Origin of the sequence: Citrobacter sp. RHBSTW-00671 (genome assembly GCF_014103415.1) — a bacterium.
In the GTDB taxonomy this organism is placed as follows: Bacteria; Pseudomonadota; Gammaproteobacteria; order Enterobacterales; family Enterobacteriaceae; genus Citrobacter.
Window position 1 is genome coordinate 691,735 of sequence record NZ_JABXPR010000001.1, and the last position, 57,671, is coordinate 749,405.

Genomic DNA, 57,671 nt, shown 5'->3' on the forward strand with positions numbered 1-57,671 from the left:
ATGGAAGTCGGCGCGGGAACATCTCACCCAATGACCTGCCTGCGTGCACTGGGGCCGGAACCGATGGCGACTGCTTATGTGCAGCCTTCTCGTCGTCCGACCGACGGGCGCTATGGCGAAAACCCGAACCGCTTACAGCACTACTATCAGTTCCAGGTAGTGATTAAGCCGTCACCGGACAATATTCAGGAACTGTACCTGGGTTCTCTGAAAGAGCTGGGTATGGACCCGACCATTCACGATATCCGTTTCGTGGAAGATAACTGGGAAAACCCGACGTTGGGTGCCTGGGGTCTCGGTTGGGAAGTGTGGCTGAACGGCATGGAAGTCACGCAGTTTACCTACTTCCAGCAGGTTGGTGGCCTGGAATGTAAGCCAGTTACCGGGGAAATCACCTACGGTCTGGAACGTCTGGCCATGTACATTCAGGGCGTAGACAGCGTTTACGACCTGGTCTGGAGCGACGGTCCGCTGGGCAAAACAACCTACGGTGACGTGTTCCATCAGAACGAAGTGGAGCAATCCACTTACAACTTCGAATACGCCGATGTGGACTTCCTGTTCACCTGCTTCGAGCAGTACGAGAAAGAAGCACAGCAGCTGCTGGCGCTGGAAAACCCGCTGCCGCTGCCTGCGTATGAACGTATTCTGAAAGCCGCCCATAGCTTCAACCTGCTGGATGCGCGTAAAGCCATCTCCGTCACCGAGCGCCAGCGCTATATCCTGCGCATTCGCACGCTGACCAAAGCAGTGGCAGAAGCTTACTACGCTTCCCGTGAAGCCCTTGGCTTCCCGATGTGCAACAAAGACAAATAAGAGGCGGCCATGTCTGAGAAAACTTTTCTGGTGGAAATCGGCACTGAAGAGCTGCCACCAAAAGCACTGCGCAGCCTGGCTGAGTCCTTTGCTGCGAACTTCACCGCGGAGCTGGATAACGCTGGCCTCGCGCACGGCAATGTTGAGTGGTTTGCTGCTCCGCGTCGTCTGGCGCTGAAAGTCGCTGCCCTGGCGGAATCTCAACCCGATCGTGAAGTTGAGAAGCGCGGACCGGCCATTGCCCAGGCGTTTGATGCTGAAGGTAAACCGAGTAAAGCGGCAGAAGGTTGGGCGCGTGGTTGTGGTATCACCGTTGATCAGGCTGAACGTCTGACGACTGATAAAGGTGAGTGGCTGCTGTACCGTGCGCACGTGAAAGGCGAAAGCGCAGAAACGCTGCTGCCGAACATGATTGCGACTTCGCTGGCGAAGCTGCCGATCCCGAAACTGATGCGCTGGGGCGCGTCTGACGTCCACTTCGTGCGTCCGGTTCACACTGTGACTCTGCTGCTGGGCGACAAAGTGATCCCGGCAACGATTCTGGGTATTCAGTCCGATCGCGTGATCCGCGGTCATCGCTTTATGGGCGAGCCGGAATTCACCATCGATTCTGCCGACCAGTACCCAGAAATCCTGCGCCAGCGCGGCAAAGTGATCGCGGATTACGCTGAGCGTAAAGCGAAAATCAAAGCCGATGCTGAAGAAGCGGCGCGTAAGATTGGCGGTAATGCTGACCTGAGTGAAAGCCTGCTGGAAGAAGTCACCTCGCTGGTGGAATGGCCGGTAGTGTTGACTGCGAAGTTCGAAGAGAAATTCCTCGCGGTGCCGTCTGAAGCGCTGGTACACACCATGAAAGGTGACCAGAAGTACTTCCCGGTTTATGCGAACGACGGCAAACTGCTGCCGAACTTTATCTTCGTTGCCAACATCGAATCGAAAGATCCGAGCCAGATTATCTCCGGTAACGAGAAGGTGGTTCGTCCGCGTCTGGCGGATGCCGAGTTCTTCTTCAATACTGACCGTAAAAAACGTCTGGAAGACCATCTGCCGCGTCTGCAAACCGTGCTGTTCCAACAGCAACTGGGTACGCTGCGTGACAAGACTGATCGTATTCAGGTGCTGGCGGGTTGGATTGCCGAACAGATTGGCGCTGATGTCAACCATGCCACCCGCGCGGGCCTGCTGTCCAAGTGCGACCTGATGACCAACATGGTCTTCGAGTTCACCGACACCCAGGGCGTAATGGGCATGCACTACGCACGTCATGATGGCGAAGCGGAAGATGTGGCCGTTGCGTTGAACGAGCAGTATCAGCCGCGCTTCGCCGGTGATGACCTGCCGTCTAACCCGGTTGCCTGTGCGGTGGCGATTGCCGATAAGATGGACACCCTGGCGGGTATCTTCGGCATCGGTCAGCATCCGAAAGGCGATAAAGACCCGTTTGCATTGCGTCGTGCCGCGCTCGGCGTGCTGCGTATCATCGTTGAGAAGAACCTGAATCTGGATCTGCAAACGCTGACGGAAGAAGCGGTACGTCTGTATGGCGACAAGCTGACCAACGCCAACGTGGTGGATGACGTTATCGACTTCATGCTGGGACGCTTCCGCGCCTGGTATCAGGACGAAGGCTATACCGTAGATACCATTCAGGCCGTGCTGGCGCGTCGTCCGACTCGTCCGGCTGATTTCGATGCGCGTATGAAGGCGGTTTCGCACTTCCGTACGCTGGAAGCCGCTTCTGCACTGGCTGCCGCGAACAAGCGTGTATCGAATATTCTGGCGAAATCCGAAGAAACGCTGAATGAGCGTGTTAATGCGGCAACGCTGAAAGAGCCGGAAGAAATTGCGCTGGCGATGCAGGTTGTGGTGTTGCGCGATAAGCTGGAGCCTGTCTTCGCTGCGGGGAACTATCAGGAAGCGCTGGTTGAATTAGCTGAGCTGCGTGCGCCGGTCGATGCGTTCTTCGAGAAAGTGATGGTGAACGTAGAGGATAAAGACCTGCGTATTAACCGTCTTTCTATGCTCGAAAAACTGCGCGAGCTGTTCCTGCGCGTGGCGGATATTTCGCTGCTGCAGTAACGGTTCTGAGTTGACTTAGAAAATGCCGGATGGTGGCTGTGCCTTATCCGGCCTACGAGAAAGACACCTGTAGGCCGGATAAGCATTGCGCTATCCGGCATTTTTTTATGCGTTTAGCGCAACTGCAACTCAGTCAGGCAGGTCTGGCTGTCATTCATGGTCTTAATTGTATGCGCTGCACTTTTTCCGTTGTAACTCACTTCAATCGTGCCTTCCATATTGCGCGGTAACCAAACCCCGACGAAGCCATTTCGCCCACTTTTCATCTCTTTTTGTACCACCACATCCCCTTTGCTATCTGTCACTTTGACGTTGAATTTTTTCCCTGGCATTTCGCCCTGACAACCGGAAAGGCTGTGGTTGAAACAAGGGTGTGTTTGCCACTCATAAGGGGCAAATGACAGATAGAACTTATCCCCGAGCGGCATCGTATACACCTGGTCGCCCGAAGAGAGCTTCAGCGCGGTGCTGGTGATGGACGCTGAGTACGGCAGCGGGCGGCTCTGCGGTGATTGGTCAATGGTCTCGACTATTTGCTCGACGGATTTCCCGCTGAGTCCGTGTTCAGCCAGGAAGTTGGCTTCCGGCGTTACCGCGAAGGCGGTACCGGTTGTGAGCAAACCTAAAAATAACAGCAGTGAGGATTTCGACATAGCTTCAATTCCTTGTGAAAATTGTGGAATATAAACTCGCTCACTATAAAGCTTGCCCTTAGGGAAAGGTCAAAGGTGTGATGGGTAAAGTAATGCAAAGACGCGTTCGGGAGAGGGGGCGCGGAGAACAAATAAAAAAAAATCCCCGCCGTTTGGCAGGGATTCAGAATCTTGAGCTTTTTAAGCTTACAGGCTGGTTACGTTGCCAGCTGCCGGGCCTTTAGCGCCGCTTTCGATGGTGAAGGAAACTTTCTGACCTTCGTCCAGGGATTTGTAGCCATCGTTCTGGATAGCAGAGAAGTGTACGAACACGTCTTTAGAGCCATCGTCAGGAGTGATGAAGCCGAAACCTTTGTCAGCGTTGAACCATTTTACGATACCAGTCATTTTACCGGACATAGTGTATTACCTTTTAAAAAATAAGTGTGCCTTTCGGCGATATGGCGTGCTTTACAGATTTTTTAACAGTAAAGGAAATGCTCACTACGAAGGGTATCAACGATAACTCTTGAAGGGACTTGCCTTACTAAACTGCTGTAATGGTCTGTACGTCAAACCGTTGAGCGCATTAACTCATTTTACGCCGGTGGATGCAACTACTATTTTCTTTTTTGTGGATATTGGCAGTGGAGGAACGGCCCTTCTGTAGGACCGCTCTTAGGATAAATTTGAAAATAACTCAATCCATCAACTGCTTACTTAATCGTGGGTCTGCCTGAATCAGGCGCATCAACTTCAATTCGGTACTGGATGGCTTCACGCGTTTAGACTCCCATTCATGAACCATCGCGACCGTCACGCCCATCACCCGGGCGAAATCATCTGTTTTTAAACCTGTCCCTCGTCGTAGTTGTTCAAATTCAGCGAAAGGGTTGGTTTTTTGCGTCTGAGTAACCGTCTGCGATACATCTTTAAAAACAATCTGCTCCAGACTGCTTAGCAGTTCAAACATAGGATCTTTGTATTCCATTGAGAACTCCTATAAATCACACAGCGGGATCGTGAATTTCATCGAAGCTCATTAAGCGTAGTCGGAAAAAATGAAGGCGAATTTAAGGTATACGTTGTGGATTCGTTTCAGCGAATCGCGGGTGACAACCTTTAGTTGGCTAACGAACTGATAAAGGTCGGGATCTCCGATCGAACCCTTCCAATTGTAAAGATGACTAAAATTGAGTGCCGTTATGTGAATGGAGCATTGTTGAGCAAAACACCGGGCGGCGGAAACCGTTATTTTCCCCGACAAGATTACGCGGAAAGGGTATCTTGCGGGGCTGACCTGGACTATCCTTGTCAACGTCAGGCACGCGGGTGTCGTTGTGCGCATTTTTGGGTGAAAGGAGTATTAAAATGGCGACAGGTAAGTCCTGCTCTCGCTGGTTTGCGCCTGTTTTGGCGCTCTTAATGGTAGTTGGCCTGAGTGGGTGTTTTGATAAAGAAGGCGATCAACGCAAAGCGTTTATCGATTTTCTGCAGAATACTGCAATGCGTAGCGGAGAGCGTTTACCGACGCTGACTGCCGATCAGAAAAAACAGTTTGGCCCGTTTGTGTCCGATTACGCGATTCTTTATGGCTATTCACAGCAGGTAAATCAGGCAATGGACTCCGGTCTGCGCCCGGTTGTTGATAGCGTAAACGCAATCCGTGTTCCTCAGGATTATATGACTCAGCGTGAACCGCTGCGTCAGGCAAATGGCGCGCTGGGCGTGTTAGGACAACAGTTGCAGAATGCGAAGCTACAGGCAGATGCTGCCCATGGCGCGCTGAAGCAGGGTGATGACCTGAAACCTGTCTTTGATCAGGTTTACAGCAAAGTCGTGACCGCACCGGCAGAGGCGTTACAGCCGCTGATCCCAGCCGCGCAAGTTTTCACGCAGCAGTTGGTGCAGGTAGGCGATTTTATCGCGCAGCAGGATACGCAGGTGAGCTTTGTTGCGAACGGCATCCAGTTCCCAACCTCACAACAGGCCAGTCAGTACAATACGCTGATTGGCCCGCTGGCGGCGCAGCATCAGGCATTTAATCAGGCATGGACTGCTGCGGTGAATGCCGCGCAGTAATCGTCGTACGGTAAGACACATTAAAGGCCGGGTGAGCATCAATGCTACCCGGCCTTTTGTGTTATTTGGCCACTTGCGGATTCACACAGTTCTTCTCAACTTTCCCCTGCAGCGCGTCAATTAAGTTATCCACAGCACAAGCCGCCATGTTATAGCGCGTTTCATGCGTAGCTGAACCAATATGCGGTACCGCCACCACATTTGGCAGCGACAGCAGCGGTGAGTCTGACGGCAACGGCTCTTGTTCAAACACATCCAGGCCCGCGGCATGAATCTCCCCGCTTTGCAGTGCGGCGATCAGTGCATTTTCATCCACCACTGGGCCACGCCCGGCGTTAATGAAAATGGCAGAAGACTTCATTTTGGCAAACTGTTCGGTACTGAACAGATGGTGGGTTTCGTCCGTTAACGGCAGAATCAGGCAAACAAAATCCGATTCCTGCAGCAGCGTATCCAGGTCGCAGTAGCGTGCGTTGAAACGTTCTTCCGCTTCCTGATGGTGACGGCGTGCGTTGTAGAGAATCGGCATGCTAAAGCCGAAATGCGCACGTTGCGCCAGCGCCAGCCCAATGCGTCCCATGCCGACAATGCCCAGCGTCTTGTGGTGAACATCGGTACCAAACCAGTCGGCCCCGATGCTTTTTGTCCATTCGCCTGCCTTCACGCGTTCTGCGACTTCCACCACGCGTCGCGCCGTACTTAACACCAGCGCCATTACCGTGTCCGCCACGGTTTCTGTCAGCACCGTTGGCGTGTGCATCAGCAGCACCTTACGTGCGTTTAAGGCCTCAACGTCGAAATTGTCATAGCCTACGGAGATGGTGGAGGTCGCACGCAGTTTCGGCATTTTCTCCAGCAGGGCGGTATTGACGGCTTCACTGGAGCCCAGCAGGCCTTCCGCGCTGGCAAAGGCTGCAGCGTGCTGTGCTACGGTTTCCGCACGCAGGTTAGGCACCTGAGTGACAGTAAAATGCTCTTCCAGGCGATGCAGTAAATCGTCAGGTAACGCTTTATAGAGAATAATGGACGGCTTCATGCGAATCTCCGTAAGTTAAAATTTAAGCGTGGCGTGCGCCAACCGGAATTTGAGAATTATTAGCAGGCTTAACAATTAAAGTTAGCCACACTGAGACAAAAAGCGCTACCCCCATAAAAATGTATGAGGCGGACGGGCTGCCGGTGGTGCCATTGAGGTAGCCGACAAACCAGGAACCAAAGAATGAGCCTAATGCACCCATGCTGTTGATCAATGCCATGGCTCCCCCAGCGACGTTGCGCGGCAACATCTCAGGAATGATGGCGAAGAAGGGACCATACGGGGCGTACATGGCCGCACCGGCTATCACCAGCAGTGTGTAAGAAATCCAGAAGTGGTCTGCGCCAACGGCCCAGGAACCAATAAAAGCGAAAGCGGCAATTAGCAGCAGTGGCCAGACAAACAGCTTACGGTTTTGCAGTTTATCGGAAGCCCATGAAACCAGGATCATCGCCGCCGTTGCGGCCAGATACGGAACGGACGAAAGCCAACCGACCTCTACCATACCCAGGTTGGCACCGCCGCTGCGGATAATTGACGGCAACCACAGAACAAAACCGTAGACGCCAATACTCCAGGCAAAGTACTGCATGCACAGCAGAATAACGTTACGTGAACGGAACGCTTCGCCGTAGTTACGCACGGCTTTGATACCCTGCTGTTCTTTTTCTAACTGGGCCTGCAGCGCGGCTTTTTCGGATTCTGACAACCAGCCCACCTGCGACGGTTTATCTTTTACCAGTACCCACCAGCAGAACGCCCAGATGATGGCCGGAAAACCTTCAATGATGAACATTTCACGCCAGCCCAGCGCCTGAATCAGGTATCCGGACACGACGGACATCCACAGGACGGTGACTGGGTTACCGAGGATCAGGAAGGTATTGGCACGCGAACGCTCGGACTTCGTAAACCAGTTACTGATATAAATCAGCATGGCCGGCATGACCGCGGCTTCAACGACGCCAAGAATGAAGCGAATGGCGGCAAGCATTGGAATATTGCTGACCATCCCGGTCAGTGACGCGCAGGCGCCCCACAGAATCAGACAGACAAAAATCAGTTTACGTACGCTGCGGCGTTCGGCGTAAATTGCGCCTGGGATCTGAAAGAAGAAATAGCCGAGAAAAAACAGTGCCCCCAGCAGAGAGGAGATCCCTTTGGTAATGCCGAGGTCCTCGTTGATACCGGCGGCGGAGGCGAAGCTGAAGTTCGCGCGGTCAAGGTACGCCAGGCTGTACGTGATAAACACGATTGGCATGATGTACCACCAGCGTTTTGCTGCATTAGTTGAGCTATTCATAGACTGCCCTCTGGTTATGCTGATACGCCGCCTCTGTATGTAGGGTACAGAGTTGGCCGGGAATTTATTCCCCTAATTGTTCACGTGTGGGTAATCCTTCGCTGTCGCCCTGGACCTGAATGGCCAGAGCGCCAATTTTATTGCCCCGGGTCACTGCCTGATGCAGCGTTCGGCCTTCCAGCAGCGCGCTGATAACGCCGACGGCAAAGCCATCACCCGCACCGACGGTATCGACCACATTGTCGACTTTCACCGGCGCGACGCTGCCTTGCTCGCCGCTAGCTGCTTTGTACCAGGCCCCATCAGCCCCGGTCTTCACGATGACGGCCTTCACGCCATGACGCAGATAAAAGTCTGCAATGGCTTCGGGTGTCTGTTGTCCGGTTAAAATCATGCCCTCTTTTAACCCCGGTAGTACCCAGTCCGCCTGGAATGCCAGTCGGTTGAGTTTTTCCACCATCTCGCCTTCGCTTTTCCACAATACCGGGCGCAAATTCGGGTCGAACGAGATGGTCTTCCCCTGGGCTTTCATGGTGCGGGCGGTGTGCGCCAGTAGTTCATAGGAGCTGGCAGACAGCGCGGCCGCAACGCCGCTCAGGTGCAGGTGGCGTGCGCTGGAGAAATACCCATCGTGATAATCCTCAACGCTGAGATGGCTGGCTGCAGAGCCTTTGCGGAAATATTCCACAATGGGATCGGTTCCATTTTCAACTTTAGATTTAAGCTGAAAGCCGGTAGCGTAGCGTCCGTCCAGAGTGACTCCCTGCGCATCAATCCCTTCTTTCTCCAGCGACTTAATAATAAAACGGCCAAAACTGTCGTTACCCACGCGGCTGACCCAGCCTACGTTCAGACCCAGACGAGCAAGGCCGGTCGCCACGTTAAGTTCAGCGCCTGCAACGCGTTTAATAAACTGCTCCACGTCCGCCAAATCACCGGTTTGCGTGGCGACAAACATCGCCATCGCTTCACCAATGGTGACAACGTCCAGTGAATTTTTCATGTGTTACTCCTTGCGTAACAGAGCGACGTAATGACGGGTAACCGCCGTCAAGTCTTGCCCTTCCAGGGGGAATTCAATGCCGCGCGGAACATCTGCGGGCAACGTGTCCAGCAGCGCCAGCCAGCGTGGTTCTGCGCGATCGGGCGGCACGGCACGGTAACTGTCACGATGTGGTGTGGCGGCTTTCACATGGATATATCCAACGCTTGAGGCCAATTGCTGTGCAGCCTCTTCCGGAGAATCACCTACCCACAACCAGTTACCCATATCGAAGGTCAGAGAAATGGGCAGATTGAATGCCTGACAGGCATCGTTAAAGCGCTTCATCGGTTGCAGGCGTCCACAGGATGTTTGATCGTTTTCGACAACCAGCTCCATCCCGCTGTTGTCCAGCCATTCGCGCAACACGTCGAACTGTCCGTCATGGGCAAAATGGCCGAGGGAAACTTTTAACCACAGTGCTTGCAGGGCTTGCGCTTCCTGGAGTAGTTCCGGAAGGCGAGGATTAAGATTTCCGCCTTCGGTGAACAGCGGTTCGGGGGCGGAGTAGCATGCCAGCAGGCCGAAAATTTCAATAGCAGAGGCCATTGTCGGCAGTGTTTTTAGCTCGGCGTCGGTCAGCATCTCGCGGCGGATTTCAACCCCGTCAGCACCGGCTTCGGCAATGATGGGCAGCAGGGCCGTTTGCCCACCTGCGGCGCGTACCTGGTCGTAGCCGTAAGCGGCAGTGACCACCATAATTTTTCTTTTCATGGAAACTCCAAAACTAGCGTTCTTGCTATAACGCTAGATGGAACCGGTTCCAAAGAAAAGCCTGTGATGTTGAATTTATGATCACCATCACGAAGGAAATTTAGCGGGCGGTGGAGCCACGAACGATCAGTTCGCCGGAAAAAAACTGTTCCTGGATTGCGTCTGAGTCGCCATCGATCCGGCGTACTACCTGCTCGACGGCGGTGTAGCCAATCTGCCAGGTGGGCTGTTTTAGCGTGGTGATACCGACGCCAGCCAGCTCGGCCCATTCCAGCTCGTCAAACCCGAGCAGACCGATGTCGCTGCCCCAGTTGAGGCCAATACGCTTTAACGCGCGGGCAACCTGCAACGTCAGGGCGCCATTGGCAGAGATAACGGCTTTGCGCATCCCGCGATGCTGCTGGTGAAACTGGCGCAGCGTGTCATCGAGTTGCGTATTGTCCGTTAGCGGGACTTCCGCATTTTGTGCGATGACACCAGGGGATTGTGCGAGCGTGGCGCGAAAGGCGCTCAGGCGCTCGCGGCGAGTATTCACCATCCCCAGCGGCTCGCTAAGGAACAGAATGGCTTCAAAACCTTGTTCAAGCAGGTGTTCGGTAGCGACGGTCGCTGCCTGGGTGTTATCCAGCCCGACCATATCGCAGGCGAAATCCGGGATCTTACGGTCAATCAGTACCATTGGCAGCGCAGACTGTTGCAGACGGTTCAGTCCTTCTTCACGCATCCCGACGGCGTTCACCACGATCCCTTCGACCTGGTAGCTGCGCAGCAGGTCGAGATAATGCAGCTCCTGATCCACTTCGTTGTTGGTGTTACAGACCAGCGGGGTAAAACCTTTGTCACGGCAGGCGGCTTCAATACCGCTTAACACGTTGACGGAGTAGGGGTTGGTTATATCGGCGATAATCAGGCCAATCAGACGGGTACGCCCATGCTTCAGGCCTCTGGCCATCAGGCTGGGACGGTAGTCGAGTTCGGCAATGGCTTTTTCAATGCGGGCTAACAGCGCGTCGGATAGCAGATGCTTTTCACCGTTGAGGTAGCGTGAAATGCTGGTCTTGCCGGTTTTTGCGGCCTTTGCCACATCGCTGATGGTTGCCCGTGTTGATTTGCTCATCGCTGATTTCCCTGGATTTAGTGAGAATACCTTAGCGGGAAAATCTGACGAAGCAAGTAATTTGCCCGGTGGCGCTGTGCTTACCGGGCCTACATGTCGAACGTAGGCCGGGTAGGACGAAGCCGTCACCCGGCTCAACGATTACTGCACAGGGCTCAAGGTAATCTCTACGCGACGGTTCTGCGCTTTACCTTCCGCCGTGCTGTTGCTGGCGATGGGGTTCGCCGGGCCCATACCCTGAGTGCGAATGCGGTTCGCTGCCACGCCCTGGGTAATCAATGCACTGGCGACGGAGTCGGCACGCTGCTGTGACAGACGCATGTTCAAATCCTGGCTGCCTGTGCTGTCGGTGAAGCCCAACACGTTGACGGCGGTTTTATTGTACTCTTTCAGTACCATTGCCACACCGGTCAGCGTGTTTGCGCCCGCCGGTTTCAGGTTGGCGCTGCTGCTGTCGAAGGTGACATTGTTTGGCATGTTCAGAATGATGTTATCGCCACTACGCGTCACGCTGACGCCTGTTCCCTGCATTTTCTCGCGCAGTTTTGCTTCCTGCACATCCATGTAATAACCGATACCGCCACCCACAGCCGCACCTGCCGCTGCACCAATCAGCGCGCCTTTGCCGCGATCTTTCTTCGAAGACGAGAGGGCGCCAATACCTGCACCCACCAGGGAACCGATACCCGCGCCGATGCCGGATTTTCCTGCTTCTCGCTCGCCGGTGTAAGGGTTTGTTGTGCAGCCAGATACCGCCAGGGCGCCGCTCACGATGGCAGCAATAACAAATACACGTTTCTTCATCTTAATTCCTTAATGACTTTTTTCTTCTTTACCACAGCGACCGTGGCGGTTGATTATGACGTCTGAACATGAAGAAAATTCCAGGGAAGACTCTGAAATTTGTAAGTAACATTGAACGGCATAACCATAAGCCGTCACATCGCATTCAGGAGCGCCATCTTGGCTAATTCACCTGCACATTACCCGGTGTTAACTGCCGCACACTGGGGGCCCATTGTTGTCGAAACCGATGGCGAGACTGTTTTTTCATCCCGGGGGGCATTACCCACCTCTCATCCCAACTCGCTGCAAACCGTGGTTCGCGATCAGGTACACAGTAAAACGCGGGTACGTTTTCCCATGGTGCGTAAAGGATTCCTTGCCTCGCCGGATAATCCGCAAGGCGTGCGCGGGCAGGATGAGTTTGTTCGTGTAAGCTGGGACGATGCGCTGAATCTTATCGATGCGCAGCATAAGCGCATCCGTGGCAGTTACGGCCCAGCCTCGATTTTTGCCGGCTCGTACGGCTGGCGGTCGAACGGTGTATTACACAAAGCGGCGACCTTGCTACAGCGCTATATGGCGCTGGCGGGGGGATATACCGGGCACCTGGGGGATTATTCTACGGGGGCGGCGCAGGCCATCATGCCGTATGTGGTAGGTGGCAACGAAGTTTACCAGCAGCAGACCAGCTGGCCGATGGTGCTGGAGCATAGCGATGTGGTGGTGCTGTGGAGCGCTAACCCGCTGAATACGCTGAAAATTGCCTGGAATGCTTCTGACGAACAGGGTATTGCTTACTTTGAAGCGCTGCGCGATAGCGGTAAGCGATTGATCTGCATCGATCCAATGCGATCGGAAAGCGTGGCGTTCTTTGGCGACAAAATGGAATGGATCGCCCCGCATATGGGGACCGACGTAGCGTTGATGCTGGGTATCGCGCATACGCTGGTGGAAAACGACTGGCATGACGAGGATTTCCTCGCCCGTTGTACAACCGGATATGATTCGTTCGCCGACTACCTGCTGGGTAAATCCGATGGGATAGCGAAAACGGCAGAATGGGCGGCTGAAATTTGTGGTATTCCGGCGGCGAAGATACGCGAACTTGCGGAGATATTTCACCAAAACACCACCATGCTGATGGCGGGATGGGGCATGCAACGCCAGCAGTATGGCGAGCAGAAACACTGGATGATCGTCACCCTGGCCGCCATGCTCGGTCAAATTGGCACGCCCGGCGGCGGATTTGGACTGTCGTATCATTTTGCCAACGGTGGGAACCCGACGCGTCGTGCAGCGGTACTGGCTTCGATGCAAGGGAGCCTCAAAGGCGGCACCGACGCGGTGGATAAAATCCCGGTGGCGCGTATCGTTGAGGCGCTGGAAAACCCCGGCGGTTTCTATCAACACAACGGTATGGATCGCCATTTCCCGGACATCCGCATGCTCTGGTGGGCCGGTGGCGCAAACTTCACGCATCACCAGGATACCAACCGTCTGATCCGCGCCTGGCAAAAGCCGGAGCTGGTGGTTATTTCGGAGTGTTTCTGGACCGCTGCGGCGAAGCATGCCGATATCGTGTTACCCGCGACAACCTCTTTTGAACGTAACGATTTGACCATGACCGGAGACTACAGCAACCAGCATCTGGTGCCGATGAAGCAGGTCGTGCCGCCACAGGCTGAAGCGCGCAACGATTTTGATGTTTTTGCCGAGCTTAGCGAGCGCTGGGAACAGGGCGGTTATACCCGATTCACTGAGGGGAAAAGCGAACTGGCGTGGCTGGACACTTTTTACGACATTGCAGCGCAGCGTGGCGCCAGCCAGCAGGTTACACTGCCGCCCTTCGCTGAATTCTGGCAAAAGAATGCACTGATCGAAATGCCGGAAAACGCCGCAAATACGCAGTTCATCCGTTTTGCTGATTTTCGCCGCGATCCACAGGCGCATCCGCTGAAAACGGACAGTGGAAAAATTGAAATCTATTCTGCAAAAATTGCAGGTTACGGCTATGCAGATTGTGCAGGACACCCGATGTGGCTGGAGCCCGATGAGTGGTTCGGCAATGCCGAACCCGACCAACTGCAGGTGCTCTCCGCCCATCCGGCTCACCGTTTGCACAGCCAGCTCAACTACAGTGCGTTACGCGAACAGTATGCGGTGGCGGATCGGGAGCCGGTGACGATTCACCCGCAGGATGCGCAAGCGCGGGGGATCGCAGATGGCGATATGGTCAGGGTGTGGAACCACCGCGGGCACATCCTGGCGGGTGCTGTTGTGACGACAGGGATCAAACCCGGCGTCATCTGTATTCACGAGGGGGCCTGGCCTGATTTGGACCCGGCCGCCGACGGTATTTGTAAAAATGGCGCTGTCAACGTGCTGACCAAAGATCTCCCCAGCTCGAAGCTGGGGAACGGCTGTGCGGGCAATACCGCGCTGGCGTGGCTGGAGAAGTACAGTGGGCCGAACCTGGCGCTTACGGCGTTTGATCCACCTGCCAGCCCATAATCCAGGTTGGATGGTGAGTCTCTTCCTGCCATGCGCTGTCTTCAATGCGAAAGCCCAGTGCGTGGTAGAAGTTTACCGCTGATTGATTCTTTTGGTAGACCTCCAGGCTGAGCCACGAAAAGCGCTGCTGCACATGTTGCACCAGCGCTTTGCCGATGCCGCTTCTGATGGCGGCGGGCTCTACAAACAGCGCGCCTAAAAAGCGCTCTTCCATCACGCTGGCAAAACCTTTGACCACACCGTTTTCATCCCACACCCAGGTTTGCGCAGCGGGCAGGTAGACATCACGTACGATAGGCTCACTCTCGCGCCAGTAGCGTTCTTCAATAAAAGGATGGGCAAAAATGGTGCTTTCCATCCACAGTGCCAGAATGGGTGCCAGATCGTCAGCGTTGGATTCACGAATCATGTTGTTCTCCTGGGTAGCACATGCAGCCGATGACATGGTCGTTGACCAGACCGCATGCCTGCATAAAGGAGTAACAGATGGTGGTGCCAACAAACTTAAATCCCCGTTTTTTTAACGCTTTAGAAAGCGCGTCAGAAGCGGGCGTTGAAGTGGGGATATCGCTCAGACTGGCGGCACGGGTTAACTGCGGTTGGTTATCGACGAATGACCAGACGAACTCGCTAAACGGCTCACCGTTTTGCTCCATTGCCAAAAAGGCGCGGGCGTTGCCGATAATGGCCTGAATCTTTCCCCGATGACGAATAATACCGGCATCCAGTACCAGCCTTTCTACATCCTCTTCGGTCATCGCCGCAACGGTTGCAGGATCGAAGTGGTGGAATGCCTGGCGATAGTTTTCCCGTTTCTTCAGCACCGTTATCCACGACAGCCCAGCCTGCTGGCCCTCAAGGCAGATCATTTCGAACAGTTTTTTACCATCGGTTTCCGGGACGCCCCATTCCTTGTCATGATAGGCAATGTATAGTGGATCCTGACTGACCCAGCCGCAACGTTGCATACTCTTCCTCGCTGTTTTTACTGGCGTAAAAATTTCATTCGGCCCGCCTTGACGCGCCCGCTAAAAAGACAATATTTAATACAGGGCCTCATGTGCCCGATATCCTTTAAACAATGACAATAATATCGCCGAATTCGGCTCTTTTCTGGAGTCGCGTTGATGATTATAAGAAACAGTAGTGGTCGTCAGAGGTTAATCCTGGCGAACGTCATCGTCTGTGCGCTGTTTGCCAATACGGCATATGGCTGGCAACAAGAATATATCGTTGATGCGCTGTCCGGTCATACGTCGGAACGCTATACATGGGACAGCGATCACCAACCACGTTATAACGACATCCTGGAAGAGCGCATTCGCTCCACCCAGAACGTGGCGGGGCCGGTGGTGAATCTGGCGGACCAAACGGCTCTGGATGCGACCAGCGGTATGAGCGTGGGCTGGAATTTTCCCCTTTCCCGTAAGGTGACGACGGGGCCCGTCGCAGCCCTGCATTATGATGGTTCAACCACCTCTACCTACAACGAATTTGGCGACAGTGTGACTTCGCTAACACTGACCGATCCGATGTGGCATGCCAGCGTGAGTACCCTGGGTTGGCGGGTCGACTCGCAGTTTGGTGATGTGCGGCCATGGGCGCAAATCAGTTATAACCAGCAATTTGGCGAGAATATCTGGAAGGCGCAATCGGGTCTCAATCGTATGGCGGCGACGAGTCAGGAGGGTAACTGGGTCGATGTCACTGTCGGTGCAGATATGCTGCTGAATCAGCATATGGCTGCCTATGCGGCACTTTCTCAGGCAGAAAACAGTACGAATAACAGCGACTACCTGTACACCATGGGAGTGAGCGCCAAATTTTAACAAAAAAAGCCTGGATAAAACACATTTGTAACATATTGGGATCAGGGATCACACGCATTCCAGCGATAGCGTGCACTAACTCCGGCAATAAAATTCAGTAACCCGACTTTTTGTCTCGTCATTCATTCCGCAATCCAGGCATTTCATTCCGTCCTGATGGCATTTCATGCCGTTTTCTCCTGGTCATAAAAGCACTTCGGTATGGTTGTCGGCAGAGAATTTCCCATTTTGTTTATGCAGGAAGACTGCCATGAAAACTTCTGATTATCAGCGTACCCGGTGGCTGACACTGATCGGCACCATCATTACCCAATTTGCATTAGGTTCTGTTTATACCTGGAGCCTGTTCAATGGCGCACTCTCTTCAAAGCTCGATGCACCGGTTAGTCAGGTCGCATTTTCCTTTGGTTTGCTGAGTCTGGGTCTGGCAATCTCTTCTTCCGTCGCCGGGAAGCTTCAGGAACGTTTCGGCGTGAAACGCGTCACCATGGCATCCGGTATCTTACTGGGTGTGGGCTTCTTCTTAACCGCGCATTCCGACAGCCTGATTATGCTGTGGCTGAGTGCCGGTGTACTGGTTGGCCTGGCTGACGGTGCAGGATACCTGTTAACCCTGTCTAACTGCGTGAAATGGTTCCCTGAGCGTAAAGGGCTGATTTCCGCCTTTGCAATCGGTTCTTACGGCCTGGGTAGCCTCGGTTTTAAATTTATCGACAGCCAGCTGCTGAGCTCCGTGGGTCTGGAAAAGACCTTTATGATTTGGGGCGCGATTGTACTGGTGATGATTGTCTTTGGCTCCACGCTGATGAAAGATGCGCCAAACCAGGAAGTTAAAGCCGTGAATGGCGTGGTAGAGAACGACTACACGCTGGCGCAATCCATGCGTAAACCACAGTACTGGATGCTGGCAGTGATGTTCCTGACTGCGTGCATGAGCGGGCTTTACGTGATTGGTGTCGCGAAAGATATCGCCCAAAGCCTGGCAAAAATGGATGTGGCAACAGCGGCGAATGCGGTAACCGTTATTTCTATCGCGAACCTGTCAGGTCGTTTGGTTCTGGGGATTCTGTCCGACAAAATTTCCCGTATTCGCGTTATCACCATTGGTCAGGTTGTTTCGCTGGTGGGTATGGCGGCGCTGCTTTTTGCTCCGCTGAATGAAGTGACATTCTTCGCAGCCATTGCCTGTGTCGCCTTCAACTTCGGTGGCACCATTACGGTCTTCCCGTCACTGGTGAGTGAGTTCTTCGGCCTGAACAACCTGGCGAAAAACTATGGGGTCATCTACCTGGGCTTCGGGATTGGCAGCATCTGCGGGTCAATTATCGCCTCGCTGTTCGGCGGTTTCTATGTGACCTTCTGCGTTATCTTTGCGCTGTTAATCATCTCGCTGGCGCTGTCCACGACCATTCGCCAGCCGCAGCGTAGCGTATTTACTGAGGCACACGCCTGATTTTACACTTCGTCTGATTTATACACGGCGCATATATTTACAAAAATATATGCGCCGTTTGCATTCATCATAAGCACTTTTCACTCCTCCTGTGGTCTACTTAGCCGCGCCCGTAGACATTTCATCTCTGCTGTTGTCGCATTTTCCCCTGTTTGGTCGATTGACCTCTTCACAGGGTGTTTTTATCCCGATTCCCAGGGTTTTTTTGCATGAGATACATTAAATCGATGACGCAGCAAAAGCTTAGTTTCTTGCTTGCGATCTATATCGGTCTGTTTATGAACTGCGCAGTTTTTTATCGCCGCTTCGGCAGCTATGTGCAGGAATTTACCGCGTTGAAAGGAATCTCTGCGGTTGTTGAATTGGCCGGCACCGTGCTGGTTACCTTCTTTTTACTTCGTCTTCTGTCTCTGTTTGGTCGGCGGGCCTGGCGCGTACTGGCTACCTTTGTGGTGCTGTGTTCCGCTGGTGCCAGCTATTACATGACCTTCCTGAATGTGGTAATTGGCTACGGCATTATTGCCTCGGTCATGACAACCGATATTGATTTATCAAAAGAAGTTGTGGGCTGGCATTTTATCGTGTGGCTGGTGTCGGTCAGCATTTTGCCGCTGCTGCTTATCTGGAGTAACCGCTGCCGCTATACCCTGCTAAAACAAATACGTACGCCAGGAATGAGATGGCGTAGCGTGGCCGTTGTTCTGTTGGCTGGCTTGATGGTGTGGGCGCCGATTCGTTTACTTGGAATGCAGCAGAAATCAGTTGAACGGGAAACGGGTATTGATTTGCCCAGCTACGGTGGCGTAGTGGCAAATTCATATTTGCCTTCAAACTGGCTGTCCGCGCTGGGGCTGTATGCCTGGGCGCAGGTTGATGAGTCTTCCGATAACAAGTCGCTGATGAATCCGGCGAAGAAATTTACCTACGTTGCCCCCAAGAATATTGATGATACCTACGTCGTGTTTATTATCGGCGAAACAACCCGCTGGGATCATATGGGTATTTTTGGCTACGAGAGAAATACCACGCCAAAGCTGGCTCAGGAAAAAAACCTGGCCGCTTTCCGCGGATATTCGTGTGATACGGCAACCAAACTTTCGCTACGCTGTATGTTTGTTCGTGAAGGCGGAGCAGAGGAAAACCCGCAGCGTACGCTGAAAGAACAAAACGTCTTTTCCGTACTCAGCCAGCTAGGTTTTAATACCGATCTCTACGCGATGCAAAGTGAGATGTGGTTTTACAGCAACACGATGGCGGAGAACATCGCATATCGTGAGCAGATTGGTGCTGAGCCGCGTAACCGTGGCAAAACGGTTGACGATATGCTGCTGATCTCTGAGATGCAGCAATCAATTAAACCGAACGATAATGGTAAGCACCTGATTATCCTGCATACCAAAGGCTCGCACTTTAACTACACGCAGCGCTATACCCGTGAGTACGCCCAGTGGAAGCCGGAGTGTGTCAATGTTGATAGCGGTTGTTCGAAAGCGCAGATGATTAACTCATTTGATAACTCGGTAACCTATGTTGACCACTTTATCACCAAGGTGTTTGACCAGCTGCGCGATAAGAAAGCGATTGTGTTCTATGCTGCCGATCACGGTGAGTCGATCAACGAGCGTGAGCACCTGCACGGTACGCCACGTAAAATGGCACCGCCAGAGCAGTTCCGCGTTCCTATGTTGGTGTGGATGTCGGATAAGTATCTGGAAGACCCCGATCATGCGAAAGCCTTCGCCCACCTTAAGCAGGAGGCTGATATGAAGGTTCCGCGTCGCCATGTTGAACTGTACGACACCATTCTCGGCTGCCTTGGATATACCTCGCCAAACGGCGGTATAAATGAGAATAACAACTGGTGTCATGTCCCGGACGACAAGAAGGTTGTAGCCCAGTAATGGGCTGCTGACTTTCTCGCCGATCGAATGGCATTTTGATACTAAGGGATTGACGGGCGTGCAGCTGAGCAGTAAGATGCGCCCCGCATTCGGTGATTGGCGCAGCCTGGTAGCGCACTTCGTTCGGGACGAAGGGGTCGGAGGTTCGAATCCTCTATCACCGACCAAATTTAAAACCCTGCTCAACGAGCAGGGTTTTTTGCATTTGTGGCTTTTGTAGGCCTGATAAGCGAAGCGCCATCAGGCAAAACATCATGCTATAACAGACATCGCCGGATGCGGCGCAAGCGCCTTATCCGGCCTACAGGCGAAGCGCCATCAGGCAAAACATCACGCTATAACAGACATCGCCGGATGCGGCGCAAGCGCCTTATCCGGCCTACAGGCGAAGTGCCATCAGGCAAAACATCACGCTATAACAGACATCGCCGGATGCGGCGCAAGCGCCTTATCCGGCCTACAGGCGAAGCGCCATCAGGCAAAACATCATGCTATAACAGACATCGCCGGATGCGGCGCAAGCGCCTTATCCGGCCTACAGGCGAAGCGCTGGCAGGACGTATTTTGCGTTTTTCCACCCCTATTTTGACCTTCATTTTATCTGCAAAAATTGTGCACCACTTCCCACTGACTGTTAACGATTCTGTGACATATTCCATTGCCTTTTTTTATATTTGCTTGAATCTTTTTTTGCGTTACTTATGGCTGAACCCAGCATTTTCCGCTGTGCGTTTTAACGTTCATGGTATTAATCGCTCAGATATGCAGCATGTGTTGAGAAAATTTTCATAATTTGCATAAATGTTAATCACCAAATGTTTCTGAATATGAAGATATTTATTCTGGCATAGTGCGCGTAGCACAAATTTCCCTGCTGAAAATACCCGTCTGCACTTTTTTTAATCTTTGTTTGCCAATTCTCACCGTTGGTGTAAATCACGGTTACCTGTATTGACGTTTTCACATTCTGTTGACAGATTGTAGGGCATGAGGGGCATTTCATGGAGAATCCGCACTGCAACTCAGTCGCTTATGTGAACGGAATCCCCATCCTCTTAACGCCGACCCGGCCGGGTAAAAAACAAAAAAGGCCAGGCGGTGCAAACCCACTGCAAAGGGTAAAACAACAAACATCACATTTGGAGCAGAAGAATGAGTATTTCCTTGAAGAAGTCAGGGATGCTGAAGCTTGGTCTGAGCCTGGTGGCTATGACCTGCGCCGCAAGCGTACAGGCTAAAACTCTGGTTTATTGTTCAGAAGGATCTCCTGAAGGCTTTAACCCACAGCTTTTCACCTCTGGTACTACCTATGATGCCAGCTCCGTACCGATCTATAACCGCCTGGTTGAATTCAAAACCGGTACCACCGAAGTGATCCCCGGCCTTGCTGAGAAGTGGGAAATCAGCGAAGACGGTAAAACCTATACCTTCCACCTGCGCCCTGGCGTGAAGTGGCAGGACAACAAAGATTTCAAACCGACGCGCGATTTTAACGCCGATGACGTGGTGTTCTCTTTCGATCGTCAGAAAAATGCCCAGAACCCGTACCATAAAGTCTCTGGCGGCAGCTATGAATACTTCGAAGGGATGGGTCTGCCGGATCTGATCTCCGAAGTGAAAAAAGTGGACGATAAAACCGTCCAGTTCGTGCTGACCCGTCCGGAAGCACCGTTCCTGGCTGACCTGGCGATGGACTTCGCTTCTATTCTTTCTAAAGAATATGCGGACAACATGCTGAAAGCCGGTTCGCCGGAGAAAGTGGACCTGAACCCAATCGGTACCGGTCCGTTCCAGCTGCAACAGTACCAGAAAGATTCTCGTATTCTGTATAAAGCGTTCGACGGCTTCTGGGGCACCAAGCCGCAGATTGACCGTCTGGTCTTCTCCATTACGCCTGACGCTTCCGTGCGTTATGCCAAACTGCAGAAGAACGAGTGCCAGGTGATGCCGTACCCGAACCCGGCAGACATCGCGCGCATGAAGCAGGATAAAAACATCAATCTGATGGAGCAGGCCGGTCTGAACGTTGGCTACCTCTCTTTCAACACCGAGAAGAAACCGTTTGATGACGTGAAAGTCCGTCAGGCGTTGACCTACGCGGTAAACAAAGAAGCCATCATTAAGGCGGTTTATCAGGGCGCTGGCGTTGCCGCGAAAAACCTGATCCCACCGACCATGTGGGGCTATAACGACGATATTAAAGACTACACCTACGATCCTGAGAAGGCCAAAGCGCTGCTGAAGGAAGCCGGTCAGGAGAAAGGCTTTACCGTTGAGCTGTGGGCGATGCCGGTACAGCGTCCGTACAACCCGAACGCACGCCGTATGGCGGAAATGGTTCAGGCTGACTGGGCGAAAATTGGCGTTCAGGCCAAGATTGTGACCTACGAGTGGGGCGAGTATCTGAAACGCGCCAAAGCGGGTGAGCATCAGGCGGTGATGATGGGCTGGACCGGTGATAACGGGGATCCGGACAACTTCTTCGCTACCCTGTTCAGCTGTGCGGCAGCGAAAGACGGTTCCAACTACTCTCGCTGGTGCTACAAGCCGTTTGAAGACCTGATCCAGCCGGCGCGTGCGACCGACGACCACAACAAACGTATTGAACTGTACAAGCAAGCGCAGGTTGTTATGCACGATCAGGCTCCGGCTCTGATTGTTGCTCACTCCACCGTGTACGAACCAGTGCGTAAAGAAGTGAAAGGCTATGTGGTTGATCCATTAGGCAAACACCACTTCGAAAACGTTTCTGTCGAATAATTAAAAGCAATCAAGGAAGCGCTGCGCCCCGGTATTGTGTAGGCCGGATAAGCGCAGCGCCCTCCGGCGTAATGCTTTACCCGCGATGCAGTTTGCGTGGGATAAGATTTGTGAGCAATACAGACTCACGGTTCCAGGCCGTGCGTCATTAGAGAGAATCCGGGTTATGTTGCAGTTCATTCTCCGACGTTTGGGACTCGTCATCCCCACGTTTATCGGTATCACTCTTCTCACCTTTGCCTTCGTCCATATGATCCCCGGTGATCCGGTCATGATCATGGCGGGTGAACGTGGGATCTCCCCTGAGCGTCATGCTCAACTGTTGGCTGAACTCGGTCTGGATAAGCCGATGTGGCAGCAGTACCTCCACTATATCTGGGGGGTTATGCATGGTGATTTAGGTATCTCACTGAAAAGCCGCTTACCGGTGTGGGAAGAGTTCGTACCTCGCTTCAAAGCAACGCTGGAACTCGGCGTCTGCGCGATGATTTTCGCCGTCGCAGTGGGTATCCCGGTGGGTGTACTTGCTGCCGTTAAGCGCGGCTCCATTTTCGATCATACCGCAGTTGGCCTGGCGCTGACCGGTTACTCCATGCCGATTTTCTGGTGGGGCATGATGCTGATCATGCTGGTTTCCGTGCAGTGGAACCTGACGCCGGTTTCCGGGCGCGTGAGCGACATGGTGTTTCTTGATGATTCCAATCCACTGACCGGATTTATGCTGATCGACACCGCCATCTGGGGTGAAGAGGGCAATTTCATTGATGCGCTGGCGCATATGATCCTGCCGGCGATGGTGCTTGGCACCATTCCTCTGGCGGTGATTGTGCGTATGACCCGTTCATCGATGCTGGAAGTGCTGGGCGAAGACTACATTCGTACCGCGCGCGCCAAAGGGTTGACCCGTATGCGCGTCATCATCATTCATGCTCTGCGTAACGCCATGCTGCCTGTTGTGACCGTTATTGGTCTTCAGGTCGGTACGCTGTTGGCGGGGGCGATCCTGACCGAAACCATCTTCTCGTGGCCGGGGCTGGGGCGCTGGCTGATTGATGCGCTGCAACGCCGTGATTATCCGGTAGTGCAGGGCGGGGTATTACTGGTGGCGACGATGATTATTCTCGTCAACCTGCTGGTAGACCTACTGTACGGCGTGGTGAACCCGCGTATTCGGCATAAGAAGTAAGGGGCCATCATGTCACAGGTTACTGAAAATAAAGTTATTGCTGCACCGGTGCCGATGACCCCGTTGCAGGAGTTCTGGCACTATTTTAAACGCAACAAAGGTGCGGTTGTCGGGCTGGTGTATGTGGTGGTGATGATCCTGATTGCGGTCTTTGCCAACGTTCTCGCCCCGTACAATCCCGCCGATCAGTTCCGAGATACGCTGTTGGCTCCACCTGCGTGGCAGGAAGGCGGCACCATGGCGCATCTGTTCGGTACTGACGATGTCGGCCGCGATGTGCTGTCGCGTCTGATGTACGGTGCGCGTCTGTCGCTGCTGGTTGGCTGCCTGGTGGTGGTACTGTCCCTGCTGATGGGCGTGGTGCTCGGTCTGGTTGCCGGTTACTTTGGCGGTATCGTCGATAACGTCATCATGCGTGTGGTCGATATTATGCTGGCGCTGCCGAGCCTGTTGCTGGCGCTGGTGCTGGTTGCCGTATTTGGTCCTTCTATTGGTAACGCCGCGCTGGCGCTGACGTTCGTGGCATTGCCGCACTATGTCCGTCTGACGCGTGCCGCAGTCCTGGTGGAAGTTAACCGTGATTACGTTACCGCTTCCCGCGTAGCGGGTGCAGGTGCGATGCGTCAGATGTTCGTTAATATTCTTCCTAACTGTCTTGCGCCGCTGATTGTTCAGGCGTCGCTTGGCTTCTCTAACGCTATTCTCGATATGGCCGCGCTTGGCTTCCTGGGTATGGGTGCGCAACCACCCACACCGGAATGGGGAACCATGCTCTCCGACGTGTTGCAGTTTGCGCAGAGTGCCTGGTGGGTCGTGACCTTCCCGGGTCTGGCGATCCTGCTGACGGTGCTGGCATTTAACCTGATGGGTGACGGTCTGCGTGACGCGCTCGATCCCAAACTGAAGCAGTAAGAGGTTCGAGATGGCGTTATTAAATGTAGATAAATTATCGGTGCATTTCGGCGATGTTGGGTCCGAATTCCGCGCTGTAGACCGTATTAGTTACAGTGTGAACCAGGGTGAAGTGGTTGGTATTGTGGGCGAATCCGGCTCCGGTAAATCGGTTAGTTCGCTGGCGATTATGGGGCTGATTGACTACCCCGGCCGCGTGATGGCCGAAAATCTGGAGTTTAACGGTCGCGATCTGAAGTGTATCTCTGAGAAAGAGCGCCGTCAGTTGGTGGGCGCGGAAGTGGCGATGATCTTCCAGGACCCGATGACCAGCCTTAACCCGTGCTATACCGTGGGTTACCAGATCATGGAAGCCATTAAGGTACACCAGGGCGGAAATAAAAAAACGCGTGTTCAGCGGGCAATTGACCTGCTAACGCTGGTGGGTATCCCTGACCCGGCCTCGCGTCTGGATGTGTATCCACACCAGCTGTCCGGTGGGATGAGCCAGCGTGTGATGATCGCGATGGCGATCGCCTGTCGTCCGAAGCTGCTTATTGCCGACGAACCGACAACGGCGCTGGACGTGACCATTCAGGCACAGATCATTGAGCTGCTGTTGGAACTGCAACAGAAAGAGAATATGGCGCTGGTTCTGATCACTCATGACCTGGCGCTGGTGGCGGAGGCTGCGCATAAAATTATCGTGATGTATGCCGGTCAGGTGGTGGAAACCGGAGCCGCACACGACATTTTCCGCGCGCCACGTCATCCGTATACCCAGGCGTTGTTGCGTGCGCTGCCGGAGTTTGCTCAGGATAAAGCGCGTCTGGCCTCGTTGCCGGGTGTGGTGCCAGGGAAATATGACCGCCCGAACGGTTGTCTGTTGAATCCTCGCTGCCCCTATGCAACCGACAAATGCCGCGCTGAAGAACCTGAACTGAACCTGCTGGAAGGCGGTCGTCAGTCGAAATGCCACTACCCACTTGATGATGCCGGGAGGCCTGGGCTATGAGTACGCAAAAGGCCGCTTTGCCACAGCCGCTGTTGCAGGCTATTGATCTGAAAAAACACTACCCGGTGAAAAAGGGGATGTTTGCCCCGGAGCGCCTGGTGAAAGCGCTGGACGGCGTTTCGTTTACCTTAGAGCGCGGTAAAACACTGGCGGTAGTCGGTGAGTCGGGCTGTGGGAAATCCACCCTTGGACGCCTGCTGACGATGATTGAAGTCCCGACCGGCGGTGAACTGTATTACCAGGGACAGGATCTGCTGAAGCACGACCCGCAGGCGCAGAAATTGCGTCGGCAGAAAATCCAGATTGTGTTCCAGAACCCGTACGGTTCTCTGAACCCGCGTAAGAAAGTGGGGCAGATTCTGGAAGAGCCGTTGCTGATCAACTCAACGCTCAGTAAAGGGCAGCGCCGTGAAAAAGCGCTGGCGATGATGGCGAAAGTGGGGCTGAAAACCGAGCACTACGACCGCTATCCGCATATGTTCTCCGGCGGTCAGCGTCAGCGTATTGCGATTGCCCGTGGCCTGATGCTTGACCCGGACGTAGTGATTGCCGACGAGCCCGTGTCCGCGCTGGATGTATCCGTGCGTGCGCAGGTGTTGAACCTGATGATGGATCTGCAGCAGGAGCTGGGGCTGTCCTACGTCTTTATCTCGCACGACCTGTCGGTAGTGGAACATATTGCGGATGAAGTGATGGTGATGTATCTGGGCCGTTGTGTGGAGAAGGGCACCAAAGATCAGATCTTCAATAATCCGCGCCATCCGTATACGCAGGCGCTGCTTTCTGCGACACCACGCCTGAACCCGGATGACCGCCGCGAGCGCATTAAGCTGACCGGCGAGCTGCCAAGCCCGTTGAATCCGCCACCGGGCTGTGCGTTCAATGCCCGTTGCCGTCGTCGCTTTGGTCCGTGTACCCAACTACAGCCACAGCTGAAAGACTACGGCGGCCAACTGGTTGCGTGCTTTGCCGTTGACCAGGATGAAAATCCGCAGCAATAAACGTGGGTTATGACCCAATAACCGGAGCCTTGTGCTCCGGTTTTTTTATAATTCGTTTTTACTCCCACAATGTGAGTCCATTGGCAGAACATTATTCCATAGTGTCTAGAATGTAGTCAGGTTGGCTTTCGTCACAGAAATATCTACTTCGCAGTTGCTAACTACCAGGAGCAAATGTGGTCACGATACGCTGGGATATTAAAACAATTGATCGTCTGTCGATGGTTGAGGATGTCCTGAAGGAATTTTCCTGCTGTGATATCAATATCATCTCCATGAAAGTTACGCCTGGACGTATTCTGATTAAATCCTGGTGTCGCCAGTTGCAGGATATTTCCTGCGTACAATCCTGCTTAAGCCAGCGCGCTGATATTATTAACGTTGCTTATCTGTGCGAAGAGATAAGCGAACTGTCGATGTCTGAACCGGAACGTCCGCGCTATTTTTCTGACATTATTTGCAGCAGCCAGAGCATGCAACTGCTGATAGAAAAAGCGATCAGAATCGCGGATAGCAAATATACCGTTTTGGTTCGTGGTGAGACCGGAACTGGTAAGGAACTACTTGCCCGGGCCATCCATAATTCCGGGTCACGGCGTTTTTATCCGTTTATTCCGGTTAACTGTTCAGCGCTTCCCGAATCGCTGATGGAAAGTGAATTTTTTGGCTATGAGAAAGGGGCCTTCAGTGGCGCGGACTGTAAAGGCAAAAAAGGGCTGTTTGAAATGGCTGATAAAGGCACCCTTTTTCTGGATGAGTTTGGTGAAATGTCGCTGAGCTTACAGGCCAAATTGTTGCGTGTCCTTCAGGATGGGGGGATTCGTCGCGTTGGCGGGGCGCAAACTATTCCGGTTAATGCGCGTATTATTGTGGCGACTAACGCGAATCTGGAAGAGATGGTGGAGCAACGTCTGCTGCGCGCCGATCTCTATTACCGCATCAACGTACTTTCACTCACCATTCCACCGTTACGCGAGCGCCCGCAGGATATCAGTCTGCTGATCCGTCACTTTGTGCAGAAATACGCGAAGGAGTTCCAACGGCGCATTATTCTGGATAAAGCCTGTTTTGACGCTTTGCATCAGCACAGCTGGCCGGGTAACGTACGTGAGCTGGAAAACACGATTATTCGTCTGATGCTGATGGCCGAATCTGATGTTATTACCCGGGAAGACCTGGGGATGGCGAATCTGTCGGCAGGCGAATTGCGCCACACCCAACGTCCGTTTAAAGAACAGGTCCAGTGCGCCGAGCGTCAGTTAATTGAGCAGATGGTGGAAGAGAATGTGTCGTCGCGGCATATTGCTAAGGCGCTGGGCGTATCGCATACCACGGTATTGAACAAAATTCGTAGCTACCAGCTTGAGAGCGTGAGTTAAGCGCCGTCAGGGCTGACGGCGCTGTCATCGGATTATTCAATCAACTTCAACAGTGGTGACAGGCACAGTAAAACTCCGTAGATCAGGATTAGCCAGGTTTTTAGCCCGCGCAGTTTTTCCAGTTGCGCCACTTTATAGATCAAGAAAAACGGAATAATACACGACACAATTCCATACAGCGGACTGCCTAACTGGAAGAATACCAGTACTGAGACGCGGAACGAAACCCAAATAACCAGCGTAATAACGATAAATGTGCAAATACCCAATGTAAGTACTAGTGGGTTTATTTTCTCAACATTAATTACACGGCTAAGTACGTTAAGGATAATCCCTTTAATCGCTTCATGGAAGCCCAGGTAAATACCGAAGAATGCGGTCAGAACAGCAAAGATATTCAATATCGTGGAGGTGATGTGAATAATCTGACCAGGAATGACCTGCGCCGCCAGGGCCAGTGCAGAAATATTCTGTTCGAAGGCTGAAACCGCCTCTTCGTGGCTAATCGAAAAGGTAAATGAGAAGGAGAAAAACAGGATGACTGCAATCAACGTAATGTAGCTGATGCGGTGGGTACGAATGGCCATGCGCGTCGCCAGCACCCGGTCAGCCACCCGCTTGCGGTAGGCTATATTCATGGGGTTCAGCACCTGAATAAACACCGCCGAGAAGAAGCAGAATGGGATGGTCAACAGTACGTCACGAAAGAAGACCGATGCTTCAGGAAAGGCGCTGATATTGCTGAAGTTCCAGTGTGGGACCATCGCAAAGCCGAAGATGATGATAATGCCGACTTTTACCACCACCATTGGACCGGAGATTTTGAACAGCAGCTTTTCTCCACCGGAAGCAATGGCGACCAGTACCGCAAAAATAGCGACTTTATAGATGATTGATTGCGAAAGGTCGGTATCGGTTAGCCCGAAGGTTTTTATATATGAGGCACTGTCAAAAACAACCGATAATGAATAGATGAATATTCCATGAATAATCATCAGAAAATAGATGACGCCAAGAAATACGCCCCAGTTTTTTCCCAGATAATGACTTATAATATCGGTGTAGTCATTGCAGGTTTCACTTTCGGATAGTGTTTTTAAATAAATGTCCTGCACAATATACGTTGCCGGGTAAGCGATAATAAAGGCGACAATAAAAACCCAAATGCCGGTTAAGCCAATTTGTACTGGCATCAGAACTGTACCCGCACCAATTGCCATGCCGATGCAGAGTAATACCCAGCCAAAATCGTATTTTGTAAACGGTATTTTCTTTGAGAATGGTACGGCGGTTGCTGTATTGTTGCTTAATTGTAATGTGTTGTCCTGCATAGAACCCCCTGCCCAAAATACCCGTTCTCCCCAAAAAAGGAGTGCGCGTATAGCCAGACTGTTGTGCCTTGATGCTCAACGACCTGAACCGATCGTCGTCGGTTCAGGTCGTAATGGTCAGAATGTTGCCTTTCTGATGGCGTGTTCAAGGTCGTTAATAATATCTTCTGGATCTTCAAGACCGACAGAAAGACGGATAAGTCCGTCGGTAATACCTGCTTTAAGCCGTTCCTCTGGCGCAACGGGCGAATGTGTCATAGACGCTGGGTGCTGAATGAGGGTTTCGGTATCACCGAGACTGACCGCGAGGAGGCACAATTCTACAGAATTGATCATCCGTCTACCAGCATCGAGGCCGCCGGCAATTTCAAAGCTGATAATTCCTCCAGGCAGGCTCATCTGCCGTTGGCCCAGCTCATACTGTGGGTGCGAGGTCAGACCGGGATAATACACACGGGTGATGGACGGGTGCCCTTCGAGGAAACGGGCAATTTTCAGCGCGTTTTCACAGTGACGTTCCATACGAATGCCCAATGTTTTAACGCCGCGTAGGGTTAGCCAGGCGTTGAAAGGGCTCATACAGCCGCCGGTAATATCTTTCAGGCCTACAAACCGCGCCTGATCGATAAACTCCTGCTTCCCGACAATGATGCCGCCAATCACATCACCGTGTCCGTTAATGTACTTGGTTACACTGTGGACCACGATGTCTGCGCCCAATTGCAGAGGCTGCTGACAATATGGCGACATAAAGGTGTTATCCACGACCAGCAAAGCGCCCTGCTGGTGGGCAATGCCCGCCACTGTTTCGATATCGACCAATGAGAGCGTCGGGTTGGCGGGCGTTTCGATATACACAACTTTAGTTTCCGGCCGCATCGCGGCGCGGATTTCTTCCGGTTTTGCGGCGTCGACAAAACTCACGTTAATGCCGAACTTCGGCATGCTGTGCGACAGAAATGCGTGAGTACAACCGTAAATTGCGCTGGCAGAAACGATATGGTCACCTTGTTGACACAGCGTCAGCAGAGTCGTGGTGATGGCGGAAATGCCGGATGCTGTTGCCAGCGCGGCTTCACCCTTTTCCAGAACTGCCAGCTTTTTCTCCAGCGCATCGGTGGTGGGGTTACCCAAACGGGTATAAATGTACCCGGACTCTTCGAGCGCAAAGCGGGCGGCACCCTGTTCGGCGCTGTCAAAAACAAACGTTGAAGTCTGGAAGATAGGCGTACTGAGCGCGCCGGTTGAAGGGTCGGGTTGTTGCCCCGCGTGAACGATCTGGGTATTGAATCCGTAAGTACGACAGTCAGACATGATATCTCCTTTAATTCGGAACAGAACAGCTCACATTCAAATAGCAATTGCTGTGCCAGAAAATTAAGATTTAAATATCAATGAATTAGATAATTTTTGTTTCAGGGGCGCGTCAGGAAAGTTGCCAACTGGCAACAATCTTTCCAGCCATATCGGATTTGTAGCGCCGTAATTGCGAGGCTTCACGCAGAGTGGATGGCGCCGGGGTGCCAGGGCGAAAGGGTTACCGTAGAATCAGCGGCAAGCCGGGATATCCCGGTGAGGCGCAATGTTGCGGGGGCTTGATCCCCGGCGGCATAGGTTGCTGGAAAGAGAAAACCCCCGCACGTTGTTCGGTAAAAACCTGGCAACAAAACGGGGGCTAACTTGAACCTGAACAACTCAAGAATAGCCGTGAATAGTTGCCATTGCAACGCAGGCGGCTATATGACGCTCATGCAACTGGGTAGTGCTTTCTGGCACGATCTGGCAGCGCCGATCATCGCTGGTATTATTGCCAGCCTGATTGTGAACTGGCTACGTAACAGTAAGTAATGCTCCTTATGGGTGTCTGGCTGCCGTAATGGCAATATGCGCCCGAACCGGGCCGCAGAGGCAACTTTGCGGCCTTTTTCGCCTTAATTGCAGGTAAATCCCAGCGTCATGTGTCTAACCTGCGGCGATAATGCACACAGGGAAGTTTTCAGATACCGCCTCTCTTAATACCGCTACGATGGGGTATACTCTGACGGCAGTTTTTGTCTATCCGTGGAGAGTCAGTTTGCGTGTCAGTCGCTCGTTAACAATTAAGCAGATGGCGATGGTTGCGGCCGTTGTCATGGTGTTTGTTTTTATTTTTTGCACCGTTTTGTTGTTCCATTTGGTCCAGCAGAACCGCTATAACACGGCTACGCAACTGGAAAGCATCGCTCGCTCCGTCCGTGAACCTCTGTCGGCCGCCATCCTGAAGGGGGATATCCCCGAAGCAGAATTGATTTTAAGCCGTATCCAGCCCGCTGGCGTGGTCAGTCGCGCGGATGTGGTACTGCCCAACCAGTTTCAGGCATTGCGGATGAGCTTTATCCCTGAACGCCCCGTTCCGGTGACGGTGACTCGACTGTTTGAACTGCCGGTGCAGATTTCGCTCCCGGTCTATTCTCTTGAGCGTTCCGCCAACCCACAGCCGCTGGCGTATCTGGTGTTACAGGCGGATTCATACCGCATGTACAAATTCGTGACGAGCACGCTTTCAACGTTAGTGACCATTTACTTACTTTTGTCGTTAATCCTGTCGGTCGCCATCTCCTGGTGTATTAACCGCCTGATTGTGCACCCGTTACGCAAAATTGCTCGCGAACTGAACGATATTCCGCAGCAGGAGCTGATCGGCTATCAACTGGCATTACCGCCTATGCATCAGGATGATGAGATTGGGATGCTGGTGCGTAGCTACAACCTGAATCAGCAGCTAGTCCTGCGCCACAGTGAAGAGCAGAACGACAATTCGATGCGCTTTCCGGTCTCTGAACTGCCAAATAAGACGTTCTTAATGGGGCTACTGGAGCAGATTGTTACTGGCCCGCAAACAACTGCGCTGATGATTGTCACCTGTGAAACCCTGCGTGATACCGCCGGTGTATTGACCGAGACCCAGCGGGAAATCCTGCTGTTAACGCTGGTTGAGAAACTGAGATCGGTGCTGGCGCCCAGAATGGTGCTTACTCAGGTGAGCGGCTATGACTTCGCGATTATCGCGCACGGTGTGAAGGAACCCTGGCATGCAATTACATTAGGTCAGCAAGTACTCACTATCATGAATGAACGGTTGCCGATTCAGGGTATCCAGCTACGCCCGAGCTGTAATATTGGGGTGGCGATGTACTACGGCGATTTGACGGCGGAACAGCTATACAGCCGTGCGCTATCGGCAGTGCTAACCTCGCGTCGTAAGGGTAAAAACCAGATCCAATTCTTTGATCCGCAGCAAATGGAAGAAGCACAGCAGCGTTTGACCGAAGAGAACGACATTCTGACCGCGCTTGATCACCAGCAATTTGCGTTGTGGATGCAGCCGCAGGTAGAGATCGCCAGCGGCAAGATGTTGAGTGCTGAAGCTTTATTGCGGATGCAGCAGGCAGACGGAAGCTGGGAATTACCGGAAGGGTTAATCGACAGGATTGAATCCTGTGGTCTGATGGTGACGGTTGGATATTGGGTGCTGGAGGAGTCTTGTCGCCAGCTCGCGGCCTGGCAGGAACGAGGTCTGATGTTACCGCTGTCGGTGAATCTGTCTGCGCTACAGCTGATGCACCCCAGTATGGTGTCGGATCTGCTGGAGTTGTTAAACCGTTATCGCATTAAGCCCGGAACCTTGATTCTGGAAGTTACCGAAAGCCGGCATATAGATGATCCAAACGCCGCTGTCGCTATCCTGCGCCCGCTGCGCAATGCGGGGGTACGCATTGCGTTGGATGACTTTGGTATGGGCTATGCGGGTCTGCGACAGTTGCAGCACATGAAGTCACTGCCAGTTGATGTGCTCAAAATCGACAAGATGTTTGTTGAAGGCCTGCCAGAGGATAGCAGTATGATTTCTGCCATTATTCAGCTGGCTCATAGTCTCAATTTGCAAATGATTGCGGAAGGCGTTGAAACCGAAGCGCAACGCGACTGGTTATCACAGGCAGGGGTGGAAGTCGCGCAAGGATTCCTGTTTGCCCGTCCGGTTCCGGCAGATATCTTCGAAGAACGCTATTTAGCGAAGGAATCAGCTGATTACAAAAGTTAAAAAAGGTAGCGCTTGTGCGAGCCAGTTCAAAATTTTTAACAAATTTGTATCAATTATGATCCAGGTGCATTTCTGTCATGTTGTGTGGGTGTTACTTTAAGGCCGCAGGTTAAACAAAACCTTACAAGACCTGTGGTTTTTACTTTAAGGACACCCTATGAAAACCTCTATCTTCAAAAGCCTTTACTTTCAGGTCCTGACAGCAATTGCCATTGGTATCCTCCTTGGCCATTACTACCCTGAATTAGGCGCCCAAATGAAACCGCTTGGCGACGCGTTCGTTAAGCTCATTAAGATGGTCATCGCACCTGTTATCTTCTGTACTGTCGTTACCGGCATTGCAGGTATGGAAAGTATGAAAGCAGTCGGCCGCACCGGTGCGGTTGCACTGCTTTATTTTGAAGTGGTTAGTACGATTGCGCTGATCATTGGTCTTATCATCGTCAACGTGGTGCAACCCGGTGCCGGGATGAACGTCGATCCGGCAACGCTGGATGCCAAAGCGGTAGCGATTTACGCCGAGCAGGCAAAAGACCAGGGGATCGTGGGCTTCCTGATGGATATTATCCCGGGTAGCGTCATCGGCGCGTTCGCCAGCGGCAACATTCTGCAGGTATTGTTGTTCGCGGTGATGTTTGGTTTTGCTCTGCACCGTCTGGGCAGCAAAGGCCAGATGATTTTCAACGTAATTGAAAGTTTCTCGCAGGTTATTTTCGGCATTATCAACATGATCATGCGCCTTGCTCCGATCGGTGCTTTCGGTGCCATGGCCTTTACCATCGGTAAGTATGGCGTCGGAACGCTGGTGCAACTGGGTCAGTTGATTATCTGCTTCTACATCACCTGTATCCTGTTTGTGGTCGTGGTGCTGGGCTCGATTGCCCGCGCAACCGGCTTCAGCATCTTTAAGTTCATTCGCTATATCCGTGAAGAACTGCTGATCGTTCTCGGGACCTCTTCTTCCGAGTCAGCGCTGCCGCGTATGCTTGATAAGATGGAAAAGCTGGGCTGCCGGAAGTCCGTCGTTGGTCTGGTTATTCCCACTGGCTACTCGTTTAACCTTGATGGAACATCGATATACCTGACGATGGCGGCGGTGTTTATCGCGCAGGCCACCAATAGCCATATGGATATCTTCCATCAGATAACCCTGTTGGTGGTGCTGCTGCTCTCCTCGAAAGGTGCAGCGGGCGTAACCGGAAGCGGCTTTATCGTGCTGGCAGCGACGATTTCCGCAGTAGGGCATCTGCCGGTAGCGGGTCTGGCGCTCATCCTGGGTATTGACCGCTTTATGTCTGAAGCGCGTGCGCTGACTAACCTGGTCGGTAACGGTGTGGCAACGGTCGTTGTGGCTAAGTGGGTGAAAGAACTGGACCACAAAAAGCTTGATGATGTGCTGAATAATCGTGCGCCGGATGGCAAAACGCACGATTTATCCTCTTAATCTCGTCACTTATGCCCGTAGTCCCTTCCAGGACTGCGGGCGTTTGCGCATAATTACCCCCTGTGCCTGAAACTGTCTGTGCGACGGTTTCGGGATTTTTTCACTTCTTCCGTGACATTTTTATGTTCTTGCGGTCTAACACGAAGTGTTTTTAACGTCATATTCAGAGGGTCCTTCTCAGGGCTGTCTTTTTATTTCCAGGATAGTTGATCAGGGGTTCACATGCAGGGCACAAAAATTCGACTTTTAGCGGGCGGCTTGCTGATGATGGCCTCTGCCGGCTATGTGCAGGCAGATGCGCTCCAGCCTGACCCGGCGTGGCAACAGGGCACGCTGGCGAATGGTCTCCAGTGGCAAGTGTTAGCCACCCCCCAGCGCCCCAGCGACCGTATTGAGGTTCGCCTGCTGGTAAATACCGGTTCACTCACCGAAAGTACGCAACAGAGTGGTTTTAGCCATGCGATCCCGCGTATCGCGCTGACGCAAAGCGGTGGCCTTGATGCCACGCAGGCCCGTTCTCTGTGGCAGCAGGGGTTTGATCCTAAACGCCCCATGCCGCCCGTTATCGTTTCCTATGATTCCACGCTGTATAACCTCAGCCTACCCAATAGCCGTAATGACCTGCTGAAAGAGTCGCTCTCATACCTGGCGAATATTTCCGGCAAGCTGACCATTACGCCAGAGACGGTTAACCATGCGCTGAGCAGCGAAGATATGGTGGCAACATGGCCGACGGATACCAAAGAAGGGTGGTGGCGCTATCGTCTGAAAGGCTCCACTCTGTTAGGGCACGATCCCGCCGATCCGCTGAAAAAGCCGATTGATGCAGCAAAAATTCAGTCGTTCTACCAGAAATGGTATACCCCGGACGCAATGACGCTCATTGTCGTCGGTAACGTTGACGCGCGCAGCGTGGCTGAGCAAATCAATAAAACCTTCGGTGAGTTAAACGGAAAACGTGAAACGCCGGCACCGGTGCCTACGCTCTCTCCACTGCGTGCGGAAGCGGTAAGCATTATGACCGAGGCGGTACGCCAGGATCGCCTTTCCATTATGTGGGACACGCCGTGGCAACCTATCCGTGAATCCGCCGCGTTGTTACGCTACTGGCGTGCTGATTTAGCCCGTGAAGCGCTGTTCTGGCATATCCAGCAGACGTTATCCAGGAACAACGCGAAAGACATCGGCCTCGGTTTTGACTGTCGGGTGCTGTTCCTGCGTGCACAGTGCGCCATTAACGTTGAATCGCCGAACGATAAGCTGAATGCGAACCTGGGCACGGTGGCTCGCGAACTGGCGAAAGTGCGGGACAAGGGCCTGCCGGAAGAAGAGTTCAATGCGCTGGTGGCGCAAAAAAATCTGGAATTGCAGAAACTGTTTGCTACCTACGGCCGCACTGATACCGATATTTTGATCAGCCAGCGTTTGCGCTCGTTGCAAAACCAGGTGGTGGATATCGCGCCAGAACAGTATCAGCGTTTACGGCAGAACTTCCTTAATGGCCTGACCGTTGAGATGCTGAATCAGGATTTGCGTCAGCAGCTATCGCAGGATATGGCTCTCATTCTGCTTCAGCCGAAAGGGGAACCTGAGTTCAACATGAAGGATCTGCAGGCGACATGGGATAGCATTATGGTGCCAGCGACTACGGCGGCAACGCCGGTTGAAACGGATGAATCTCACCCAGAAGTGACGGATATTCCGGCGGTACAGTAAAGGTATCGTAACGTGTAGGCCGGGCAAGCGAAGCGCCTCCGGCCTACAAGGATAATAGTTACTGCGGCATGGCGTCGCGTGGGATAATCGCCCCGCGATGCTGAATAACTGTGCTTGCCGTCAGGTGGCCGCGTTTAGCGGCTTCTGCGGCATCGCCACCGGTTAAGCGTACTGCCAGATACCCGGCACTGAAGGAGTCTCCTGCCGCCGTGGTATCGATCACTTTCTCTTTCGGTAATTTTACAGCCGGTACATCGATAAGTCCTTCACCCTCGATGGACACCAGGCAAGAGTCTGCGCCGCGCTTCACAACCACTTCCTGTACGCCAGCTGCGTGAGTCCGGGCAATCACGTCCTCTACGGGTTTTTCACCCCACAGCGCGTCTTCATCGTCCAGCGTCAGGAACGCAATATTGGTGCACTCCAGCATCTGCTGATACACCTGCTGAGTTTCTTCTTTGCTGCTCCACAGACGCGGGCGGTAGTTGTTGTCAAAAATGACCTTGCCGCCGTTGGCGCGGCACTCGCGCAGCAGCGACAGCAGTTTGTCACGGCTGGCCGGACTTAAAATTGCCAGGCTGATTCCGCTCAGGTACAGGTAGTCAAATGTCGCCAGTGTTTTGCAAATGGCGTCGGATTGTTCGCTCTCCAGCCAGAATTTCGCCGCCGCTTCATTACGCCAGTAATAGAAGGTGCGCTCGCCAGTACTGTCAGTTTCGATGTAATAGAGACCCGGCAGACGGTTTTCCATACGCTGGGTTAATGACGTATCGACGTTTTCGCCCTGCCAGGATTCCAGCATTTGCTGGCTAAAACTGTCAGTGCCCAGCGCCGTGACGTAATGTACGGAAAGGGCCGCAGAATCGACCTGACGGGCAATATAAACGGATGTATTCAACGTGTCGCCACCGAATCCGCGCTGAACGTCAGCGCCTTTCTGTGACAGCTCAATCATGCATTCGCCAATCACGGCAATCTTCCTGGACATAGTCGTAACCTGCTCTGAAAAAAATTAGCGTTAGTGTGCGCTGTGGGTGTTAAGTGGTCAACTATATTAAAACAACGTTCCATTATTTTTTTGAGCCAGAACGTGTTCTGTGTCGTTTTTGCCGCTGTTTTTATTTTGCGTACTGCTGAACGTAAAGTTCTGCGCCTGAGCGCCGATAACCTTTGACGAGTCCGGTCAGTCACACTCTTATTTACAGGACACCTCAGATGATAAAGCAGGTCACCCAGCAGCTAATTACGCCAGATGCGAGTATCGAATGCTTGCAGGAGCGACGCTATTGGCTGCAGTGCGAGCGTGCTTACACTTATCAGCCCATTTACCAGACCAATGGTCGGCTGATGGCCGTCGAGCTGCTAACCGTCGTGAGCCATCCTGATAACCCTTCTCAACGCATTGCGCCAGACCGTTATTTTGCCGAAGTTGCTGTTCGGCATCGCGTTGAGGTAGTGAAAGAGCAGCTTGAACAACTTGAACTGAAAAGTGATTTTTTCAGAGCCCACGATCTGCTGGCCTCCGTCAATGTCGATGGCCCGACGCTCATTGCGATGCGCCAGGACCCCGAGATCCTGAAAATCATTGAATGCCTGCCCTGGTTACGCTTTGAGTTGGTCGAGCATATCCGCTTACCGAAGGGATCGTCGTTTGCCTCGATGTGCGAGTTCGGCCCGCTCTGGCTGGATGATTTTGGTACCGGGATGGCCAATTTCTCGGCTCTTAGCGAAGTGAGCTACGACTACATCAAAGTGGCGCGGGATCTGTTTGTGATGCTGCGTCAGACGCCGGAAGGCCGTAACCTCTTCACTTTGCTGCTCCAGCTTATGAACCGCTATTGCCGTGGCGTGATTGTCGAAGGTGTTGAAACCCTGGAGGAATGGCGCGATGTGCAAAACTCACCGGCTTTTGCTGCCCAGGGCTATTTCCTTTCTCGTCCGGTGCCGCTGAGTACCCTTGAAGAGGTGATTCTGTCGCTTTGATGCGGATGTAGCGTGCCTCCTTTTCGCCCTGCTGGACTATCTTTAGGACAGGCAAGGGAGGAAGTCAGGAGGAAAACGTGACGAAAACAAGCAAAATAGCCACATCTGTAGCAGGGGTTTTCTTGTTGCTGATCGTCGTGCTCATCATTGTGATTGCGACATTTGACTGGAACCGGCTCAAACCGACCATCAACCAGAAAGTCTCTACTGAACTCAACCGTCCATTCGCCATACGCGGCGATCTGGGCGTCGTCTGGGAACGCCAGAAGCAGGAAACCGGCTGGCGCAGTTGGATTCCGTGGCCGCATGTTCATGCTGACGATATTATCCTCGGCAACCCGCCAGATATTCCCGACGTCACAATGGTACATCTCCCCCGCGTTGAAGCGACGCTTGCCCCGTTGGCGCTGCTGACAAAAACCATCTGGTTACCATGGGTCAAGCTGGTGAAACCCGATGCGCGCCTCATTCGGCTGTCGGAGGAAAACAACAACTGGACCTTTACGCTCGCTGGGGATAAAAACCGCGATCCGAATGCCACTCCCTCTGCCTGGTCATTTCGCCTGGACAACATTCTGTTCGATCAAGGGCGTATCGCTGTGAACGATAAGGTGACGCAATCGGAGCTGGAGATCCAGGTCGATCCATTAGGCAAGCCGCTACCGTTTAGCGAAGTGACAGGTACCAGCAGCAAAGAAGGGAGCGCCAGCGTTGAGGATTACGTTTTTGGTCTGAAAGCCCAGGGCCGCTACAACGGTGAACCGCTAACCGGAACGGGAAAAATAGGCGGGATGCTGGCGTTACGCGGCGAAGGTACCCCTTTTCCGATACAGGCTGACTTTCGCTCGGGCAACACGCGCGTGGTATTTAGCGGCACGATAAATGACCCGATGAATATGGGCGGTGTCGATCTACGGCTTAAATTCTCTGGGGATTCACTCGGGGATTTATACGATTTGACCGGTGTGCTGTTACCGGATACGCCACCGTTTGAAACGGACGGGCGTCTGGTGGCGAAAATCGACCCGGAAAAGTCCTCTCTTTTTGAATACCGTCATTTTAATGGTCGCATTGGCGATAGCGATATTCACGGAACGCTTACCTATACCACCGGCAAGCCGCGCCCGATGCTAAAAGGCGACGTTGAATCACGCCAGCTGAGGCTGGCCGATTTAGGGCCGCTGATCGGGGTGGATTCAGGCAAAGGGGCGGAACGGGCAAAACAATCTGAACAGCGCAAAGGTGAGAAGAGCGTTCAGCCTGCGGACAAGGTCTTGCCGTATGACCGTTTTGAAACCGATAAATGGAACGTGATGGATGCCGACGTGCGTTTCAAAGGGCAACGGATTGAGCACGGTAGCCGCTTGCCGGTAAGCGATCTCTCCACCCATATCCTCCTGAAAAATGCTGACCTGCGCTTGCAGCCACTGAAATTTGGCCTCGCGGGGGGCAGTATTGTTTCCAGCATCCATCTGGAAGGGAATAAAAAGCCGATGCGCGGGCAGGCGGATATTCAGGCGCGGCGGCTTAAGCTAAAAGCGTTGATGCCGGATGTAGCGCTGATGCAGAAAACGCTTGGTGAGATGAACGGTGACGCCAGGCTGAGCGGTAGCGGAAATTCAGTGGCTGCGTTGCTGGGTAACAGCAACGGTAACCTGAAGCTGTTGATGAATGATGGATTGGTCAGTCGCAATCTGATGGAGATCGTTGGGCTGAATCTGGGTAACTATATCGTCGGACAAATATTCGGTGATGACGAAGTACGGGTGAACTGCGCGGCGGCGAGTCTGGATATTGTTAACGGTGTGGCGCGTCCGCAGATATTTGCCTTTGACACGGAAAACGCAGTTATTAACGTGACCGGGACTGCAAGCTTTGCATCGGAGCAACTGGATTTAACCATCGACCCGGAGAGCAAAGGTATTCGTATTATTACCCTGCGTTCGCCGCTGTATGTTCGCGGGACATTTAAGAACCCACAGGCCGGGGTAAAAGCTGGGCCGTTGATTGCGCGCGGTGCGGTGGCTGCCGCGCTGGCAACGCTGGTTACGCCAGCGGCGGCGCTGCTGGCGCTAATTTCTCCGTCGGAAAACGAAACGAATCAGTGCCGGACGATTTTGTCGCAGATGAAGAAGTGATGTCTGGCCGGATGTTTATCCGGCCTGGGTTTCATGCTCAACCCAGGACGGATAAGGCGGTTACGCCGCATCCGGCAAAAGCATCACAACGACTTATGCCGTGTCTCATGGGTTAACAACAGGGCGACCAGGGTTAACGCCGCCATTGATGCCAGATAGGTTCCTACCGCTGCCAGACCGTAGTTCCCCTGCAGCCATGCGGCAATATAGGGGGCAACAGAGGCACCGAGAATCGACGAGACGTTATACGAGAATGATGCGCCCGTGTAGCGGACTTCGGTCGGGAACAACTCCGGCAGCAGTGCTCCCATCGGGCCGAATGTCAGCCCCATCAGGCTCAAGCCCAACAACAGGAAGGCAAACACCAGCACCGGGTTACCGGAACCCAGCAACGGCTTAAAGGCAAACAGTGCAAACAGAATAATAAGCGTGGTGATGATGAGCATGCTTTTGCGACGACCAAACGCATCGGCCAGCAGACCTGCCACCGGTACCATCACGCCGAAGCCAATCACCGCCATCATCAGCATCCACAATACGTCATTACGCGGTAAGCCAAGACCCACAGGTGCTGCGGCGGTACTGAACGTCATCGAGTAGACGGTCATGATATAGAACAACGTATAGGTCGCCAGCATGATGAACGTGCCAAGGATGGTCACGCGAACATGCTTTGTCAGCAGAGTGCCCAGCGGGATTTTTACCTGCTTTTTCGCTGCGGCGACTTTGGCAAATACTGGCGATTCGTGGAGCGAAACACGGACGTACAGACCGATAATGACCAGTACGGCAGAGAAGATGAATGGTACGCGCCATCCCCAGCTCATAAATTGCTCATCGGTCAACAGCCAGGAGAGCAACAGGAACGTGCCGTTAGCGAAAAAGAAACCAATAGGCGCACCCAACTGCGGGAATGAACCGTACAGCGCGCGTTTACGCGGTGGTGCGTTTTCCGTCGCCAGCAGTGCAGCACCGCCCCATTCACCTCCCAGTCCTAAACCCTGACCAAAACGCGCCAGCGCCAGCAGCAACGGGGCGAAAATGCCGATGGTTTCATAACCCGGCAGCAGACCGATGACGACCGTTGAAATCCCCATGGTGAGCAGTGAAGCAACCAGCGTGACTTTACGTCCAACACGATCGCCGAAATGGCCGAATACGGCAGAGCCGATCGGGCGGGCCACGAAGGCGATAGCAAAGGTAGCCAGCGACTGTAGCGTTGCCGCCGCGGGGTCGCCCTGCGGGAAGAAGATGTGGGGGAACACGATCACCGCTGCGGTCGCGTAAATATAGAAGTCGAAGAACTCAATGGCAGTGCCGATGAGCGAGGCGACGACGACTTTATTGCGCGAGTTGACCGGGGCGTGTTCCTGTTCGTTATCGAGTGTTGTGGCGGTTGCTTGCATAATATTTTCTTATTTTGGGTCGAACGAAAGGTCATATTACGCACAGCAAAAGAAACATTTCAATCTGTAACAAACGCTGAGCCTGGTCAAAATAAAGTCAAAAAGGGGATAATTTTTAGGCTGGCGTTTTCACTTCTATGAAATGCTTCACATAATTTAAAACTTAGTTGATAAAACTGGTTTTTGGTTAAATAAAAGTTACGGGTTGGATTTATTCACTAAATCGGTGAGAACAGGCGGCATTATAATTGCCGGGTGGCGCTGTGCTTATCCGGCCTACAAGACTCACCCGTAGGCCGGATAAGACGCGTGCGTCGCCATCCGGCAATTCACCACTCATCCGGCTTTGGCTATTGCGTTTTCCCCGGCATGCGCGGGTCATCTTTGTATTCTGCGGTGGCAATCCAGGCCGCACAGAACAAGGTCAGACGGGCGAAGAAATAGAAAAATGCCATCAGTCCAAGTACAGAGCCAAATGCTGCGCCCGACGGTGATTGCACCAACGATGGTAGCGTATACGTCATAATCATTTTGATCGCTTCAAAGCCCAGCGCGGCGATAAATGTGCCACGAATCAGCGCTCTCTTGCGCGGACGATGGCGCGGCAGACGCCAGAAAATCCAGAAGAACAGCAAATAGTTGGCGAAAATGGAGATCGCCAGGCCAATCAACCGCCATGCGGGTTTCAGCCATTCAATACCGTCGAGATACAGTGCCGAGATGATCATTTGCTGGGCAGAACCGGCAATGGAGGTAATCGATAGCGTAACGATCAGCGCAATCAGCAACCCAATCAATGAGACAAAATCACGCAGGTATTTAACCCATATTTTTTCCTGATCCTGCGGTGTGCGTTCCCAGACGTCCCGCGACTGCGCGCGAATCGCTTCACGCAGGTTTCCCATCCAGTTGATACCAGAGTAGAGGGCGATGCCAAGCCCCACCAGACCCACGGTGGTACGTTGCTGAACGGCAGTATTGATGGTGTTTTTCAGCGTAGAGGCCAGCGTCGGATCGCTAACGTTGAGCAATATTTTGCTGAAGATATCCTGTAATAACGTGGGGTGCGAGGCGAGAATAAAACCGGCCGCCGCAAACGACACCATCAGGATAGGGATCATCGACAGGAACGAGAAATACGTGATGGCTGCGCCAAACTGATTCCCCATTCGGTCATTAAAACGCTCTGCAGCGCGGATCAGGTGGGCGATAACAGGTTGACGTTGAATTTTATCTGCGAAGGTTATGGCTGTTTTCAGCGCCTGGTTCGCTTTGGCGTTTTTTACCGGCGTTGTGGTGGTTTGCTGTTGTTCAGGCGTAGGGTGCTTTGCGTCGTGTTCCTGCGTCATCCGATCGGTAGTCCTTATTTTGTTTACTCATGACATTATAGCCGCTCAGACCCACTTCCCGAAAAATGGGCTAATCCACGTAGTCTTTCATCACAGCAGTCAACCATTCCATGAACAGATGTACCCGGCGGGAAAGGTTACGGCGATGTGGATACAGCAAAGAAACGGGCATGGGTTCGGCCCGATATTGCGGCAACACTTCAACCAGCGTACCGGTGCGAAGGGCTTCACGCACCCCGACGCGTGGTACCTGAATAATACCCAGCCCGGCAAGGCATGCGGCATGATAGGTTTCGGTGCTGTTCACCGTCAGCATGCCGCCGGTTTTTACCCATGCAGTCCCATTGTCTGAAGCCACCTCGAAACCCTGTGCGCGTGTCCCCAAATTCACCGAGTAATGCACCACGGCATGTGAGGCCAAATCCTCCAGGCTTTCCGGATAACCAAAGCGGGCCAGATACTGTGGACTGGCACAGTTAATCTGCGTGAGTTTCCCCAGCGGTCGGGCAATCAGCCCCGAATCTTTCAATGTGCCAACGCGAACGACGCAGTCGAAACCCTCGCGAATTAAGTCCACCAGGCGGTCACTGCTGCTGAGTTCAAGCTCCAGCCCCGGATACTGATGCAAAAAGGTGGGCAGGCGGGGCATGACCAGATTTCTCGCCACGCCAACCGGCATATCGACGCGCAGCTTACCGCTGATACTGGCTGGATCGTGATGGAACAACCCATCCAGTTCATCCAGATTACTCAACAGATCTTTTGCGCGCTCGTAATAGATCATGCCGTCCTGCGTCAGCTGAACGCGCCGGGTGGTGCGGTGCAGAAGCTGCGTGCCCAGGTGATTTTCCAGGGCCTGAATTTGGCGCGATACGCTACCTTTAGGAAGTCCAAGGGTGTCTGCCGCACGCGAAAAACTCTCCAGTTCTGCGACGCGGATGAATAACTGCATTGCGTGAATTTTATCCATTCCCATGCCCTATTGTTGTTCTGAATGAAACAGTAATGCGCAATTGGCGATATTTATTGTTCTTCTACCACCTAATAAGCTTTGTCTCAATCATCACAACACCTGAAATGAGGTTTCTTATGACGCAACGTATCGCATTAGTGACCGGTGGCGGTCGCGGGCTCGGTAAAAACGCGGCACTTAAGCTGGCGAACAAAGGAATAGGTATCGTCCTGACGTGGAACAGCAATGAAAAAGAGGCGCAACAGGTTGTGGATGAAATTCGGCAATCTGGTGGAAAAGCAGCGGCATTACCGTTAAATGTCAGCGATACTTCAACTTTCCCATCCTTCGTTGAACAGATGAAGCACACCGTAAAGACACAGTGGCAAAGTGAAGGGTTTGATTATTTATTGAACAATGCCGGGATCGGCATAACAGCGCCGTACTCTGCATTCACCGAAGCGCAATTTGACCAATTGTTGAACATCCAGTTTAAGGGGCCATTTTTCCTGACGCAGAGTCTTCTTCCGCTGATGAACAAGGGGGGAAGGATCCTCAATGTCTCGACCGGTCTGGCGCGTTTTGCCCTACCGGGCTACAGCGCCTATGCCGCCATGAAAGGGGCGATGGAAGTGCTCACCCGCTATCAGGCTAAAGAGTTGGGGGAACGCGGTATTACGGCAAATATTATTGCGCCGGGCGCGATTGAAACTGATTTCGGCGGTGGGAATGTGCGTGATAATGCGCAACTGAATGCGTATATTGCCTCGCAAACGGCGCTGGGACGCGTCGGGCTACCGGATGATATCGGTGATGCCATCGCCGCGTTGCTCAGCGATGAGCTCGCCTGGATGACTGCACAACGTATTGAGGTATCTGGCGGGATGTTCCTGTAACGTGGCAACGTGCTTATTCAATAGGCTGCGGTAGCTGTTGAATGAGCACTTAATGCGATATTGTAGTTTGTAACATATTTATCATTTGTTCAGGATGTCTTATTTTCAGCTAAAAATGTATTCTCTGAAAATTAATATTAATAAGGAATTCTGACCCTCAATAAATGAGGAATGTCTTAGAAATCTATCCTGTTCTGCCCGCTTTGTGTAATCCTTTTTCTTGAGCTGTAACTATTCATAATTCTTGCTTCTTTATTCTTCGCTTATCGGTAGAATGACCCCCGCCAAATGGTGAGTTCTTATTTTTCCTCGTGAAGAATACCCTTTCGCGTCTCAAGGCTACTATTTTTTTAGACGGAGAGTTAATAATGCAGGTAATAATGTTTGACAGGCAGTCAATATTTATTCATGGAATGAATGTAAGTTTACAGCAACGAATTCCAGGAGTGAATGTTCAGGGTGTCAGTCAGGCAGATGACCTTTGGCAAAAACTGGAAAACACCCCGGATGCGCTCCTGATGCTGGACGGTGATCTCGACGGTGAGTTTTGCTGCAGCTTGCTGCATCAGGTTGCACACTCTTTTTCAACGGTGAAGGTGCTGATCTCAGCCACTGATTGCAGTAAGAAATGGCTGCAGGATGTGACGCAATTAAACGTGCTGGCCATTGTGCCACGTGACTCTGATGCTGAAACCTTTACTCTGGCGCTTAACAGCGTTGCGATGGGCATGATGTTTCTTCCCAGGGATCACTTAGCGACAAACGATAGCAGCAGGCAAAATATAAAAACATTAAGCGCCCGCCAGCGAGAGATCCTGACCATGCTGGCGGCTGGTGAGTCAAATAAGCAAATTGGCCGGCTGTTAAATATCAGTACCGGAACGGTAAAAGCCCACCTTGAGTCACTTTATCAGCGGCTGGAAGTTAAAAACCGTACTCAGGCGGCAATGATGTTAAATGAATTTCTATAATTGATATTTATTTCACGGTCAGACGCTATCTGGCTGTGAAATATTAATCGGCCACATTTCTGCGTGACAAAAGCGCGTTATCCCAACACTTAGCATCCACGCAATAAAGACTTCTTGTTGAAACGGGTCGTTAAGCTGAGGTTTATTTGTGCGTATTAATGCTTTGCAGATATCCAGATCCGCGAGCAGCAGAGCCTCTGCCTGCGCCATTGAAATGGGGGTAACAAAGGTTTCATCGGGTGTCATTTCATGCCCGTAGCCAATGACCCATACACCATTTTTATCCTGATACTTTTCCAGCGACAGGCCCTGCCATTGCTTGATAAATGCAATACCGGCGGGGGTAAAATGAGCGGCGCAATGCGGCATAATGATTTCTCTTAAAAGAAAAACAGTATAAAGATAATTATCAGCAGACGTAGTTGCCATATGGCCATTTTTGGCCATAAACGCCTTACGACTTAAGGGGTGGCATTCACGTTTTTACCGGCTGAACATCCTGTCATCTCAGGCACTTTTCCCGATATGCTATTGCGTATCACCAGACATAGCCAGTCACTCTCCGTCATTGTGAGGCGGTCGCGCTGTTTTCAACACAGACACGGGTTTATCTCCAGAATAAATTTCAATGATTTTGCCGTTGTCACTGCAAAACACATTTATTTGTTATATGAATGTGTTCTAGTGTGCTGCGGCACTATTCTGCGCAGTACCACGTTTATAAAAAGATAACGTAATACATCGTGAGGCCGCACCTTTCTGGGCTCTTTTAGGGAAGATAATGACCAATAGCGCGTTACAGGCGACATGTGCGCCATTTGAACACTGTTTGGGGATCATCCGTCAGGCGTCGGTGGAAATTTTGCTGCTGTTAGGCGTACATGTGGCAGAGGGCAAAGATCCGCGTTGGTTTCTGGAGCAACTCGATCAGGCCCGACTGAATCTGGGCGGTTGGGGGGCAGTCGCCAGACGCTTGCAGATGAATGATGCGCAACTCAGCCAGTTCACGTTGCGTTTACGCCATCTTCAACAGAGTGTGCCTCAGTATGAAAGCGGTCAGGATGTCAGTGAAAACCAGCTGATTTCCGCGCTGCGTTTTGTGGCCGCACTGGAGCAATTACGCCAACAACAGCCGCTCCTGAACTATCAAACCGATATCGAAATCGGAGGGCCGGATGCGCAGATGCGGGCGCAGCGTCAGCTTCGCGCAATAGAGTTAACGCTCAAAGCCCTCATCGCTCGGGTATGGCCAGATCAGCATCCGCTAAACAGTTTCCTGAAGCAGCACTTTGGCGCCGAACGCTTGCGTCGCTGGTTAAAGCTGGGCGAAGGGCGTGATGCGCTGGACGGCATGTTGTTTAGCGAACTGGCGTTGATGGTGGTCGATAAGAAGCTATTTGTTCGCCACTTTACGCAGATTTTTAATGATACGTCAGTGTTGATGCTGTTTGTCGAACCGCGCTTAACGCTGCGAATGTTTCTGGATGATTGCCGACTGGCGCGAAACGCTGTCATTGCTCAGCAACCGCTGACGTCAGTACAGCTGATGCTGTTAAATTACCAGTACCAACAAATTACGCACTCTGTACAGCGGGCGTTTGAAGAGCGCCGAACGCGCATCAATCCTGCATCGTATCTGGACTCTGATGAGTCGACGGTGCGTCAATTCTGGGAAACGGCAAGGCAAAAAGACGAGCAGGCTGGGGGTGATAAAAAGGAAATTGCCGACAGTATTGATCCTCCTGAAAAGCGAGCGCAGCGCACGGCTGAAGAGCGCGAACAGCTGATTTCCGGCATGCTGTGGGTGGCGGTCGGTGTCATGGTTCTGGCAGTCTCACTGGGCGCTTTCTGGCTATTCAATGCACCCGCACCGCAAGCATCTTCAGGGCAAGCTGTTGAGATAGTACAGGAGGAGCCGCGGCGTGATGCACCTTCCGCGCGAGAATCGGTGACCCGAATGGGCATTACATGGGATACCTTTAATATGCGGGCGGCTATCGATCGCAACGATACCCGCGTCACGTCGCTGTTCCTGCAAGGCGGTATGGACTGGAAGCTGGCGTGGACGGAGCAGGCATTTTCCGCGGGGAACACTGCAGTTCTGAAGCTGCTGCTGCGCTATCCCTCACAGATGGATGAGGCTAAACCCTGCCAGCAGTTTATGAGTACGCTCAGTCATGCCATGTCGAATGGCGCATCGCTGACGTCACTGCATAAAAGCTACCTACATAGTTTCTGCTCGACACCGGAGGTCGTTGCTCGTCAGCAGTATGATGTGGAACAGGCCCAACTGCGTGTGCGTGCAGATCCCAATGCAGAGAACAAGAAATGGCAGAAAATCCACACCGCGCTGTACGATGCCATTAACTAACGGCCCGATGCATTTCGTGGCATCAGGCCGTCAGACATTTACGGTTCACCGTACAAACCGATTAATCGGCGCACCACGCCATTCGTCCAGCCAAATCCGTCCTGCAACGGATATTCCCCACCGCCGCCCTCGCGCGGCGTGCCGTCAGCGATATGGTATTTTTCGATTAGCTTGTGGTGTTCCTGATAAAAAATATTAACCGTTTTCAGCCAGTTACGAGCGATTTCATCGCCGAGATGGTCATCGCCATACAGTTTAAATCCCTGAATCGCCATCCACTGCAGTGGTGCCCAACCGTTGGGTTTATCCCACTGCTCGCCGGTTTCATACTCGGTCGCTAAAATGCCGCCTGGGGTGAGTAAGCGACTGCGTACCGCGTTGGCGAGTCGGTCAGCTTGTTCGTGGGTCGCCATGCCGACGTACAACGGAACGATGCTGGCAGCAGAGAAGAGAGCCATCTGCTCACGTCGCCAGTCGTAATCGCGATAGCAGCCATTTTCGTCGTCCCACAAATAGTGGTTCACGGCGGCACGGCGGTCGCTGGCTTTCTGGCGAAACCGCGCTTCGGTATCTCGCTCTCCTTTTAATGCAGAAATGTTCGCAATCGTACTTTCCAGTTTGTAGAGGAACGCGTTCAGGTCAATCGGGATGAACTGGGTGGTGCGGATGCTGGCGAGGCGACCGGCATCGCGCAACCAACGTGATGAATAATCCCAGCCGGAGGCCGCACCCGCACGCAGATCCCGATAAACCTCATTAGGCGGTCGGCCTGAATGCTTAGCCGTTTCTACGTCTTCAAGCCAGGACTCATCGCGCGGGGTATCACGATCGTCCCAATAGCGGTTGAGCAGAGAACCGTCCGGCATTCTGATCACGTGACGGTATGCCTGATTAAGCACCAGCGAGTCAGCGCCATCCATCCAGAACGCGTACTCCATTTTGAGATGATCAAGATAACGACGCGCACCGCGTACGCCATCCTCTTCGAACAGTTCTACCATGAGCGCAAAGACCGGTGGCTGGGAGCGGCTCAGGTAGTAGGTGCGGTTGCCGTTCGGGATGTGACCATAGTTTTCGATCATCCAGGCAAAGTTATCGGCCATACATTTCAGTAAGTCTTCCCGGCCACTCTCCGCAAGACCCAGCATGGTGAAGTAGGAATCCCAATAGTAGGTTTCGCTAAAGCGCCCGCCCGGCACGATGTATGACTGCGGTAGCGCCAGCAGCGAGGACCAGGGAATGTGATCCTGCGGCTCGCGAGTCAGCACTGGCCACAGTTGATCAATATGCTCTTTCAGCGAGCTTTCAGGGTCGGAAACATATTCGCTGGTGGGGGTTTCCGGCAGCCAGAAATGGCTCGCGACAAAGCGTTGCAGGTCAAAGTCCCGGTGTCGTTTGACTTTACGATAACGAATCAAAATATCCAGCGGGTCCATTTTGGGTGCGCAGTCGGGAAAGGTTTTGCTATCAGCAAACAGTTTGGATGACTGGACGTGCTCGAACAGTTCGAGGTAACGATCGGCGGGGGTTAACGCGTCCGAGGCGGGAAGCCCCTCAATCATTTCCGGTTCAGGCTCCGCCTCAATCATGTCATCCAGCTTTAACTCGCACGGATCCATTTCATAAAGTAGATCGACGTCGATCGTCAGTTCTTCTGAAGGGGCGTGGGGTAGTTTCTGGTTGAGCATAATGAGAAAGACCTCCGGTAACGGTTGAAATGCTAAGGCTATTGCCTGATCGTCTGTTAAGCGTAGACATTCGCTTCGGTGCCGGGTGAGTAAAGCGTGCGGTCGATCACGTTTTTATGCTTATCAATAATAAAGAAATAAAACTATCCCAATGATAACAATGAGAAATTTATAATTATTCACAATCTAAAACTATTTCATTTTCAGAACATTCGATTGCAACGAGGTGTGAATAGAACCTGGTAACGGTTCATTCTTATAATAGGCGCAGGCTATTCTATCGATAGTTCCCGCCCATGTAATTGATTGATACTTATCAAAAAAGTAATCCCCCCATTTCCTATGATGGTCAGGTCTGACAAAGACTATGCATTAATTATTCTAATTTTCTGGGTCACAATAACTCACAACGGTGAGGGTAAAATAATGAAAATCATTACCCGTCTTACCGCGATTGCTATAGCAGGCATCGTGATTTGTTATTTTGGATTATCCGGTTATGTGTGGTATCACGATAATCAACGTAGTAAACAAGCTGATGTTCAGGCTTCTACGCTGGAAGAAAATAATAAAGTATTAGGGTTTTTACGCGAAAAAGGATGCGATTATTGTCATACCCCTTCAGCGGAATTACCTTTCTATTCTTCTTTTCCTGTCGCTAAACAGTTGATGAATTACGATATTCAACTGGGATATAAATCCTTCAATCTTGAAGCCGTGCGTGCGGCACTGGTCGCGGATAAACCCGTTTCGCAAAGCGATCTGAATAAAATTGAATGGGTGATGCAGTACGATACTATGCCGCCAACGCGTTATACCGCGCTGCACTGGGCCGGTAAGGTTAGTGATGCTGAGCGCAAAGAGATTCTTGGCTGGATTGCAAAACAACGCGAGCAGTACTACGCCAGCAGTGATACGGCAGCTCAACATCGCAACGAACCGGTACAACCGATACCGGAAAGTATCCCGACAGATGCCCGTAAAGTGGCGCTCGGTTTCTCGCTCTATCATGATCCACGGATTTCCGGCGATAGCACGATTTCTTGTGCGCACTGCCATGCCCTGAATGCGGGCGGCGTGGATGGCAGAAAAACGTCAATCGGCGTGGGGGGCGCCGTTGGACCGATCAATGCGCCGACGGTCTTTAACTCGGTGTTTAACGTGGAGCAATTCTGGGATGGGCGTGCGCCGACGCTGCAGGCGCAGGCCGGTGGCCCGCCGTTAAATCCGATTGAAATGGCCTCGAAATCCTGGGATGAAATTATCCAGAAACTGGATAAAGATCCGCTTCTGAAGCAACAATTTATCGCGGTTTATCCGCAGGGATTCAGTGGTGACAATATTACTGACGCGATTGCTGAGTTTGAGAAAACGCTCATTACGCCAAATTCGCCATTTGATAAGTGGTTACGTGGCGATGAAACGGCGTTAACTGCCCAGCAAAAACAGGGCTATCAGTTGTTTAAAGATAATAAGTGCGCGACCTGTCATGGCGGTATTATTTTAGGCGGACGCTCATTTGAACCCCTGGGGCTGAAAAAGGACTTTAATTTTGGCGAAGTCACCGCGGCAGATATTGGCCGGATGAACGTGACGAATGAATTACGAGATAAGCTGCGCCAGAAAGTCCCTGGATTGCGTAACGTTGCACTGACTGCACCTTATTTCCACCGGGGAGATGTGCCAACCCTCGACGGCGCGGTAAAACTGATGCTGCGTTATCAGGTAGGCAAAGAACTGCCGCAAAAAGATATCGACGATATCGTGGCGTTCCTTGAAAGCCTCAACGGGGTCTATACGCCGTATATGCAGGCTCACCAGTAATTTCAATATGATAAATCGGCCACAATATTGATTTTGTAGCCGATTTTCTTTTTTATGTCAGCAAATATCGGGTAAATAGTTATAATACATGTTATGGTATTTCGATAATACAAATGGATACAAATTATGGAGCAACCTGACAGCAATAGCGCAAAACCTCTCTATAAACAGCTTGAGGCATCCCTGAAAGAGGCGATTTTGCGCGGTGAATACAAGCCCGGTCAGCAGATCCCCACAGAGAATGAACTCAGTAGCCAGTGGCAGGTTAGTCGTGTAACAGTGCGTAAAGCTCTGGATGCTCTAACGCGTGAAAATCTTCTGACGCGTGTTTCTGGCAAGGGAACGTTTGTCAGTAATGAAAAGTTTCAGCGCAGCATGACCGGGATTATGAGCTTTAGCGAGTTGTGTCAGTCCCAGGGGAGGCGGCCCGGCTCCCGGACTATTAAATCGGTTTTTGAATCGGTGGATAACGAGACCAGCGCCTCGCTGGGAATGGCTGAAAAAGAGAAAGCGGTAGTCATTGAACGTATTCGTTATGCTGACAATATTCCCGTTTCGCTAGAAACCATCCAGTTACCTCCTCGTTTTGCCTTTCTGCTGCAAGAGGACCTCAATAATCATTCGTTATACGCTTGCTTACGTGAAAAATATGGGCTGTGGTTTACCCATTCGCGCAAAATGATTGAGCTAGTGTATGCCAGCTTTGAGGTTGCTCACTATCTTGGGGTGAGTGAAAATTATCCTTTGATTTTAATTAAGAGTGAAATGATTGATAACAAAGGAGAATTGTCTTGTGTTTCCCGTCAGTTGATTGTCGGAGACAAGATTCGATTCACCGTATAGCTCCTCCTGTTACATCTTTGATGTTGGTTAAAATCGGGATCCGTGTCGCGGATCCCGATTTTTTATGGTTCTTTTGTTGATTGAATGTCTTTAAATGTATTATAAAAATACAAATACATTAAGAGTCATTCTGTAGGCGATATCCGCCTGTATCATTGATTGAACCAGAGGGAACCATAATGAGCATTAAAGAAATTGTGAACGATATTGTGGCCAGCCAGGCGGAAAAAGGGGGGACTCAACATGTTTACTATGTTGCCTGTGGTGGGTCTTATGCCGCGTTCTACCCGGCAAAAGCATTCTTAGAAAAAGAGTCAAAAACGCTGAGCGTGGGCCTTTATAACAGTGGGGAATTTATCAGTAACCCGCCTGTTGCGCTGGGTGAAAATGCCGTTGTTGTTGTCGCTTCACATAAAGGCAATACCCCAGAAACCACGAAGGCGGCAGAAATTGCACGCCTGCATGGCGCAACCGTTATTGGGCTGACCTGGGTTATGGATTCACCTTTGGTTGCGCATTGTGATTATGTTGAGACTTATACCTTTGGCGACGGAAAAGATGTCGCTGGAGAGAAGACGATCCAATGTTTGCTCACTGCGGTAGAGCTTCTTCAGCAAACAGAAGGCTATGTTCACTATGACGATTTCCTGGATGGCGTCAGTAAAATTAACCGTATTGTATATCGTGCTTGCGAGCATGTGGCTGAACGGGCACAAGCATTCGCTCAAGAATATAAAGACGATAAAGTTATTTATACTGTTGCCAGTGGGGCGGGCTATGGCGCGTCATATTTACAAAGTATCTGCATATTTATGGAAATGCAGTGGATTCATTCAGCCTGTATTCACAGCGGTGAATTCTTTCATGGACCGTTCGAAATTACGGATGCTAATACACCATTTTTCGTACAGATTTCTGAAGGTAGCACCCGCCCGGTCGATGAGCGTGCATTAGATTTTCTGAAAAAATATGGTCAGCGAATTGAAGTGATAGATGCAAAAGAGTTAGGGTTGTCGTCTATCAAAACTACGGTTATTGATTACTTTAACCATTCTCTCTTCAATAATGTTTATCCTGTCTACAACCGTGCGCTTGCTGAAGCTCGCCAGCACCCGCTCACTACACGTCGCTATATGTGGAAAGTAGCATACTGATTACTAAAGGATTAAGGTAAAAGCAGGGACGCTTTTTAATATTTTATAGAGCAGGGTATTATTATGAGTATTCGCGTAATAGGTATAGGTGACAATGTCGTCGATAAATACCTTCATTCTGGAATGATGTATCCAGGTGGCAATGCCTTAAATTTTTCCGTATACGCAAAGCAAGCAGGGTCTTTAAGCGCCTTCATGGGGGCGTTTGGGAATGATGACGCGGCAAAACATATACAAGATGTCTTGCATAAGTTACAGATAGATATTACCCATAGTCGGCATTATGAGGGGGAGAACGGTTACGCCTGTATTCGCCTCAATAATGGCGATCGTGAGTTTGTCACCAGTAATAAAAATGGTGTTTTACGTGAGCATCCTTTCACACTGACGGCGGATGATCTGCGCTACATTGCCAGTTTTGACTTAGTCCACACCAGTATTAATGGTTACCTGGAAACTGAACTGGAAAAAATAAAACAGAAAAATAGCATGATATCATTCGATTTTTCTGGACGTGGCACCGATGATTATTTCGCAAGAGTATGCCCATGGGTAGATTATGGCTTTATTTCCTGTAGTGGTATCTCACCAGATGAAACAAAAGAAAAAATAAATAAGCTTTATCAATACGGTTGTCGACATATTATTGCAACCTGCGGGCATGAGCGTGTTTATTATTTTTCTGCCGATGGTTTTCTTGACTGGACGCCGCAATATATTGAGCCAGTAGATACCCTGGGGGCAGGTGATGCGTTTTTAACCGGATTTATGCTCTCCATTATCCAATCAGGTATGGCTGAGCCCGACCGAGAAAGGGTACTGTGTGCCATGCAGGCTGGTGGTAAATCTGCAGCGAATGTTTTGTCTGATGACGGTGCTTTCGGTTTTGGTAAACCGTATTAAACCAGTTAACGCTGTTCCACTCATGTAACCCAACATTCACTCCAGATAAGCCAGGAGGAAGTATGTTTTGGACGGAATTGTGTTTTATTCTTTTAGCCTTAATGATTGGCGCCAGGATTGGCGGTGTGTTTTTAGGCATGGTCGGTGGGCTCGGTGTTGGCGTCATGGTATTTATTTTTGGCCTAACCCCATCAACACCACCGATTGACGTTATTCTTATTATTCTTTCAGTTGTTTTAGCTGCTTCATCATTACAAGCCGCCGGTGGTCTAGATTTACTGGTTAAACTGGCAGAGAAAATTCTTCGCCGTCATCCTCGTTATATTACGCTGCTGGCGCCTTTTATTTGCTATATCTTCACCTTTATGTCCGGAACAGGGCATGTTGTTTACAGTTTATTGCCGGTTATTTCTGAAGTCGCTCGTGATTCGGGGATCCGTCCTGAGCGGCCATTATCCATTTCTGTTATTGCATCGCAGCAGGCTATCACGGCCAGCCCAATATCGGCGGCGATGGCGGCAATGATTGGTTTAATGGCCCCATTAGGGATATCCATTTCTACAATTATGATGATCTGTGTTCCCGCTACGTTAGTGGGTGTCGCGATGGGGGCCATAGCGACCTTTAATAAAGGCAAAGAGCTAAAAGATGACCCTGAGTATCAACGCAGGCTTGCGGAGGGCTTAATAAAGTCTGCTCAGAAACAAAGCGATAAAATGGAAGTTACCTTGCACGCTAAGCTCTCTGTCGTACTGTTTTTGATGAGTGCCGTGGTGATTGTGCTGTTAGGGATCATTCCTGAATTACGACCGATGGTGGAAACGGCGAAAGGACTGCAACCGTTATCGATGTCGGCGGCGATCCAGATAACAATGCTCTCTTTTGCCTGTCTGATAGTCTTGATATGCCGACCTCCGGTGGATCAAATTATCAGCGGTACTGTATTTCGCGCGGGGGCACTGGCGATTGTCTGCGCCTTTGGCCTTGCCTGGATGAGCGAAACCTTCGTCAATGGGCATATTGATCTGATTAAGGAAGAAGTTCAGACGCTATTACAGCAACATACCTGGTTAATTGCCATCATGATGTTTTTTGTCTCTGCAATGGTTAGTAGTCAGGCGGCAACGACGCTTATTCTTCTACCATTGGGGCTGGCATTAGGCTTACCTGCTTATGCGCTGATTGGTGCATGGCCTGCGGTGAATGGGTATTTCTTCATTCCCGTGGCGGGTCAATGTCTGGCTGCGCTCGCTTTTGATGACACGGGAACCACGCGCATAGGCAAATATGTATTTAACCATAGTTTTATGCGACCGGGTTTAGTCAATGTTATTGTTGCTGTCGTCGTTGGCCTTATTCTCGGGAAAATAATCCTGGCTTGATTTTGTTGAAACATTTCCTGTATCTCTAATTATTTAAATTCAGAGGATTAGAATGAGTATAAAAATATTCATCGCAGTGGCGATGTTATTTATCAGTTCAACCGTTTTTAGTGCAACAACACAACCTCACATAATGATCCTGGCGACGGGAGGAACCATTGCTGGCACCGCTGAAAGTAATACGCAAACATCGGGATATAAATCTGGTGAGATAGGTGTTCAGACATTAATTAAAGCGGTGCCTGAAATTAATAATATTGCCAGTGTTGATGGTCAGCAAATATCTAATATCGGCAGTGAAAACATGACCAGTGAGATTATTTTAAAGCTATCTCAGCAGGTGAACGCGTTGCTCGCGCGTGATGACGTTGACGGTATCGTTATTACCCACGGAACCGACACGCTTGATGAAACGGCCTACTTTCTCAATCTGACGGTTAAGAGCGATAAACCCGTGGTGTTCACTGCGGCGATGAGGCCCGCGACGGCCATTAGCGCCGACGGTGCAATGAATCTGCTAGAAGCGGTCACGGTGGCCGCCGATCCGAATGCAAGGGGTCGGGGGGTTATGGTGGTTTTAAATGATCGCATTGGTTCTGCAAGGTTTGTAACTAAGACAAATGCGAACACGCTGGATACTTTCAAAGCCCCGGAGCAGGGGTATTTAGGGGTTATCGTCAATGGCAAACCACAGTTTGAAACTCGCGTTGAAAAGACGCATACCCTGCGTTCCGTTTTTGATGTAAGAAGCCTTAAAAAGCTGCCGCAGGTAGCGATAATTTATGGTTATCAGGATGATCCTGAATATATGTATGATGCTGCTATTGCGCATCATGTAGACGGGATAATCTATGCAGGAACCGGTGCCGGGTCGGTCTCTGTCAGAAGTGAAGCTGGAATTAAAAAAGCAGAGAAAGCGGGAATCATTGTGGTGCGTGCATCCCGAACGGGTAACGGCATTGTTCCGCAGGATAAAGGGCAGCCGGGATTGGTGTCTGATTCATTAAATCCTGCGAAAGCCCGGGTTTTGCTGATGACCGCCCTGACGAAAACGAAAAATCCTGAGCTTATTCAGCAATATTTTAATACCTACTAAGGTCGGTTGTTTAACGCGCTCATTTTTATGCAAAATGGGCACGTTCCCTCCCATCCGGATATTCTGTTACCTCTGCTCAGCCACGAATATTTCCCACAATTCTTCCACTGCCCTGGACATCCTGGCCGCAGGTCGAAACAGTCTGATATCAATGGGTACCCACAATCCACTCTGTTGCGGGGCGGCTGCGGAGATTGTCCCGGCCTCAACGTCCGGAGCTGCCAGGCTTTCCGGCAGCCAGGCAATGCCGTCTCCAGCTTTGACCATTGCCAGCAGCGTGGCCGCCAGATCGGCGGTGAAGGCGATGTCCATACCGCGTCGGGCATGATTCACCGGAGACGTGTTTGAGAGGATCCTCCCCAGACCGGATTCTGCAGAGAAGGAGAGAAACGGAAATTTTTTGCCCCCCGTTGCCTGCCAGAGCGGCTGAGGAGAGCCGGGAGCGCATTTTGAGTAAGGCAATAATGTTTCTCGTCCAAGGCGGACGCTGAGATATTTCGTCTGATCAAGGTTGATGTGCATGTGAGGGTGGTAATAACACAGCAGAAACTGAGCATCCCCTTTTTCAATCATCCGTTCACAGGCGCTGAGCGTATCTGAAAGCAGGCGA

General features: G+C 51.8%; 50 protein-coding genes and 1 tRNA gene (2 of these 51 only partly in view). 31 read left to right on the top strand and 20 right to left on the bottom strand.

Going from position 1 to position 57,671, the window contains the following annotated elements; all coding sequences use genetic code 11:
* Both glyQ and glyS read left to right on the top strand, forming a co-directional pair.
* Nucleotides 1-816, top strand: the 3' portion of a protein-coding gene (gene glyQ / locus HV261_RS03305) for a glycine--tRNA ligase subunit alpha (RefSeq protein WP_001168551.1). Its footprint begins 96 nt before the window's first position; 816 of the gene's 912 nt are visible here — the last part of the coding sequence; the start codon falls outside the window, past its left edge; it ends in the stop codon at nt 814-816.
* Between the two features lie 9 nt (nt 817-825).
* Nucleotides 826-2,895 (top strand): glycine--tRNA ligase subunit beta, encoded by a 2,070-nt coding sequence (gene glyS, locus HV261_RS03310; protein WP_202037451.1) that lies wholly within the window; start codon nt 826-828, stop codon nt 2,893-2,895.
* Nucleotides 2,896-3,008: 113 nt separating this feature from the next.
* Here the strand turns inward: glyS and cueP are convergent, their stop codons facing one another.
* From cueP to HV261_RS03325, 3 genes are all read right to left on the bottom strand, one after another.
* Nucleotides 3,009-3,548 (bottom strand): copper-binding periplasmic metallochaperone CueP, encoded by a 540-nt coding sequence (cueP, locus tag HV261_RS03315; protein ID WP_202037452.1) that lies wholly within the window; start codon nt 3,546-3,548, stop codon nt 3,009-3,011.
* A 186-nt stretch (nt 3,549-3,734) separates the two neighbouring features.
* The gene (cspE, locus tag HV261_RS03320; RefSeq protein ID WP_000014594.1) at nt 3,735-3,947 is read right to left on the bottom strand and encodes a transcription antiterminator/RNA stability regulator CspE; all 213 of its coding nucleotides are present in this window, start codon (nt 3,945-3,947) and stop codon (nt 3,735-3,737) included.
* A 280-nt stretch (nt 3,948-4,227) separates the two neighbouring features.
* Entirely contained in the window at nt 4,228-4,518 is a 291-nt protein-coding gene (locus tag HV261_RS03325; RefSeq protein WP_048213664.1) for an HTH-type transcriptional regulator, read from the bottom strand.
* A gap of 380 nt (nt 4,519-4,898) precedes the next feature.
* On the opposite strand from HV261_RS03325, the gene HV261_RS03330 reads away from it, so the two are divergent.
* Nucleotides 4,899-5,609 carry a DUF3053 domain-containing protein gene (locus HV261_RS03330; RefSeq protein ID WP_048213663.1) on the top strand — a complete coding sequence of 237 codons (711 nt, stop codon included), beginning with the start codon at nt 4,899-4,901 and terminating at the stop codon, nt 5,607-5,609.
* Nucleotides 5,610-5,670: 61 nt separating this feature from the next.
* Here the strand turns inward: HV261_RS03330 and ghrB are convergent, their stop codons facing one another.
* From ghrB to HV261_RS03360, 6 genes are all read right to left on the bottom strand, one after another.
* A complete protein-coding gene (gene ghrB / locus HV261_RS03335; protein ID WP_202037453.1) occupies nt 5,671-6,645 on the bottom strand; it encodes a glyoxylate/hydroxypyruvate reductase GhrB in 975 nt (324 codons plus the stop codon).
* Between the two features lie 22 nt (nt 6,646-6,667).
* On the bottom strand, nt 6,668-7,948 hold the full coding sequence (locus tag HV261_RS03340; RefSeq protein WP_202037454.1) for an MFS transporter: 1,281 nt from the start codon (nt 7,946-7,948) through the stop codon (nt 6,668-6,670).
* Between the two features lie 64 nt (nt 7,949-8,012).
* A complete protein-coding gene (locus HV261_RS03345) occupies nt 8,013-8,951 on the bottom strand; it encodes a sugar kinase (protein ID WP_202037455.1) in 939 nt (312 codons plus the stop codon).
* A 3-nt stretch (nt 8,952-8,954) separates the two neighbouring features.
* Nucleotides 8,955-9,704, bottom strand: coding sequence for a sugar phosphate isomerase/epimerase family protein (locus tag HV261_RS03350; RefSeq protein WP_202037456.1), 750 nt, complete (start codon nt 9,702-9,704; stop codon nt 8,955-8,957).
* 100 nt (nt 9,705-9,804) lie between these two features.
* Entirely contained in the window at nt 9,805-10,821 is a 1,017-nt protein-coding gene (locus HV261_RS03355; RefSeq protein WP_202037457.1) for a LacI family DNA-binding transcriptional regulator, read from the bottom strand.
* Nucleotides 10,822-10,962: 141 nt separating this feature from the next.
* Complete coding sequence (locus tag HV261_RS03360) at nt 10,963-11,625, bottom strand: OmpA family lipoprotein (RefSeq protein ID WP_101742802.1); 663 nt, start codon at nt 11,623-11,625, stop codon at nt 10,963-10,965.
* A 159-nt stretch (nt 11,626-11,784) separates the two neighbouring features.
* On the opposite strand from HV261_RS03360, the gene HV261_RS03365 reads away from it, so the two are divergent.
* Nucleotides 11,785-14,118 carry a molybdopterin guanine dinucleotide-containing S/N-oxide reductase gene (locus tag HV261_RS03365; RefSeq protein WP_202037458.1) on the top strand — a complete coding sequence of 778 codons (2,334 nt, stop codon included), beginning with the start codon at nt 11,785-11,787 and terminating at the stop codon, nt 14,116-14,118.
* On the opposite strand, the gene HV261_RS03370 is transcribed toward HV261_RS03365, so the two are convergent.
* Nucleotides 14,087-14,527 (bottom strand): N-acetyltransferase, encoded by a 441-nt coding sequence (locus HV261_RS03370; protein ID WP_202037459.1) that lies wholly within the window; start codon nt 14,525-14,527, stop codon nt 14,087-14,089. The genes HV261_RS03365 and HV261_RS03370 overlap by 32 nt on opposite strands.
* Complete coding sequence (gene tag / locus HV261_RS03375) at nt 14,517-15,086, bottom strand: DNA-3-methyladenine glycosylase I (protein ID WP_202037460.1); 570 nt, start codon at nt 15,084-15,086, stop codon at nt 14,517-14,519. The genes HV261_RS03370 and tag overlap by 11 nt, the downstream gene beginning before the upstream one ends.
* 159 nt (nt 15,087-15,245) lie before the next feature.
* Here tag and HV261_RS03380 point away from each other — a divergent pair, with 159 nt between their 5' ends.
* The 12 genes from HV261_RS03380 (at nt 15,246) to HV261_RS03435 (ending at nt 27,533) form a co-directional block, all read left to right on the top strand.
* Complete coding sequence (locus HV261_RS03380) at nt 15,246-15,947, top strand: autotransporter domain-containing protein (RefSeq protein WP_202037461.1); 702 nt, start codon at nt 15,246-15,248, stop codon at nt 15,945-15,947.
* Between the two features lie 250 nt (nt 15,948-16,197).
* Complete coding sequence (locus tag HV261_RS03385; protein WP_202037462.1) at nt 16,198-17,400, top strand: L-lactate MFS transporter; 1,203 nt, start codon at nt 16,198-16,200, stop codon at nt 17,398-17,400.
* 209 nt (nt 17,401-17,609) lie between these two features.
* Nucleotides 17,610-19,301, top strand: a complete 1,692-nt coding sequence (eptB, locus tag HV261_RS03390; protein ID WP_202037463.1) for a kdo(2)-lipid A phosphoethanolamine 7''-transferase — start codon at nt 17,610-17,612, stop codon at nt 19,299-19,301.
* A gap of 90 nt (nt 19,302-19,391) precedes the next feature.
* Nucleotides 19,392-19,468 (top strand) — tRNA-Pro (locus HV261_RS03395).
* Nucleotides 19,469-19,508: 40 nt separating this feature from the next.
* Nucleotides 19,509-20,093 (top strand): hypothetical protein, encoded by a 585-nt coding sequence (locus tag HV261_RS03400; RefSeq protein WP_202037464.1) that lies wholly within the window; start codon nt 19,509-19,511, stop codon nt 20,091-20,093.
* Nucleotides 20,094-20,302: 209 nt separating this feature from the next.
* Nucleotides 20,303-20,539: a hypothetical protein gene (locus HV261_RS03405; protein ID WP_137398959.1), complete on the top strand. Its 237-nt coding sequence runs from the start codon at nt 20,303-20,305 to the stop codon at nt 20,537-20,539.
* Complete coding sequence (dppA, locus tag HV261_RS03410; RefSeq protein WP_202037465.1) at nt 20,454-22,061, top strand: dipeptide ABC transporter periplasmic-binding protein DppA; 1,608 nt, start codon at nt 20,454-20,456, stop codon at nt 22,059-22,061. The genes HV261_RS03405 and dppA overlap by 86 nt, the downstream gene beginning before the upstream one ends.
* A gap of 166 nt (nt 22,062-22,227) precedes the next feature.
* Nucleotides 22,228-23,247, top strand: coding sequence for a dipeptide ABC transporter permease DppB (dppB, locus tag HV261_RS03415; RefSeq protein WP_003827415.1), 1,020 nt, complete (start codon nt 22,228-22,230; stop codon nt 23,245-23,247).
* 9 nt (nt 23,248-23,256) lie between these two features.
* Nucleotides 23,257-24,159, top strand: coding sequence for a dipeptide ABC transporter permease DppC (gene dppC / locus HV261_RS03420; protein WP_137382040.1), 903 nt, complete (start codon nt 23,257-23,259; stop codon nt 24,157-24,159).
* Between the two features lie 10 nt (nt 24,160-24,169).
* Entirely contained in the window at nt 24,170-25,153 is a 984-nt protein-coding gene (gene dppD / locus HV261_RS03425) for a dipeptide ABC transporter ATP-binding protein (RefSeq protein ID WP_202037466.1), read from the top strand.
* A complete protein-coding gene (gene dppF / locus HV261_RS03430; protein WP_202037467.1) occupies nt 25,150-26,154 on the top strand; it encodes a dipeptide ABC transporter ATP-binding subunit DppF in 1,005 nt (334 codons plus the stop codon). Before dppD ends, dppF begins: the two co-directional genes overlap by 4 nt.
* Nucleotides 26,155-26,330: 176 nt before the next feature.
* The gene (locus tag HV261_RS03435) at nt 26,331-27,533 is read left to right on the top strand and encodes a sigma-54 interaction domain-containing protein (protein WP_202037468.1); all 1,203 of its coding nucleotides are present in this window, start codon (nt 26,331-26,333) and stop codon (nt 27,531-27,533) included.
* Nucleotides 27,534-27,565: 32 nt separating this feature from the next.
* Here the strand turns inward: HV261_RS03435 and HV261_RS03440 are convergent, their stop codons facing one another.
* Together HV261_RS03440 and megL are read right to left on the bottom strand one after the other, a co-directional pair.
* Nucleotides 27,566-28,864 carry an SLC5/6 family protein gene (locus tag HV261_RS03440; RefSeq protein ID WP_137382037.1) on the bottom strand — a complete coding sequence of 433 codons (1,299 nt, stop codon included), beginning with the start codon at nt 28,862-28,864 and terminating at the stop codon, nt 27,566-27,568.
* A gap of 117 nt (nt 28,865-28,981) precedes the next feature.
* Nucleotides 28,982-30,178, bottom strand: coding sequence for a methionine gamma-lyase (megL, locus tag HV261_RS03445; protein ID WP_202037469.1), 1,197 nt, complete (start codon nt 30,176-30,178; stop codon nt 28,982-28,984).
* Nucleotides 30,179-30,604: 426 nt separating this feature from the next.
* Here megL and HV261_RS03450 point away from each other — a divergent pair, with 426 nt between their 5' ends.
* The 4 genes from HV261_RS03450 (at nt 30,605) to HV261_RS03465 (ending at nt 36,105) form a co-directional block, all read left to right on the top strand.
* The gene (locus tag HV261_RS03450; RefSeq protein ID WP_202037470.1) at nt 30,605-30,712 is read left to right on the top strand and encodes a type I toxin-antitoxin system toxin Ldr family protein; all 108 of its coding nucleotides are present in this window, start codon (nt 30,605-30,607) and stop codon (nt 30,710-30,712) included.
* Nucleotides 30,713-30,938: 226 nt separating this feature from the next.
* A complete protein-coding gene (gene hmsP / locus HV261_RS03455) occupies nt 30,939-32,945 on the top strand; it encodes a biofilm formation regulator HmsP (RefSeq protein WP_202037471.1) in 2,007 nt (668 codons plus the stop codon).
* A 157-nt stretch (nt 32,946-33,102) separates the two neighbouring features.
* Nucleotides 33,103-34,389 (top strand): C4-dicarboxylate transporter DctC, encoded by a 1,287-nt coding sequence (gene dctA / locus HV261_RS03460; protein WP_048213643.1) that lies wholly within the window; start codon nt 33,103-33,105, stop codon nt 34,387-34,389.
* A gap of 222 nt (nt 34,390-34,611) precedes the next feature.
* The gene (locus HV261_RS03465) at nt 34,612-36,105 is read left to right on the top strand and encodes a M16 family metallopeptidase (RefSeq protein WP_202037472.1); all 1,494 of its coding nucleotides are present in this window, start codon (nt 34,612-34,614) and stop codon (nt 36,103-36,105) included.
* Between the two features lie 58 nt (nt 36,106-36,163).
* On the opposite strand, the gene kdgK is transcribed toward HV261_RS03465, so the two are convergent.
* Complete coding sequence (kdgK, locus tag HV261_RS03470; RefSeq protein WP_199947390.1) at nt 36,164-37,093, bottom strand: 2-dehydro-3-deoxygluconokinase; 930 nt, start codon at nt 37,091-37,093, stop codon at nt 36,164-36,166.
* A 227-nt stretch (nt 37,094-37,320) separates the two neighbouring features.
* Here kdgK and pdeH point away from each other — a divergent pair, with 227 nt between their 5' ends.
* Nucleotides 37,321-38,088 carry a cyclic-guanylate-specific phosphodiesterase gene (gene pdeH, locus HV261_RS03475; protein WP_202037473.1) on the top strand — a complete coding sequence of 256 codons (768 nt, stop codon included), beginning with the start codon at nt 37,321-37,323 and terminating at the stop codon, nt 38,086-38,088.
* A gap of 77 nt (nt 38,089-38,165) precedes the next feature.
* Nucleotides 38,166-40,226 (top strand): AsmA family protein, encoded by a 2,061-nt coding sequence (locus HV261_RS03480; RefSeq protein WP_202037474.1) that lies wholly within the window; start codon nt 38,166-38,168, stop codon nt 40,224-40,226.
* A gap of 83 nt (nt 40,227-40,309) precedes the next feature.
* Here the strand turns inward: HV261_RS03480 and HV261_RS03485 are convergent, their stop codons facing one another.
* The 3 genes from HV261_RS03485 to HV261_RS03495 all read right to left on the bottom strand — a co-directional run bounded on the left by HV261_RS03485 (nt 40,310) and on the right by HV261_RS03495 (nt 43,951).
* On the bottom strand, nt 40,310-41,632 hold the full coding sequence (locus tag HV261_RS03485; RefSeq protein ID WP_137382029.1) for an MFS transporter: 1,323 nt from the start codon (nt 41,630-41,632) through the stop codon (nt 40,310-40,312).
* A 350-nt stretch (nt 41,633-41,982) separates the two neighbouring features.
* Nucleotides 41,983-42,981, bottom strand: coding sequence for an inner membrane protein YhjD (gene yhjD, locus HV261_RS03490; protein ID WP_202037475.1), 999 nt, complete (start codon nt 42,979-42,981; stop codon nt 41,983-41,985).
* 70 nt (nt 42,982-43,051) lie between these two features.
* Nucleotides 43,052-43,951, bottom strand: coding sequence for a LysR family transcriptional regulator (locus HV261_RS03495; RefSeq protein WP_202037476.1), 900 nt, complete (start codon nt 43,949-43,951; stop codon nt 43,052-43,054).
* A 119-nt stretch (nt 43,952-44,070) separates the two neighbouring features.
* On the opposite strand from HV261_RS03495, the gene HV261_RS03500 reads away from it, so the two are divergent.
* Both HV261_RS03500 and HV261_RS03505 read left to right on the top strand, forming a co-directional pair.
* Nucleotides 44,071-44,829: an SDR family NAD(P)-dependent oxidoreductase gene (locus tag HV261_RS03500; protein WP_202037477.1), complete on the top strand. Its 759-nt coding sequence runs from the start codon at nt 44,071-44,073 to the stop codon at nt 44,827-44,829.
* Nucleotides 44,830-45,197: 368 nt separating this feature from the next.
* On the top strand, nt 45,198-45,800 hold the full coding sequence (locus HV261_RS03505; protein WP_202037478.1) for a helix-turn-helix transcriptional regulator: 603 nt from the start codon (nt 45,198-45,200) through the stop codon (nt 45,798-45,800).
* A gap of 18 nt (nt 45,801-45,818) precedes the next feature.
* On the opposite strand, the gene HV261_RS03510 is transcribed toward HV261_RS03505, so the two are convergent.
* A complete protein-coding gene (locus HV261_RS03510; RefSeq protein ID WP_202039653.1) occupies nt 45,819-46,169 on the bottom strand; it encodes a glycoside hydrolase family protein in 351 nt (116 codons plus the stop codon).
* A gap of 412 nt (nt 46,170-46,581) precedes the next feature.
* On the opposite strand from HV261_RS03510, the gene HV261_RS03515 reads away from it, so the two are divergent.
* Nucleotides 46,582-48,171, top strand: coding sequence for an STY4199 family HEPN domain-containing protein (locus HV261_RS03515; RefSeq protein ID WP_202037479.1), 1,590 nt, complete (start codon nt 46,582-46,584; stop codon nt 48,169-48,171).
* A 38-nt stretch (nt 48,172-48,209) separates the two neighbouring features.
* Here the strand turns inward: HV261_RS03515 and treF are convergent, their stop codons facing one another.
* Nucleotides 48,210-49,859: an alpha,alpha-trehalase gene (gene treF, locus HV261_RS03520; protein ID WP_202037480.1), complete on the bottom strand. Its 1,650-nt coding sequence runs from the start codon at nt 49,857-49,859 to the stop codon at nt 48,210-48,212.
* A 426-nt stretch (nt 49,860-50,285) separates the two neighbouring features.
* Here treF and HV261_RS03525 point away from each other — a divergent pair, with 426 nt between their 5' ends.
* From HV261_RS03525 to fraE, 6 genes are all read left to right on the top strand, one after another.
* On the top strand, nt 50,286-51,683 hold the full coding sequence (locus HV261_RS03525; protein WP_202037481.1) for a cytochrome-c peroxidase: 1,398 nt from the start codon (nt 50,286-50,288) through the stop codon (nt 51,681-51,683).
* Nucleotides 51,684-51,806: 123 nt separating this feature from the next.
* The gene (locus HV261_RS03530; RefSeq protein ID WP_181596755.1) at nt 51,807-52,526 is read left to right on the top strand and encodes a GntR family transcriptional regulator; all 720 of its coding nucleotides are present in this window, start codon (nt 51,807-51,809) and stop codon (nt 52,524-52,526) included.
* Between the two features lie 176 nt (nt 52,527-52,702).
* Nucleotides 52,703-53,680, top strand: coding sequence for a 6-phosphofructose-aspartate deglycase (gene fraB, locus HV261_RS03535; RefSeq protein ID WP_202039654.1), 978 nt, complete (start codon nt 52,703-52,705; stop codon nt 53,678-53,680).
* Nucleotides 53,681-53,743: 63 nt separating this feature from the next.
* Nucleotides 53,744-54,583: a fructoselysine 6-kinase gene (locus HV261_RS03540; RefSeq protein WP_202037482.1), complete on the top strand. Its 840-nt coding sequence runs from the start codon at nt 53,744-53,746 to the stop codon at nt 54,581-54,583.
* A gap of 62 nt (nt 54,584-54,645) precedes the next feature.
* Entirely contained in the window at nt 54,646-55,965 is a 1,320-nt protein-coding gene (locus HV261_RS03545; RefSeq protein WP_181596128.1) for an anaerobic C4-dicarboxylate transporter family protein, read from the top strand.
* A 52-nt stretch (nt 55,966-56,017) separates the two neighbouring features.
* Entirely contained in the window at nt 56,018-57,061 is a 1,044-nt protein-coding gene (gene fraE, locus HV261_RS03550) for a fructose-asparagine asparaginase (RefSeq protein ID WP_181596129.1), read from the top strand.
* Between the two features lie 66 nt (nt 57,062-57,127).
* Here fraE and HV261_RS03555 read toward each other — a convergent pair whose 3' ends face one another.
* Nucleotides 57,128-57,671 carry the 3' portion of a LysR family transcriptional regulator gene (locus HV261_RS03555; RefSeq protein WP_202037483.1) on the bottom strand. Its footprint extends 383 nt past the window's final position, so only the last 544 of its 927 coding nucleotides appear in the window; its start codon lies beyond the right edge, outside the window; it ends in the stop codon at nt 57,128-57,130.

What these genes read in the sequence shown, in the direction of transcription:
- glyS (WP_202037451.1), top strand. Translation starts at nt 826, where the DNA reads ATGTCTGAGAAAACTTTTCTGGTGGAAATCGGCACTGAAGAGCTGCCA.
- cueP (WP_202037452.1), bottom strand. Translation starts at nt 3,548, where the DNA reads ATGTCGAAATCCTCACTGCTGTTATTTTTAGGTTTGCTCACAACCGGT.
- cspE (WP_000014594.1), bottom strand. Translation starts at nt 3,947, where the DNA reads ATGTCCGGTAAAATGACTGGTATCGTAAAATGGTTCAACGCTGACAAA.
- HV261_RS03325 (WP_048213664.1), bottom strand. Translation starts at nt 4,518, where the DNA reads ATGGAATACAAAGATCCTATGTTTGAACTGCTAAGCAGTCTGGAGCAG.
- HV261_RS03330 (WP_048213663.1), top strand. Translation starts at nt 4,899, where the DNA reads ATGGCGACAGGTAAGTCCTGCTCTCGCTGGTTTGCGCCTGTTTTGGCG.
- ghrB (WP_202037453.1), bottom strand. Translation starts at nt 6,645, where the DNA reads ATGAAGCCGTCCATTATTCTCTATAAAGCGTTACCTGACGATTTACTG.
- HV261_RS03340 (WP_202037454.1), bottom strand. Translation starts at nt 7,948, where the DNA reads ATGAATAGCTCAACTAATGCAGCAAAACGCTGGTGGTACATCATGCCA.
- HV261_RS03345 (WP_202037455.1), bottom strand. Translation starts at nt 8,951, where the DNA reads ATGAAAAATTCACTGGACGTTGTCACCATTGGTGAAGCGATGGCGATG.
- HV261_RS03350 (WP_202037456.1), bottom strand. Translation starts at nt 9,704, where the DNA reads ATGAAAAGAAAAATTATGGTGGTCACTGCCGCTTACGGCTACGACCAG.
- HV261_RS03355 (WP_202037457.1), bottom strand. Translation starts at nt 10,821, where the DNA reads ATGAGCAAATCAACACGGGCAACCATCAGCGATGTGGCAAAGGCCGCA.
- HV261_RS03360 (WP_101742802.1), bottom strand. Translation starts at nt 11,625, where the DNA reads ATGAAGAAACGTGTATTTGTTATTGCTGCCATCGTGAGCGGCGCCCTG.
- HV261_RS03370 (WP_202037459.1), bottom strand. Translation starts at nt 14,527, where the DNA reads ATGATTCGTGAATCCAACGCTGACGATCTGGCACCCATTCTGGCACTG.
- tag (WP_202037460.1), bottom strand. Translation starts at nt 15,086, where the DNA reads ATGCAACGTTGCGGCTGGGTCAGTCAGGATCCACTATACATTGCCTAT.
- HV261_RS03380 (WP_202037461.1), top strand. Translation starts at nt 15,246, where the DNA reads ATGATTATAAGAAACAGTAGTGGTCGTCAGAGGTTAATCCTGGCGAAC.
- HV261_RS03385 (WP_202037462.1), top strand. Translation starts at nt 16,198, where the DNA reads ATGAAAACTTCTGATTATCAGCGTACCCGGTGGCTGACACTGATCGGC.
- eptB (WP_202037463.1), top strand. Translation starts at nt 17,610, where the DNA reads ATGAGATACATTAAATCGATGACGCAGCAAAAGCTTAGTTTCTTGCTT.
- HV261_RS03405 (WP_137398959.1), top strand. Translation starts at nt 20,303, where the DNA reads ATGGAGAATCCGCACTGCAACTCAGTCGCTTATGTGAACGGAATCCCC.
- dppA (WP_202037465.1), top strand. Translation starts at nt 20,454, where the DNA reads ATGAGTATTTCCTTGAAGAAGTCAGGGATGCTGAAGCTTGGTCTGAGC.
- dppB (WP_003827415.1), top strand. Translation starts at nt 22,228, where the DNA reads ATGTTGCAGTTCATTCTCCGACGTTTGGGACTCGTCATCCCCACGTTT.
- dppC (WP_137382040.1), top strand. Translation starts at nt 23,257, where the DNA reads ATGTCACAGGTTACTGAAAATAAAGTTATTGCTGCACCGGTGCCGATG.
- dppD (WP_202037466.1), top strand. Translation starts at nt 24,170, where the DNA reads ATGGCGTTATTAAATGTAGATAAATTATCGGTGCATTTCGGCGATGTT.
- dppF (WP_202037467.1), top strand. Translation starts at nt 25,150, where the DNA reads ATGAGTACGCAAAAGGCCGCTTTGCCACAGCCGCTGTTGCAGGCTATT.
- HV261_RS03440 (WP_137382037.1), bottom strand. Translation starts at nt 28,864, where the DNA reads ATGCAGGACAACACATTACAATTAAGCAACAATACAGCAACCGCCGTA.
- megL (WP_202037469.1), bottom strand. Translation starts at nt 30,178, where the DNA reads ATGTCTGACTGTCGTACTTACGGATTCAATACCCAGATCGTTCACGCG.
- HV261_RS03450 (WP_202037470.1), top strand. Translation starts at nt 30,605, where the DNA reads ATGACGCTCATGCAACTGGGTAGTGCTTTCTGGCACGATCTGGCAGCG.
- dctA (WP_048213643.1), top strand. Translation starts at nt 33,103, where the DNA reads ATGAAAACCTCTATCTTCAAAAGCCTTTACTTTCAGGTCCTGACAGCA.
- HV261_RS03465 (WP_202037472.1), top strand. Translation starts at nt 34,612, where the DNA reads ATGCAGGGCACAAAAATTCGACTTTTAGCGGGCGGCTTGCTGATGATG.
- kdgK (WP_199947390.1), bottom strand. Translation starts at nt 37,093, where the DNA reads ATGTCCAGGAAGATTGCCGTGATTGGCGAATGCATGATTGAGCTGTCA.
- pdeH (WP_202037473.1), top strand. Translation starts at nt 37,321, where the DNA reads ATGATAAAGCAGGTCACCCAGCAGCTAATTACGCCAGATGCGAGTATC.
- HV261_RS03485 (WP_137382029.1), bottom strand. Translation starts at nt 41,632, where the DNA reads ATGCAAGCAACCGCCACAACACTCGATAACGAACAGGAACACGCCCCG.
- yhjD (WP_202037475.1), bottom strand. Translation starts at nt 42,981, where the DNA reads ATGACGCAGGAACACGACGCAAAGCACCCTACGCCTGAACAACAGCAA.
- HV261_RS03495 (WP_202037476.1), bottom strand. Translation starts at nt 43,951, where the DNA reads ATGGATAAAATTCACGCAATGCAGTTATTCATCCGCGTCGCAGAACTG.
- HV261_RS03500 (WP_202037477.1), top strand. Translation starts at nt 44,071, where the DNA reads ATGACGCAACGTATCGCATTAGTGACCGGTGGCGGTCGCGGGCTCGGT.
- HV261_RS03505 (WP_202037478.1), top strand. Translation starts at nt 45,198, where the DNA reads ATGCAGGTAATAATGTTTGACAGGCAGTCAATATTTATTCATGGAATG.
- HV261_RS03510 (WP_202039653.1), bottom strand. Translation starts at nt 46,169, where the DNA reads ATGCCGCATTGCGCCGCTCATTTTACCCCCGCCGGTATTGCATTTATC.
- HV261_RS03515 (WP_202037479.1), top strand. Translation starts at nt 46,582, where the DNA reads ATGACCAATAGCGCGTTACAGGCGACATGTGCGCCATTTGAACACTGT.
- treF (WP_202037480.1), bottom strand. Translation starts at nt 49,859, where the DNA reads ATGCTCAACCAGAAACTACCCCACGCCCCTTCAGAAGAACTGACGATC.
- HV261_RS03525 (WP_202037481.1), top strand. Translation starts at nt 50,286, where the DNA reads ATGAAAATCATTACCCGTCTTACCGCGATTGCTATAGCAGGCATCGTG.
- HV261_RS03540 (WP_202037482.1), top strand. Translation starts at nt 53,744, where the DNA reads ATGAGTATTCGCGTAATAGGTATAGGTGACAATGTCGTCGATAAATAC.
- HV261_RS03545 (WP_181596128.1), top strand. Translation starts at nt 54,646, where the DNA reads ATGTTTTGGACGGAATTGTGTTTTATTCTTTTAGCCTTAATGATTGGC.
- fraE (WP_181596129.1), top strand. Translation starts at nt 56,018, where the DNA reads ATGAGTATAAAAATATTCATCGCAGTGGCGATGTTATTTATCAGTTCA.